51 protein-coding genes, 1 tRNA gene and 1 pseudogene (1 of these 53 only partly in view) are annotated in these 55,948 nt (G+C 67.5%); 32 read left to right on the top strand and 21 right to left on the bottom strand.

The genetic code is table 11. The features are described 5' to 3' along the window. Positions 1 to 112 precede the first annotated feature (112 nt). The 11 genes from F3J15_RS01010 (at position 113) to F3J15_RS00960 (ending at position 16,467) form a co-directional block, all read left to right on the top strand. On the top strand, positions 113 to 757 hold the full coding sequence (locus F3J15_RS01010) for a glutathione S-transferase (RefSeq protein ID WP_089486382.1): 645 nt from the start codon (positions 113 to 115) through the stop codon (positions 755 to 757). Positions 758 to 793: 36 nt separating this feature from the next. Beyond that, positions 794 to 2,902 carry a pyridoxamine 5'-phosphate oxidase family protein gene (locus F3J15_RS01005; RefSeq protein WP_166886608.1) on the top strand — a complete coding sequence of 703 codons (2,109 nt, stop codon included), beginning with the start codon at positions 794 to 796 and terminating at the stop codon, positions 2,900 to 2,902. Between the two features lie 123 nt (positions 2,903 to 3,025). Then, positions 3,026 to 3,229: a DUF2970 domain-containing protein gene (locus F3J15_RS01000; protein ID WP_043178166.1), complete on the top strand. Its 204-nt coding sequence runs from the start codon at positions 3,026 to 3,028 to the stop codon at positions 3,227 to 3,229. A 569-nt stretch (positions 3,230 to 3,798) separates the two neighbouring features. Next, positions 3,799 to 6,030, top strand: coding sequence for a TonB-dependent siderophore receptor (locus F3J15_RS00995; protein ID WP_166886605.1), 2,232 nt, complete (start codon positions 3,799 to 3,801; stop codon positions 6,028 to 6,030). A gap of 59 nt (positions 6,031 to 6,089) precedes the next feature. Then, positions 6,090 to 6,722: a nicotinamide riboside transporter PnuC gene (pnuC, locus tag F3J15_RS00990; RefSeq protein WP_166886602.1), complete on the top strand. Its 633-nt coding sequence runs from the start codon at positions 6,090 to 6,092 to the stop codon at positions 6,720 to 6,722. Between the two features lie 42 nt (positions 6,723 to 6,764). Then, entirely contained in the window at positions 6,765 to 7,955 is a 1,191-nt protein-coding gene (locus F3J15_RS00985) for a phosphotransferase (RefSeq protein WP_166886599.1), read from the top strand. Positions 7,956 to 8,198: 243 nt separating this feature from the next. Next, positions 8,199 to 9,515: a TolC family protein gene (locus F3J15_RS00980; protein ID WP_166886596.1), complete on the top strand. Its 1,317-nt coding sequence runs from the start codon at positions 8,199 to 8,201 to the stop codon at positions 9,513 to 9,515. Positions 9,516 to 9,549: 34 nt separating this feature from the next. Continuing rightward, positions 9,550 to 11,025 (top strand): efflux RND transporter periplasmic adaptor subunit, encoded by a 1,476-nt coding sequence (locus F3J15_RS00975; protein WP_166886594.1) that lies wholly within the window; start codon positions 9,550 to 9,552, stop codon positions 11,023 to 11,025. A 125-nt stretch (positions 11,026 to 11,150) separates the two neighbouring features. Then, entirely contained in the window at positions 11,151 to 14,363 is a 3,213-nt protein-coding gene (locus F3J15_RS00970; protein WP_166886591.1) for a CusA/CzcA family heavy metal efflux RND transporter, read from the top strand. Further along, complete coding sequence (gene irlR / locus F3J15_RS00965) at positions 14,363 to 15,046, top strand: heavy metal response regulator transcription factor IrlR (RefSeq protein ID WP_039349341.1); 684 nt, start codon at positions 14,363 to 14,365, stop codon at positions 15,044 to 15,046. The genes F3J15_RS00970 and irlR overlap by 1 nt, the downstream gene beginning before the upstream one ends. Then, a complete protein-coding gene (locus tag F3J15_RS00960; RefSeq protein WP_166886588.1) occupies positions 15,043 to 16,467 on the top strand; it encodes a heavy metal sensor histidine kinase in 1,425 nt (474 codons plus the stop codon). The genes irlR and F3J15_RS00960 overlap by 4 nt, the downstream gene beginning before the upstream one ends. 79 nt (positions 16,468 to 16,546) lie before the next feature. Here the strand turns inward: F3J15_RS00960 and F3J15_RS00955 are convergent, their stop codons facing one another. Beyond that, positions 16,547 to 16,834 carry a DUF4148 domain-containing protein gene (locus tag F3J15_RS00955; RefSeq protein ID WP_089447216.1) on the bottom strand — a complete coding sequence of 96 codons (288 nt, stop codon included), beginning with the start codon at positions 16,832 to 16,834 and terminating at the stop codon, positions 16,547 to 16,549. 141 nt (positions 16,835 to 16,975) lie between these two features. Here F3J15_RS00955 and F3J15_RS00950 point away from each other — a divergent pair, with 141 nt between their 5' ends. Continuing rightward, entirely contained in the window at positions 16,976 to 17,380 is a 405-nt protein-coding gene (locus tag F3J15_RS00950; protein ID WP_240159180.1) for a hypothetical protein, read from the top strand. Positions 17,381 to 17,581: 201 nt separating this feature from the next. Here F3J15_RS00950 and F3J15_RS00945 read toward each other — a convergent pair. Next, positions 17,582 to 17,707, bottom strand: a pseudogene (locus F3J15_RS00945) (porin); the annotation flags it as partial. A 96-nt stretch (positions 17,708 to 17,803) separates the two neighbouring features. On the opposite strand from F3J15_RS00945, the gene F3J15_RS00940 reads away from it, so the two are divergent. Together F3J15_RS00940 and F3J15_RS00935 are read left to right on the top strand one after the other, a co-directional pair. Further along, on the top strand, positions 17,804 to 18,079 hold the full coding sequence (locus F3J15_RS00940; RefSeq protein WP_166886585.1) for a DUF4148 domain-containing protein: 276 nt from the start codon (positions 17,804 to 17,806) through the stop codon (positions 18,077 to 18,079). 65 nt (positions 18,080 to 18,144) lie between these two features. Further along, positions 18,145 to 18,648 carry a hypothetical protein gene (locus tag F3J15_RS00935; RefSeq protein ID WP_166886582.1) on the top strand — a complete coding sequence of 168 codons (504 nt, stop codon included), beginning with the start codon at positions 18,145 to 18,147 and terminating at the stop codon, positions 18,646 to 18,648. Positions 18,649 to 18,670: 22 nt separating this feature from the next. Here F3J15_RS00935 and F3J15_RS00930 read toward each other — a convergent pair whose 3' ends face one another. Further along, positions 18,671 to 19,396 (bottom strand): hypothetical protein, encoded by a 726-nt coding sequence (locus F3J15_RS00930; protein WP_166886579.1) that lies wholly within the window; start codon positions 19,394 to 19,396, stop codon positions 18,671 to 18,673. Between the two features lie 185 nt (positions 19,397 to 19,581). Then, positions 19,582 to 20,877, bottom strand: coding sequence for an aminotransferase class I/II-fold pyridoxal phosphate-dependent enzyme (locus F3J15_RS00925; RefSeq protein WP_011356015.1), 1,296 nt, complete (start codon positions 20,875 to 20,877; stop codon positions 19,582 to 19,584). A gap of 132 nt (positions 20,878 to 21,009) precedes the next feature. Here F3J15_RS00925 and F3J15_RS00920 point away from each other — a divergent pair, with 132 nt between their 5' ends. After that, positions 21,010 to 21,678, top strand: coding sequence for an O-methyltransferase (locus tag F3J15_RS00920; RefSeq protein ID WP_166886576.1), 669 nt, complete (start codon positions 21,010 to 21,012; stop codon positions 21,676 to 21,678). Positions 21,679 to 21,687: 9 nt separating this feature from the next. Here F3J15_RS00920 and F3J15_RS00915 read toward each other — a convergent pair whose 3' ends face one another. From F3J15_RS00915 to F3J15_RS00895, 5 genes are all read right to left on the bottom strand, one after another. Next, complete coding sequence (locus F3J15_RS00915) at positions 21,688 to 22,839, bottom strand: DUF1176 domain-containing protein (RefSeq protein WP_205190626.1); 1,152 nt, start codon at positions 22,837 to 22,839, stop codon at positions 21,688 to 21,690. A 260-nt stretch (positions 22,840 to 23,099) separates the two neighbouring features. Continuing rightward, positions 23,100 to 23,912, bottom strand: coding sequence for a nucleotidyltransferase domain-containing protein (locus tag F3J15_RS00910; protein ID WP_089428162.1), 813 nt, complete (start codon positions 23,910 to 23,912; stop codon positions 23,100 to 23,102). Positions 23,913 to 23,967: 55 nt separating this feature from the next. Then, positions 23,968 to 25,191: an RtcB family protein gene (locus F3J15_RS00905; protein WP_275691213.1), complete on the bottom strand. Its 1,224-nt coding sequence runs from the start codon at positions 25,189 to 25,191 to the stop codon at positions 23,968 to 23,970. 62 nt (positions 25,192 to 25,253) lie between these two features. Beyond that, positions 25,254 to 26,393 carry a slipin family protein gene (locus F3J15_RS00900; RefSeq protein WP_166886571.1) on the bottom strand — a complete coding sequence of 380 codons (1,140 nt, stop codon included), beginning with the start codon at positions 26,391 to 26,393 and terminating at the stop codon, positions 25,254 to 25,256. Between the two features lie 258 nt (positions 26,394 to 26,651). Continuing rightward, positions 26,652 to 26,722: transfer RNA gene (locus tag F3J15_RS00895), tRNA-Cys, on the bottom strand. A 334-nt stretch (positions 26,723 to 27,056) separates the two neighbouring features. On the opposite strand from F3J15_RS00895, the gene rtcR reads away from it, so the two are divergent. After that, complete coding sequence (gene rtcR, locus F3J15_RS00890) at positions 27,057 to 28,676, top strand: RNA repair transcriptional activator RtcR (RefSeq protein ID WP_166886568.1); 1,620 nt, start codon at positions 27,057 to 27,059, stop codon at positions 28,674 to 28,676. Positions 28,677 to 28,829: 153 nt separating this feature from the next. Next, positions 28,830 to 29,282 carry an SUKH-3 domain-containing protein gene (locus F3J15_RS00885; RefSeq protein WP_345891471.1) on the top strand — a complete coding sequence of 151 codons (453 nt, stop codon included), beginning with the start codon at positions 28,830 to 28,832 and terminating at the stop codon, positions 29,280 to 29,282. 38 nt (positions 29,283 to 29,320) lie between these two features. Here F3J15_RS00885 and F3J15_RS00880 read toward each other — a convergent pair whose 3' ends face one another. Next, complete coding sequence (locus F3J15_RS00880) at positions 29,321 to 29,911, bottom strand: nuclear transport factor 2 family protein (RefSeq protein WP_166886564.1); 591 nt, start codon at positions 29,909 to 29,911, stop codon at positions 29,321 to 29,323. Positions 29,912 to 30,039: 128 nt separating this feature from the next. Here F3J15_RS00880 and F3J15_RS00875 point away from each other — a divergent pair, with 128 nt between their 5' ends. Further along, on the top strand, positions 30,040 to 30,582 hold the full coding sequence (locus tag F3J15_RS00875; RefSeq protein WP_069252868.1) for a MarR family winged helix-turn-helix transcriptional regulator: 543 nt from the start codon (positions 30,040 to 30,042) through the stop codon (positions 30,580 to 30,582). Positions 30,583 to 30,640: 58 nt separating this feature from the next. Here F3J15_RS00875 and F3J15_RS00870 read toward each other — a convergent pair whose 3' ends face one another. Further along, positions 30,641 to 31,852, bottom strand: a complete 1,212-nt coding sequence (locus F3J15_RS00870; RefSeq protein ID WP_166886561.1) for an IscS subfamily cysteine desulfurase — start codon at positions 31,850 to 31,852, stop codon at positions 30,641 to 30,643. Between the two features lie 255 nt (positions 31,853 to 32,107). Here F3J15_RS00870 and F3J15_RS00865 point away from each other — a divergent pair, with 255 nt between their 5' ends. The 4 genes from F3J15_RS00865 (at position 32,108) to F3J15_RS00850 (ending at position 35,368) form a co-directional block, all read left to right on the top strand. Then, positions 32,108 to 32,656: a flavin reductase family protein gene (locus tag F3J15_RS00865; RefSeq protein ID WP_083266057.1), complete on the top strand. Its 549-nt coding sequence runs from the start codon at positions 32,108 to 32,110 to the stop codon at positions 32,654 to 32,656. 36 nt (positions 32,657 to 32,692) lie between these two features. After that, positions 32,693 to 34,171, top strand: a complete 1,479-nt coding sequence (locus F3J15_RS00860) for a 4-hydroxyphenylacetate 3-hydroxylase N-terminal domain-containing protein (RefSeq protein ID WP_166886558.1) — start codon at positions 32,693 to 32,695, stop codon at positions 34,169 to 34,171. A gap of 48 nt (positions 34,172 to 34,219) precedes the next feature. Then, positions 34,220 to 34,606, top strand: a complete 387-nt coding sequence (locus F3J15_RS00855; protein WP_011356002.1) for a hypothetical protein — start codon at positions 34,220 to 34,222, stop codon at positions 34,604 to 34,606. 72 nt (positions 34,607 to 34,678) lie between these two features. Then, positions 34,679 to 35,368, top strand: a complete 690-nt coding sequence (locus F3J15_RS00850; protein ID WP_166886555.1) for a DUF2848 domain-containing protein — start codon at positions 34,679 to 34,681, stop codon at positions 35,366 to 35,368. 24 nt (positions 35,369 to 35,392) lie between these two features. Here the strand turns inward: F3J15_RS00850 and F3J15_RS00845 are convergent, their stop codons facing one another. After that, entirely contained in the window at positions 35,393 to 36,157 is a 765-nt protein-coding gene (locus F3J15_RS00845) for a class I SAM-dependent methyltransferase (protein ID WP_166886552.1), read from the bottom strand. A 13-nt stretch (positions 36,158 to 36,170) separates the two neighbouring features. Continuing rightward, positions 36,171 to 36,797, bottom strand: coding sequence for a LysE family translocator (locus F3J15_RS00840; protein ID WP_166886549.1), 627 nt, complete (start codon positions 36,795 to 36,797; stop codon positions 36,171 to 36,173). 180 nt (positions 36,798 to 36,977) lie between these two features. On the opposite strand from F3J15_RS00840, the gene F3J15_RS00835 reads away from it, so the two are divergent. The 3 genes from F3J15_RS00835 to F3J15_RS00825 all read left to right on the top strand — a co-directional run bounded on the left by F3J15_RS00835 (position 36,978) and on the right by F3J15_RS00825 (position 39,414). Beyond that, positions 36,978 to 37,778, top strand: a complete 801-nt coding sequence (locus F3J15_RS00835; RefSeq protein WP_166886547.1) for a helix-turn-helix transcriptional regulator — start codon at positions 36,978 to 36,980, stop codon at positions 37,776 to 37,778. Between the two features lie 125 nt (positions 37,779 to 37,903). Then, positions 37,904 to 38,323 (top strand): ATP--cob(I)alamin adenosyltransferase, encoded by a 420-nt coding sequence (locus F3J15_RS00830; RefSeq protein ID WP_166886544.1) that lies wholly within the window; start codon positions 37,904 to 37,906, stop codon positions 38,321 to 38,323. A 95-nt stretch (positions 38,324 to 38,418) separates the two neighbouring features. Beyond that, the gene (locus tag F3J15_RS00825) at positions 38,419 to 39,414 is read left to right on the top strand and encodes a LysR family transcriptional regulator (RefSeq protein ID WP_345891470.1); all 996 of its coding nucleotides are present in this window, start codon (positions 38,419 to 38,421) and stop codon (positions 39,412 to 39,414) included. Between the two features lie 263 nt (positions 39,415 to 39,677). Here the strand turns inward: F3J15_RS00825 and F3J15_RS00820 are convergent, their stop codons facing one another. Continuing rightward, positions 39,678 to 40,586, bottom strand: a complete 909-nt coding sequence (locus tag F3J15_RS00820) for a LysR substrate-binding domain-containing protein (RefSeq protein ID WP_166886541.1) — start codon at positions 40,584 to 40,586, stop codon at positions 39,678 to 39,680. Positions 40,587 to 40,694: 108 nt separating this feature from the next. Here F3J15_RS00820 and F3J15_RS00815 point away from each other — a divergent pair, with 108 nt between their 5' ends. Beyond that, positions 40,695 to 41,777: a tartrate dehydrogenase gene (locus tag F3J15_RS00815; RefSeq protein WP_166886537.1), complete on the top strand. Its 1,083-nt coding sequence runs from the start codon at positions 40,695 to 40,697 to the stop codon at positions 41,775 to 41,777. Between the two features lie 235 nt (positions 41,778 to 42,012). Further along, complete coding sequence (locus F3J15_RS00810; RefSeq protein WP_166886535.1) at positions 42,013 to 43,323, top strand: MFS transporter; 1,311 nt, start codon at positions 42,013 to 42,015, stop codon at positions 43,321 to 43,323. Between the two features lie 65 nt (positions 43,324 to 43,388). Here F3J15_RS00810 and F3J15_RS00805 read toward each other — a convergent pair whose 3' ends face one another. The 5 genes from F3J15_RS00805 to F3J15_RS00785 all read right to left on the bottom strand — a co-directional run bounded on the left by F3J15_RS00805 (position 43,389) and on the right by F3J15_RS00785 (position 49,664). After that, positions 43,389 to 44,183 (bottom strand): polysaccharide lyase family 7 protein, encoded by a 795-nt coding sequence (locus F3J15_RS00805; RefSeq protein ID WP_166886532.1) that lies wholly within the window; start codon positions 44,181 to 44,183, stop codon positions 43,389 to 43,391. 340 nt (positions 44,184 to 44,523) lie between these two features. After that, a complete protein-coding gene (locus F3J15_RS00800; protein ID WP_166886529.1) occupies positions 44,524 to 45,021 on the bottom strand; it encodes a shikimate kinase in 498 nt (165 codons plus the stop codon). A 211-nt stretch (positions 45,022 to 45,232) separates the two neighbouring features. After that, on the bottom strand, positions 45,233 to 46,567 hold the full coding sequence (argG, locus tag F3J15_RS00795) for an argininosuccinate synthase (RefSeq protein WP_166886526.1): 1,335 nt from the start codon (positions 46,565 to 46,567) through the stop codon (positions 45,233 to 45,235). A gap of 330 nt (positions 46,568 to 46,897) precedes the next feature. Continuing rightward, on the bottom strand, positions 46,898 to 47,968 hold the full coding sequence (locus tag F3J15_RS00790) for an FUSC family protein (protein WP_166886523.1): 1,071 nt from the start codon (positions 47,966 to 47,968) through the stop codon (positions 46,898 to 46,900). Positions 47,969 to 48,131: 163 nt separating this feature from the next. Continuing rightward, complete coding sequence (locus tag F3J15_RS00785; RefSeq protein WP_166886520.1) at positions 48,132 to 49,664, bottom strand: sensor domain-containing diguanylate cyclase; 1,533 nt, start codon at positions 49,662 to 49,664, stop codon at positions 48,132 to 48,134. A gap of 590 nt (positions 49,665 to 50,254) precedes the next feature. Between F3J15_RS00785 and F3J15_RS00780 the strand changes: the two genes are divergently transcribed. The 4 genes from F3J15_RS00780 to F3J15_RS00765 all read left to right on the top strand — a co-directional run bounded on the left by F3J15_RS00780 (position 50,255) and on the right by F3J15_RS00765 (position 54,393). After that, complete coding sequence (locus F3J15_RS00780; protein WP_166886517.1) at positions 50,255 to 51,790, top strand: amino acid permease; 1,536 nt, start codon at positions 50,255 to 50,257, stop codon at positions 51,788 to 51,790. A 264-nt stretch (positions 51,791 to 52,054) separates the two neighbouring features. Then, a complete protein-coding gene (locus F3J15_RS00775; RefSeq protein WP_043178075.1) occupies positions 52,055 to 52,300 on the top strand; it encodes a DUF3717 domain-containing protein in 246 nt (81 codons plus the stop codon). 250 nt (positions 52,301 to 52,550) lie between these two features. Beyond that, positions 52,551 to 53,468, top strand: a complete 918-nt coding sequence (locus tag F3J15_RS00770; protein ID WP_069250953.1) for a LysR family transcriptional regulator — start codon at positions 52,551 to 52,553, stop codon at positions 53,466 to 53,468. Between the two features lie 109 nt (positions 53,469 to 53,577). Beyond that, positions 53,578 to 54,393, top strand: a complete 816-nt coding sequence (locus F3J15_RS00765) for an alpha/beta hydrolase (protein WP_166886514.1) — start codon at positions 53,578 to 53,580, stop codon at positions 54,391 to 54,393. A gap of 37 nt (positions 54,394 to 54,430) precedes the next feature. Here the strand turns inward: F3J15_RS00765 and F3J15_RS00760 are convergent, their stop codons facing one another. Together F3J15_RS00760 and F3J15_RS00755 are read right to left on the bottom strand one after the other, a co-directional pair. After that, the gene (locus tag F3J15_RS00760; protein WP_166886511.1) at positions 54,431 to 54,784 is read right to left on the bottom strand and encodes a hypothetical protein; all 354 of its coding nucleotides are present in this window, start codon (positions 54,782 to 54,784) and stop codon (positions 54,431 to 54,433) included. Between the two features lie 295 nt (positions 54,785 to 55,079). Continuing rightward, entirely contained in the window at positions 55,080 to 55,700 is a 621-nt protein-coding gene (locus tag F3J15_RS00755) for a TetR/AcrR family transcriptional regulator (RefSeq protein WP_166886508.1), read from the bottom strand. A 94-nt stretch (positions 55,701 to 55,794) separates the two neighbouring features. Between F3J15_RS00755 and F3J15_RS00750 the strand changes: the two genes are divergently transcribed. Further along, on the top strand, positions 55,795 to 55,948 hold the beginning of the coding sequence (locus F3J15_RS00750; protein ID WP_166886505.1) for a glycosyltransferase. It continues 1,088 nt past the right edge of the window; 154 of the gene's 1,242 nt are visible here — the first part of the coding sequence; it begins with the start codon at positions 55,795 to 55,797; its stop codon lies beyond the right edge, outside the window.

Raw genomic sequence — 55,948 nt, 5'->3', positions numbered from 1 at the left:
TAGAAAAGGATAATGTTTCCGTGATTATCCGTCTTCTGGTGACGAACAGCGAGCGCTACGCTGCGGTTGTTCGTCGCCGATTCCCGGCGGCGCGAGATTCCGGAGCGTTTCCATGTCTGCCGCCAACAAGCCTGCTTCACCGATCCGCGTCTATTCGTTCCTGCTGTCCGGGCACGCGCATCGCGTGCGGTTGTTCCTGTCGCTGCTCGGCCTGCCGTCCGAGACCGTCGACGTCGATCTGGCCGCCGGCGCGCAGCGCGAACCGGCGTTTCTCGCGCTCAATCCGCTCGGGCAGGTGCCCGTGATCGACGATGGCGGCACGGTGATCGCCGATTCGAACGCGATCCTCGTCTACCTCGCGAAGCGCTACGGCGACGCGCACTGGCTGCCCGACGATCCGGCTGGCGCGGCGGTCGTGCAGCGCTGGCTGTCGTATGCGGCGGGGCCGATCGCATCGGGGCCGGCCGCCGCGCGGCTCGTGACCGTGTTCGGCGCGCAGCTCGACCCGGAGGCCGCCAAGCGCACGGCCGCGAAGGTGCTCGACGTGATCGACCGCGAACTGGCCGGCAAGCCGTTTGCCGCCGGCGCGCAGCCGACGATCGCCGATATCGCCGCGTATTCGTACATCGCGCACGCGCCGGAGGGCGGCGTGTCGCTCGAACCGTATCCGCACGTGCGTGCGTGGCTGGCGCGCATCGAGGCGCTGCCGGGCTTCGTCGCGATGCCGACGACGCGCGTGGGCCTGCTCGCCGCGTAATACCGACCGAATCCGAGCCTGCTCAGGGAGAACGCGATGAATGCCCCGACTGTCCCGACCGCCGTCGTACCGGGCTGGGAACTCGACACCGCGCCGTTTCACGCGGGCGAGCTCGCCGTGCAGCAGCGCGCGGGCGTGACGGAGGCCGCGGGTTCGGCCGGCCGGCGCGGGATCCGGCGCTTCATGCCGGACCAGCACCGGACGTTTTTCGCGCAACTGCCGTTCTTCGTGCTCGGCGGCGTCGATGCGCACGGCCAGCCGTGGGCGACGCTGCGGGCCGGCGCGCCGGGGTTCGTGACGTCGCCCGATGCGCGCACGCTGCGCATCGCGTCGCGCGCGCTGCCGGGCGATCCGTTGGCCGGCGCATGGCAGCCGGGTGCGCCGCTCGGCGGCCTCGGGATCGAATTCGATACGCGGCGGCGCAATCGCGTCAACGGCGTCGTGCGCGCGGTCGACGGTGACGCGCTGACGATCGCGGTCGAGCAGAGCTTCGGCAACTGTGCGAAGTACATCCAGGGGCGCAAGCCGACGTTCGCCGCACGGGAAGCCGATGCGTCCGCCGAGCCGGACGTGTCGGATGCGTTGAACGATGCGGATCGCGCGCTGCTGGCGCAGGCCGATACGTTCTTCGTCGCGAGCGCGAACACGTCGGCGGATGCGGGCGCCGCGCGCGGCGCGGACGTGTCGCATCGCGGCGGGATGCCGGGCTTCGTGCGCGTCGAAGATGCGCACACGCTGACGACGCCGGATTTCAGCGGCAACCGCTTCTTCAACACGCTCGGCAACCTGCAGCAAGATCCGCGCGCGGGGCTGCTGTTCGTCGATTTCGACCACGGCGACCTGCTGTATGTGGCCGCGCGCGCCGAGATCGTGTGGGACGGGCCGCTCGTCGCGTCGTTCGACGGCGCGCAGCGGGTCGTGCGGTTCCATGTGCGGGAAGTGCGGCGCACGCGCGCGGTGCTGCCGTTCCGGTGGTCGGCGGTCGAGCGTGCGCCGCAGTTCGCGGCGATGGCGGCGGGTGTGGGTGTCGGCGCAAACGCAGGCGCAGGCGCGGTGGTGGTGCCGTCCGCATCCTCACCCGAATCCGCATCGGCATTGCCGGCCGCATCGACGTCGGCACCCGCATGGCGCTCGCTGCGCATCGCGAAGATCGTCGAGGAAGCGCGTGCGATCCGCTCGTTCCATTTCGAACCGGTGGACGGCGGCGTGCTGCCCGCCTACGAAGCCGGGCAGCACCTGACGCTGCGCGTCGCGCTGCCGGGCAGCGATTCGCTGGCGATTCGCAGCTACACGCTCTCCGATGCACCGGGCGGTACGCATTACCGGATCACCGTGAAGCGCGAAGGGCGCGTCTCGGCGTGGCTGCACGATCATGCGCACGCTGGCATGACGCTCGACGCGCAGATGCCGCGCGGCCGCTTCACGTTCGATCTCGCGAGCCCGCGCCCGGCCGTGCTCGTGTCGGCCGGTATCGGCATCACGCCGATGGTCGCGATGCTGCGCCGCGCGCTGGCCGACGTTCAACCGTCGCGCCGCGTGGTGTTCGTGCACGGTGCACGTGAAGGGGCTGATCGACCGTTCGCCGAGGAACTGGCACGCGTCGCGGCCGTCGACGCGCGCTTGTCGCTCCACTGGTTCGACAGTCATCCTCACGAAGGCTCGGCAGCGCACGCCGGCCGCATCGACATCGCGCAACTGAAACGGATTCTTTCGTTCGACGATTACGATTTCTACCTGTGCGGACCGTCGGCGTTCATGCGCGACTTGTACGACGGATTGCGCGCGCTGAACGTGCCGGACGAACGCATCCGTTTCGAGGCATTCGGGCCGTCGAGCGTGGTACGCAGCGCGACGCGCACGTCCGCCACGCCGGCCGCGGCGAGCGTGCCGGTCGTCTTCCGGCGCACCGGCCGCGAAGCCGCGTGGACGCCCGCCGACGGCTCCTTGCTCGAATTCGCGGAAGGGCAGCGCGTGGACGTGCCGTCCGAATGCCGCTCCGGTTCATGCGGCACATGCGCGACGCGCGTGCTGTCCGGTGCGGTCGACTATGAACAGGCGCCCGATGCACCGGTCGAACCCGGTTGCGCGCTGCTGTGCGTCGCGCGGCCCGCACAAGGGTCGGAACCGCTCGTGCTCGACCGCTGACGCACCCATGCGACATGCCGCCGCAGACGGCCTGCTGCGCGAAAAGCGCGCACAACTGCTTCTTTTTTCGGATGCCGGTCGGATCGACGATAGCGTCAACCGATAGATGAAAGGAGCGCAATCATGAAACTGCTCGGCATGATCAAACTGGTCCTGTGGAGTTTCTTCGGCGTACGCAACAGCAAGGCGCACGCGACCGATCTCGCGAACGCCAACTTCACGATGCTGCCGTTCGTGGCGATCATCCTCGCGGTGCTCGTCGGCGCGGTCATCTACGGTGTCGTGCACCTGGTCGTCGATCCGACCGTAACGATGCAGGGGTTCTGACCGGACGGCCGACGAATCGCGAGCGGGCGAGCGTTCCCGCTCCGGTTTCCGGCCGTAAGACCGGCGCGCAACGGCGCCGGTCACTGAGGCGGGGGCGCACGACGCAAGTCACGCGTCCATCGGCGCCGTCGTCGTGTCGCGCGAATCGCGCTGTCCCCATTCCCGCCTTCCCCGCCTTCCGTTTCGCCCGATTCCAGGTCGGTCAGCCCCGCCCGGGGTAAAATGCGCGCCGCGCCGCGATGTCGCGCGCGACGGGCATGCCGCCGTTCCAGCGAACGGTGCGCGCAAGTGCGTCGCGCCCGCACCGAGGCGTTCGAAGCGTCCCCCCGCACGACAAGACCGCGCGATGCAGCCGGCCACCCGACACGCCCCCGACGAACCCGTCGACGGTCGCGTCGGTTCCCGGTGCATCACCTGAATCCGATGTCCCATCCTGCGTCTTCCCGACCGAGCGGCCCGCTTGCGTGCCGTATCGTCCGGTTCGTCTGATGAATGTCGCGCACGGGCACGTTTCGCAGCTTCGTAACGGGTTTCGACAGGGTCGAGTGGCGAGTTTTCCATCCAGAACAATGACGGTGAATAGAACAACAGCGTCGCCCGCACGGCGGCGGCGCGCGAAAGTCGGGCTTGGCGTCGGTCTCGGCATCACGCTTTTCGCGGCCCAGGCCGCCGCGGCGCAGGGCGACACGCCGGCGCCGGACGCCGACGCAGCCGGCAGCGCGACGCTGCCGACGATCACGGTGAGCGGCGAGCGCGGCAACGCGCTGCGCGTACGCAACGCGTCGGTCGCGGGGCTCGACGACACGCCGCTGCGCGACACGCCGGCGTCGGTGAGCGTCGTCACGCGTGCGCAGCTCGACGACCAGCAGGCGAAGCGGTTGAGCGACGTCGTGCGCAACGACGCGTCGGTCGTCAACGACTATGCGCCGGTCGGGTATTTCGAAGGCTTTGCGATCCGCGGCTTTCCGGTCGATCTCGCGAGCGCGATCCGGATCGACGGGCTCACGGTATCCGGCGAGCAGAACGTGCCGCTCGAGAACAAGGAGCGCGTCGAGATCCTGAAGGGGCTTGCCGGCATCGACAGCGGCGTCGTCGCGCCGGGCGGCGTGATCAACTTCGTGACGAAGCGCTCGGCGAACGTCGCGAGCGTGACGGGCGGCGTCGACAGCCGCGGCTCGACGTCGGCGGCCGTCGATCTCGGCCGCCGCTTCGGCCCCGACAATCAGTTCGGCTTCCGGATCAATGCCGCGAAGGAGAACATGCACTCTTACATCGACGGCACGAACGGACGGCGTACGTTCGGCTCGATCGCCGCCGACTGGGACATCAGCCCGCGTGCGAGCCTGCAGCTCAACGCCGAATTCCAGCAGTGGATCCAGCGTTCCGCACCCGGCTATCAGCTGCTCGGCGGCACCGTCGTGCCTTCGGTCAAGACGACGTCGAAGGCGCTCGGCACGCAACCGTGGGCGAAACCGCTGACGACTGACGCGCTGAACCTGAATGCGCGCTTCGACTACCAGTTCAACGACGACTGGAAGGCCTATATCGCCGCCGGCCGCAGCCGCACGATGATCGACGACAACAGCGCGTTCGCGTACGGCTGCTCGTATGCGGCGAGCTGCACGGCCGGCGCGACGTCGCCGTTCTTCTTCGGCGCGAACGGCGACTACGACGTCTACGACTTCCGCAGCCCCGGCGAATATCGTCGCAACGACGACCTGCGTGCGGTCACGACCGGCAAGTTCGCGACAGGCCCGCTGCGGCACGAGCTGACGCTCGGCGTGAGCGTGCAGCGTCGCGTCGTGAGCATGGCCGACGCCGTGTACGACTACGTGGGCAGCGAGAACATCTACGGGCCCGACACGACGTTCTCTCCGTCGCCGAATTCGCCCGGCCCGTCGTATCCGCGCCTCGATGCGTGGCAGTACGGCGTGTTCGGGCTCGACCGCATCAGCATCGGCGAACACTGGCAGGTGCTCGCGGGCGGCAAGGAGGTGCTGTTGCGCCAGCGCAGCTGGAGCAGCCTCGACGGCGACGCGACGCATACCGACCGCTCGGTGTTCCTGCCGCAAGTGGCGCTCGTCTACAAGCCGGTGAACGTGCTGTCGCTATACGCGTCGTACAGCAAGGCGCTGTCGCTCGGCGACCAGGCGCCGGTGCGCGCGACCAACGCGTATGCGTTCCTGCCGCCGGTCGAATCGCACCAGTTCGAGGTCGGCGCAAAATACGACTGGCTCGACCGGCTGAGCCTCACGGCCGCCGTGTTCTCGATCAGCAAGCCGTTCCAGTTTGCCGACCCGGACGCATCGGGCACAAGTTACACGTTCGTGCAGCGCGGCACGCAGCGGCACCAGGGGATCGAGCTCGGCGCAGCCGGGCGTGTGACCGAGCGCCTGGGGCTGACGGCCAGCGTCGCGGCGATTCGCGCCCGTGCGTATGATTCGGGGTCGCCGGCGTACGAAGGGCACCAGATCATCAACGTGCCGGCGCTGCGCGCATCGCTGTATGCGGATTACGCTGTGCCGGGCGTCGCGGGGCTGAACGTGCTGGGCGGCGTCGAGTACAGCGCGGCCCGCAATGCGAACGAGGAGGGCACCGCGCGCGTGCCGTCGTGGTTCGTGTTCAATCTCGGCGCACGCTATACGACGAAGATCGGCGGCCATCGCACGGTGCTGCGCGTGTCGGTCGACAACCTGTTCAACAAGTTCTACTGGCGCGACGCGGGCGAGCAGCAGGGCGATGCGTACCTGTTCCCGGGTGCGCCGCGCACCGCGCGCGTGTCGTTGACCTATGATTTCTGACCGTCCGGAACCGGCCGCGTGATGCGCGGCCCCGGCAGCCAACCTGGAGAGCACAGACGATGTCCCCACTCGAAATCGCCGGCGTGATCGTCAGCGCGCTCGCGATCTGGCTGACCGCGAAGCGGCGCATGCTGTGCTGGCCGGTCGGGCTCGTGTCGGTCGCGCTGTACGGCTGGATCTTCTTCGACGCGAAGCTGTACTCGGACATGCTGTTGCAGGGCGCGTTCGCAGTGCTGCAGGTGTACGGCTGGCAGCGCTGGCTCGCCCAGCGGGCGAGCGAAGCCGACGGCAGCGCGGCGCCGGCCGGCGACGTCGCGCCCGTCACGGGCGTGCGGCCGATGCAGATGCTGCCCGACCTGATCGCGGCCGTCGTCGGCAGTGCGTTGCTCGGCGGCATGATGGCGCGCTGGACCGATGCGGCGCTGCCGTTCGTCGATGCATCGCTGACCGCGTTCAGCCTCGTCGCGCAATACTGGACCGCGCGGCGCTACATCGCGTCGTGGGGGCTGTGGATCGTCGTGAACGTCGTGTACGTCGGGATGTTCGTGTTCAAGGAACTGTATCTGACGGCCGGGCTCTATGCGCTGTTCATCGGGCTGGCCGTCGTCGGCTGGCGCGACTGGAGCCGCACGGCCGCGGCGTTGCGCGCGGCGGCCGGCGGTGTGCCGGCAATCGGCGGCGGCGCGCGCTGATCCACGCGCCGATTCGGATTCAACTACGGAGCAACGTCGTTCATGTCATTCCCCCTCGAGCCGGACGGATCCCTGTCGCGTGACGTCGCGCCGCCGCAATTCGGTGTGGACGGCGAGCAGGCCGAGCGCGACTGGCCGCTGATGACGCACGACGAGGTGGCGGCGGTGCTCGCACGGATCGACGGCGCCGGCGAGCCGGCGCGGCTCACATGGCACAGCCCGCGGCAGTTCGCGGCGGCCGTGCTGGTGCAGATGACGGACGGGCGCGGGCTGTTCGTCAAGCGTCATCACGTGAGCCTGCGCGACGTCGAAGGGCTCGAGGAAGAGCATCGCTTCATCGCGCATCTGCGCGAGCGCGGGATGCCCGTGGTGGACATTCTTGCAGATCGCGACGGTGCGACCGCGTTCGCATCCGGAGACTGGACCTACGAAGTGCACGTACGGGCGCCCGGCGTCGACCCGTATCGCGGCGTGATGTCGTGGCAGCCTTTCACGCATGCTTCGCACGCATACGCGGCCGGCCGCGCGCTGGCCGAGCTGCATCGCGCGTCGGCCGGCTACGATGCACCGGCGCGGCCCGTGCGGACGCTGCTGTCGAGCTTTCGCGTGCTGTCGTCCGCCGATCTGGCGGACGCGCTCGAACGCTGGGTCGACGCGCAGCCGCTGCTCGTGCGTGCGCTCGGTGCGCGTGACTGGCGCGGCGACGTGGCCGACGCGATCGGCCCGTATCACGCACGTCTCGTGCCTTTGCTGCCCGCGCTTACCCCGTTGTGGACACATGGTGACTGGCATGCGTCGAACCTGCTGTGGACCGAGGCGGGGCCCGGCGCGCAGGTGCGGACCGTGCTCGATTTCGGGCTGTCGGATCGTACCTGCGCGGTGATGGACCTCGCGCTCGCGATCGAGCGCAATACGGTCGACTGGATGGCGCCGGCCGATGCGCGCCGCGTCGAGTATGCGCAGATCGATGCGCTGCTCGACGGGTACGAATCGATCGAACCGCTGAGCGACGAAGCCTACGCGGCGCTGGTCGCGCTGCTGCCGATCGTGCATACGGAGTTCGCGCTGTCGGAGGTCGCTTATTTCGGCTGCATCATCGATGCGCCAGCCATCGTCGACATCGCGTACGACGGCTACCTGATCGGCCACGCGCGCTGGTTCGGCGAGCGCGATGGACGGCAATTGCTTGATTGGCTCGTCGAGCGGCGGCGGGTGAAGCAAGGGGCTGTTTGATTCGCCGGCGGGGAATCGCCGCGCACGTGTGCCGATTCTCCGTGTCACCGTCATCCTCCGTGCGGCCGTCGCGCCGCACGTTCATCGAATCCACCTGATCGTCGAAGCGGGGCATGGTACTCGCAGGGCGCCGCACGCGCGCACGCGGCCGCCCCCAACATGACGGAAATATCATCTTCGCCTCATGTTCGCACTGCGGCCGGACCGTAGCATCGATCGCGAACCGTTACCGCAGAACCGAACATGCTCAAGCTCAACCTCGCCGTGGCCATCGTCTTCGCGATGGCCGCGACGGCGCATGCGCAGCCGTCGCTATCGCCGGCGCCGGCCGCCTCCGGCAGCGCCGCGCCGATCGGCGCACCGCCCCCCGACGCTTCCCCTTCCAACGCGTTGACGCTTGCCGATGCGCTATCGGTCGCGGCCCGGAACAATCCGGCGCTGCGCGGCGCGCGCGCTGACGTCGATGCGTCGGCCGGTGCGCTGATGCAGGCCGGTGCGCGGCCCAATCCCGAAGTGTCGTTCCTGCAGGAAGGGTTTCGTCGCGTCGAACGCACGTCGACCGCGCTGATCAACCAGACGATCGAACTCGGCGGCAAGCGCAGTGCGCGGCTCGATGTCGCGTCGTACGGCAGGCAAGCGGCCAATGCATCGCTCGACGAGCAGGGCGCCATCGTGCGCGCCGACGTGATCGCCGCGTTCTACGGGCTGCTCGCCGCGCAGCGCCAGCTTCAGGTGACCGAGGAATCGGCCGCGATCGCCGCGCGCTCCGCGGATCTCGCGAGCCGCCGGGCACAGGCCGGCAAGGTGTCGCCGGTCGAGGCGACCAAGGCGCACGTGGCGGCGGCCGGCGTGCAGATCGAAGTCGTGACCGCGCGCGGCCGTGTCGAGGTCGCACGCGAGAAGCTGAACGCGGTGATGGGCGAGGCACGCGACGGCCGGCTGGCGGTACAGGGCGACCTCGAAGCCGTGCCGCCGGTCGAGCCGCTGTCCGCGCTGACCGCGCAGCTCGATGATGCGCCGCTTGCGCGGATCGCGCGCGCCGAGATGCTGCGCTCGAACGCGGCCGTGTCGCTCGAACGCGCGCGGCGCATTCCGGACGTGACGATCAGCGCGGGCGTGAAGCGCGTGACCACGGGCGGCGTACCGGACAACCAGGCGGTGGTCGGCGTGTCGATCCCGATTCCGCTGTTCAACACGAACAAGGGCGCGCTGCTCGAGGCGACGCACAAGGCCGAACGCGCGAATGCCGATCTCGATCGCGAACGCACGCGCCTGCGGCTGGACCTCACGCAGGCGTACGCGAATTTCGAAGCCGCCGCGCAGGAAGCGCAGCGGCTGAAGGCCGACATCCTGCCGGCCGCGCGCCTCGCACTCGACGCGATGTCGCGCGGCTACGAGCTCGGGAAGTTCAGCTTCCTCGACGTGCTCGATGCGCAGCGCACGCTGTTCCAGGGCCAGTCGCAATACGTGCGTGCGCTCGCCGATGCCCATACGGCCCGCGCCGACATCGGCCGGCTTGTTGGTACGCCGCTCGCGTCGCTTGCACCGGTCGCGCACTAGCGCGACGGACGCCTCTTTTACCTGAAGGATCACCATGTCACGCAGCAGAATCCTGATCATCGCGGCGGTCGTGCTCGGCAGTGCCGGGATCGTCATCGGCGCGCTCGGCGTCACGCGCAACAGCGGCGGCAACGGCGCGCCCGCATCGGCGGCTGCCGAAGCCGCTTCGTCCGCCGAAGCCGCCGGCGAGCGCGGCGGCGTCGTGCTCAAGCGCGGCAAGCTGTCCGTCGAAATCGTGATGACGGAGAAGCCCGGCGATGCGCGCCTCATCGTCTATCCGTTCGTCGACGGCAAGCCGGCCGACAAGGGCGTCACCGTGTCCGGCACGCTGGTCCGTTACGACCGCACGCACGAGCCGTTGCGTTTCGACGCGGCCGGCCAGAAGTTCGTATCCGCGCAGTCGATCGGCAAGCCGCACGTGTTCGACGCGACGATCGACGTGAAGGCGGGCAATGAATCGGCATCGTTCCCGTTTGCGCGCGCCGACGGCGCGATCGCGCTGACCGACGCGCAGCTGGCGACCTCGAAGATCACGCTCGCGAAGGCCGGCCCCGCGCAGATCGCGACACCGTTCCAGCTCCCCGGCGAGATCAAGTTCAACGAGGATCGCACCGCGCACGTGGTGCCGCGCGTGGCCGGCATCGTCGAGCAGGTGTCGGTGTCGCTCGGGCAGAACGTTGCGAAGGGGCAGGTGCTGGCCGTGATCGCGAGCACCGATCTCGCCGACCGGCGCAGCGAGCTGCTGACGGCCGAGCGCCGGCTGTCGGGCGCCCGCGCGACCTACGAGCGCGAACGCACGCTTTGGCAGGAGCGTATCTCGGCCGAGCAGGACTACCAGCAGGCGCAGGTGCAGTTGCGTGAAGCCGAGATCGCCGTGCAGAACGCGCGGCAGAAGCTCGCTGCGCTGAATGCGCCGGTCGGTGCGGGCGCGCTGAACCGCTATGAACTGCGCGCGCCGTTCGCGGGCACGATCGTCGAGAAGCACGCGACGCCGGGCGAAGCGATCGCCGCCGACGCCAGCATGTTCGTGATCTCCGACCTGTCGACGGTATGGGCCGAGATGGCCGTGCCGGCGCAACGGTTGAACGACGTGCGCGTCGGTCGCGATGCGACCGTCATCGCGACCGCGTTCGAATCGCGTTCGAGCGGCCCGATCGCGTACGTGGGATCGCTGCTCGGCGAGCAGACGCGCACCGCGCCGGCGCGCGTCGTGCTGCCGAACCCGGACGGCGTGTGGCGGCCCGGGATGTTCGTGAACGTGTCGGTCGACGCGGGCAAGCAGGGCGTGCCGCTCGCGGTCGCGAGCGACGCGCTGCAGGACGTCGACGGCGCACCGTCCGTCTTCGTACGCTCGTCGAAGGGTTTCGTCGCCCAGGCCGTCGAAACGGGCCGGCGCGACGAACGGGCGACCGAAGTGCTGAAGGGGCTCAAGCCGGGCCAGGAATACGCGGCGTCGAACAGCTTCGTGCTGAAGGCCGAACTCGGCAAGGGGAGCGCGGAGCATGAATGAGCGTTATGTGTGCGCCGTTGCACGACTCGCGGCCCGCTATGCGGCCCGCTTTCCGGCCCGCCGGGTGACCGGCCGGGCGGCCCGTCCGTCGAGGGTGACCGTGCCCCGCTTCAAGGAATCCCGTCATGTTTGAGCGCCTGATCCGCTTTGCGATTGCACACCGCTGGCTCGTGATGCTGGCGATCGCGGCCGTGGCCGCGCTGGGCGTGTTCAGCTACCAGAAACTGCCGATCGACGCGGTGCCCGACATCACCAACGTGCAGGTCCAGATCAACACGGCCGCACCCGGCTACTCGCCGCTGGAGGCCGAGCAGCGCATCACCTATCCGGTCGAGACCGTGATGGCCGGCCTGCCGGGCCTCGAGCAGACGCGCTCGATTTCGCGCTACGGGCTGTCGCAGGTCACGGTGATCTTCAAGGACGGCACCGACATCTATTTCGCGCGGCAGCTCGTCAACGAGCGCATCCAGGAAGCGAAAGACAAGCTGCCGGCCGGTATCACGCCCGCCATGGGGCCGACGTCGACGGGCCTCGGCGAGATCTACCTGTGGACCGTCGAAGCCGACGCCAATGCGCGCAAGCCCGACGGCACGCGCTATACGGCGGCCGACCTGCGCGAACTGCAGGACTGGGTCGTCCGGCCGCAGCTCCGCAACGTGCGCGGCGTGACCGAGGTCAACTCGATCGGCGGCTACGTGAAGGAATACCGTGTCGCGCCGAACCCGGCGAAGCTGATGTCGTACGGGCTGACGCTCGCCGACGTCGTGCGCGCGCTGGAGCGCAACAACGACAACGTCGGCGCCGGCTACATCGAGAAGCGCGGCGAGCAGTATCTGGTGCGCGTGCCGGGCCAGGCGCGCACCGTCGACGATATCGCCAGCATCGTGCTGACCAACGTCGGCGGCGTGCCGGTGCGGATGAAGGACGTCGGGCTGGTCGACATCGGCCGCGAGCTGCGTACCGGCGCGGCGACGTCGAACGGCGAGGAGGTCGTGCTCGGCACGGTCTTCATGCTGATGGGCGAGAACAGCCGCACGGTCGCGAAGGCCGTCGCCGCGAAGATGGAGGACGTCAACCGCACGCTGCCGCCCGGCGTGAAGGCGATTCCCGTATACGACCGCACGGTGCTCGTCGAGAAGGCCGTCACGACAGTGAAGAAGAACCTGCTCGAAGGCGCGATCCTCGTGATCGCCGTGCTGTTCCTGTTCCTCGGCAACATGCGCGCGGCGCTGATCACCGCGCTCGTGATCCCGCTGTCGATGCTGATGACCTTCACCGGCATGGTGAACGCGAAGGTGAGCGCGAACCTGATGAGCCTCGGTGCGCTCGACTTCGGGATCATCGTCGACGGCGCGGTGGTGATCGTCGAGAACTGCGTGAGGCGGCTCGCGCATGCGCAGGCCGCCGCAGGCCGGCCGCTGACACGCGACGAGCGCTTTGCGGAAGTGTTCGGCGCGTCGCAGGAAGCGCGTCGCGCGCTGATCTTCGGGCAACTGATCATCATGGTCGTGTACCTGCCGATCTTTGCGCTGACGGGTGTCGAAGGCAAGATGTTCCACCCGATGGCCATTACCGTCGTGATGGCGCTCGCGGCCGCGATGGTGTTGACCGTCACGTTCATTCCGGCGGCCGTCGCGCTGTTCATCGGCGAGCGTGTCGAGGAGAAGGAGAACCGGCTGATGGGCTGGGCGCGGCGCGCGTACGAGCCGGCGCTCGCCGCATTCATGACGCGCCCGGCGCGCGTGATGATCGGCGCGGGCGTGATCGTGCTGGCCACGCTCGGGCTGGCCACGCGGCTCGGCAGCGAGTTCATCCCGAGCCTCAACGAAGGTGACCTGGCCGTTGCCGCATTGCGGATTCCCGGCACGAGCCTGTCGCAGTCGGTCGAGATGCAGAAGTCGATCGAGAAGACGCTGAAGGCGCGCTTCCCCGAGATCGAGCGCGTGTTCGCGCGCACTGGCACGGCCGAGATCGCGGCCGACCCGATGCCGCCGAACCTGTCGGACGGCTACATCATGCTGAAGCCGGCCGACCAGTGGCCCGACCCGAAGAAGCCGCGCGACCAGCTCGTGCGCGAGATCGAGGCAGCGCTGGCCGAGCTGCCGGGCAATGCGTACGAGTTCTCGCAGCCGATCCAGCTGCGTTTCAACGAACTGATCTCGGGCGTGCGCAGCGACGTCGCCGTGAAGATCTTCGGTGACGACATGGCCGTGCTGAACCAGACCGGCGAGCAGATCGCGGCCGCGCTGCAGAAGGTGCCGGGCGCGTCCGAAGTGAAGGTCGAGCAGACCACCGGCCTGCCGGTGCTGACCGTCAACCTCGATCGCGACAAGCTCGCACGCTACGGCGTGAGCGTGGCCGACCTGCAGGACTCGGTGGCCGCGGCCGTCGGCGGGCAGAAGGCCGGCACGCTGTTCCAGGGCGACCGCCGCTTCGACATCGTCGTGCGGCTGCCCGACGAGCTGCGCTCGGACATCGAGGCGATCAAGCGGCTGCCGATCGCGCTGCCCGCACCGGCGGCCGGCGCCAGCGCGCCGCTTGCGGCGGCGCCGTACGTGCCGCTCGCGGAACTGGCGACGATCGACGTCGCGCCGGGCCCGAACCAGATCAGCCGCGAGGACGGCAAGCGGCGGGTGGTCGTCAGCGCGAACGTGCGCGGGCGCGACGTCGGCTCGTTCGTCGCCGACGCGCGCGAGCAACTGCAGCAGGACGTGCGCGTGCCGGCCGGCTACTGGATGTCGTGGGGCGGGCAGTTCGAGCAGCTGCAAAGCGCGAGCGAGCGCCTGAAGCTGGTCGTGCCGCTCGCGCTGTTCATGGTGTTCGTGCTGCTGTTCGTGATGTTCAACAACGTGAAGGACGGGCTGCTCGTGTTCACCGGTATTCCGTTCGCGCTGAGCGGCGGCGTCGTGTCGCTGTGGCTGCGCGGGATTCCGCTGTCGATCACGGCGGCGGTCGGCTTCATCGCGCTATCGGGCGTGGCCGTGCTCAACGGGCTCGTGATGATCTCGTTCATCCGCAACCTGCGCGACGAAGGGATGCCGCTCGAGGCCGCCGTGCGCGAAGGCGCGCTCACGCGGCTGCGGCCGGTGCTGATGACCGCGCTCGTCGCGTCGCTGGGCTTCTTGCCGATGGCGTTCGCGACCGGCACCGGCGCCGAGGTGCAGCGCCCGCTCGCGACGGTCGTGATCGGCGGTATCCTGTCGTCCACGGCGCTGACGCTGCTGGTGCTGCCGGTGCTGTACCGCGTGAGCCATGCGGTGTCGTGGCGCGCGGCGTTGCGCGGCGGCTTCGGCTCGGGCGTGCTGCGCCGGCTGGGTTTCTTCAAGGGTAATGCGTGATGCGAATTCTGATTGTCGAAGATGAACCGAAGACGGGCGCGTACCTGCGCAAGGGGCTGACGGAAGCCGGCTATGTCGTCGACTGGGTCGAGGACGGCATCACGGGCCAGCATCAGGCCGAGACCGAGGAGTACGACCTGCTCGTGCTCGACGTGATGCTGCCCGGGCAGGACGGCTGGACGCTGCTGCAGAACCTGCGGCGCAGCAAGTCGACGCCCGTGCTGTTCCTGACCGCGCGCGACGACGTCGGCGATCGCGTGAAGGGGCTCGAACTCGGCGCCGACGACTATCTCGCGAAGCCGTTCGATTTCGTCGAGCTGACCGCGCGCATCAAGTCGATCCTGCGGCGCGGCCAGCCGCGCGATTCGAACACGCTGCGCGTGGCCGACCTCGAACTCGACCTCACGCGCCGCAAGGCCACCCGGCAGGGCGACACGATCCTGCTGACCGCGAAGGAGTTCGCGCTGCTGTGGCTGCTGATGCGCCGCGAGGGCGAGATCCTGCCGCGCGCGACGATCGCGTCGCAGGTGTGGGACATGAATTTCAACAGCGACACGAACGTCGTCGATTCGGCGATCCGGCGCCTGCGCTCGAAGATCGACGACGCGTACGACCCGAAGCTGATCCACACCGTGCGCGGCATGGGCTACGTGCTCGAGGCGCGCGGCGGCAGCGCGGCATGATCGCGCGCCTGCTGCCGCGCACGCTGCGCGGACGCCTGACCGCGCTGATCATCCTGTCGACGTCGGTGATCCTCGCGTCGAGCGGCGTCGCGCTGTACGAGGCGCTGAGCAATCGCGTCGACGCGACGGCGGCCGAGCAGATGGCGGGCATATCCGCCGCGTTGGGTGCACATCTGGCCGAAGCGCGCTCGACGGCCGACGTCGCGCGGAACACCGACATCTGGATCGACCAGTTGCATGGTCATCCGAACATGGATCTCGCGATCTTCGATGCCACGGGGATGCGCCTGGTCGGCACGCCCGGCTTCCGCCTCGTTACGCCCCTGATGTCGCTGGATGCAGGGCGCGTGCCGGTGGGCGTCGCGCCGCCCGGCGCGCGGCACCAGTATCTGGTGACGAATGTGCCGCTTGCCGGTGCAGGTGCGCCCGTGGTGCGCGTCGTGGTGCAGTACGACCGCAGCGCCGACGTGCTGCTGCTGCGCACGCACGCTTATACGATCGTCGTGATCGAGGTGTTCGGCGTGGTGCTCGCGGCCGCGATCGCATACGGCATCGCGGCGCTCGGGCTGAGCCCGCTGCGGCGGTTCGCGGCGCGCGCCGAACAGATGTCGACCAGCCGGCTCGCCCATCCGCTGCCGGCGCTCGATACGGCCGGCGAGCTGAAGGAGCTCGAGCACGCGTTCAACGGCATGCTCGAGCGGCTGAACGAATCGTTCACGCGGCTGAGCCAGTTCTCGTCGAATCTCGCGCACGACATGCGCACGCCGCTCACGAACCTGCAGGCCGCCGCGCAGGTCGTGCTGTCGCAGCCGCGCAGCGCAGATGAATACCGGAACGTGATCGAGTCGAGCATCGATGAATACCAGCGGTTGTCGCGCATGATCGAGGACATGCTGTTCCTGGCGCGTTCGGAACAGGCCGGCACGTCGATCAGCGTGCGGCGCCTGGATGCGTCGGAAGAGGCGGGGCGCGTCGCGGGCTACTACGAGCCGCTTGCGGAGGATGCCGGCGTGACGGTGAAGGTCGACGGCCATGCGTGGGTCGATGCGGATCTGACGCTGTACCAGCGTGCGCTGAGCAACCTGCTGTCGAATGCGCTGGCCTACGCGCCGCGCGGCAGCGTCGTGACGATCGATTGCGTGGAGCAGGGCGGTGCGACGACGATCGCCGTGTCGGATACGGGGCCCGGCATCCAGGCCCAGCATGTCGGAAGGATTTTCGAGCGCTTCTATCGCGTCGATCCGTCTCGGCACAATTCGGCGCAAGGGACGGGGTTGGGGCTCGCGATCGTCCGGTCGATCATGGACAATCACGGCGGCGAATGTGGCGTCGACAGCGACCCGGGCCGGCGCACGACGTTCTGGCTGCGCTTTCCGCGGCGGCCGGCCGAGCTGAACCAGCCGGCGGCCATCCATACCTGACACCGTCGGCGGGCACGCCCGCGCGTTCGCCATGAGGCGGCCGCGCGCGGCGCGCTGCCCGTGGTCGTATGACCGAGCGTCATTTCTGCGCGGTCAGGTTGTCGTGGTTGTCGGTCTGCGGCTTCTTCTCGCCGCCATGCACCGAAATCCCATGCAGTTCCTTGTTGCGTGCGACGAGTTCGCCGGTCGGCGGGTACTGCGTCTTGCTCACCGGCACGACGCCGTCGTGCTGCGCCTGCTTCAGTTCATTGACGACCTGCGTGCGGGTCTTGCCCTGCGTTTGCGTCTGCGCGAATGCGCCCTGCGTGGCCATGCCGAGCGACAGCGTGGCGGTGACGAACAGTGCGGCGAGTTTTGCGGTTTTCATCGAGTGCTCTCCTTGATCAGGGCCGCCGGGTGGCGAACCATGGACCCAGTATGCGAAAGCAGCCGTGCGTGATCGTGATCGCGAGATGAAAAATGCGTCAGATTGCGTGATGAGGAGAGGCGCCGTTCGGACGCGACCGGCATGACGCATTCGTCATGTTCGCGTCATGGGTGCGATGAGCGGGAAGCGGAACATGAAGTCTGCCGATGGCCGACGTGGCTGGCGGCATTCACGCCGTTCGCGACAGCAGCATGGAAAGCGGGCGGCCCTGTTCTGACTTTCACACCGGACCGAAAAGTGCCTCGTCCCGCCATCCGCCTAGCCTTGATCGCAGTCCTGATCGTCCCGTTGTTCGCGGGCTGCGCATCGACACGTTCCGGCACCACGCAAACCGCGCAGATCGCGCCCGCCACGGCGAAAAAGCCGGTGCCGGCCGAGCTCATGCCCGGCGAGCAGATCGACTACGCCGGGCATCGCTGCGGCAATCCGAACCTGTATGTGAAGACGCATACGTGCCTGTTTCCGCGGCGAAATTCGACGCCCTGATCACCGGGGGCGCGGCCCAAAAAAAGGCCCGGCACTCGACGTGTCCGGGCCCAACGCGTGACGTGCCGTGCGGCAGCGACCCGCTTGCGTGGTCTGGAACGGGCGCTGCCCGTTACGTTTCCGATCGTAGCGATGCGACGCTTCGCGAACCTGATCGGAACATGAAATTTTTGTCACGCGGCGTGCGTCATGTCGCCGTGATCAGAACCGGTGGCGCAACCCGAGATTGACGATGCCCTGTGTGCGCGTTCCGCCATAGCCATACGAGCCGATCGACGCCTGCGCCGTTTGCGTGCCGCCGTCGAGCGTGCGCTGTTCGCCGTTCGCGTGTGACGAAACCGTCATGCTGCGATCACGATTCCGCACCGCCGCCGGCTCAAAGTGAACGCTCCTGTCACGGCTTTCCAGCAAGGAGCGAACCACATGAACATTCCGCGACCGATGATCGTCATCGCCGCTGCCGCACTGTCGATTGCGGCCTTTTCTCAAGCAGTGGCCGCGCAGCAGAAGACTCGGCAGGAGGTCCGCCAGGAACTGGTGAAGGCGCGCCATGACGGCGTGATCCCGAGCCCGAATCACGACTACCCGGCGACCCCGGCCGCCGTCGCGCGCAACCAGGAGATCCATCGCGCGACGATGCATCGCGGGGAGATGGCGCCGCTGGTCGATGCGCACGACAACCGTTTTGCGGTTCGTTGACCGTTCATTCGCGGCCCACCGGCGCGGTGCCGTCAGCCGCACCCCCACATGAAGAGGAGAGTGCCATGCGCTCTTTCGCGAAAGGAATCGTGCTCGCGGCGTGCCTGATGTCGACGGCCGCGATGGCGGCCGGCTGGCCGGAACGTGCGTTGTCGCACGCGTCGGTGCATGACGTCGGCCGGCGCGCGAACGAGCGGATGCGCTGCGAGTTCGCGGCGGTGCCGCCCGGCGAGTGGAGCGCGACGTTCACGCGCGGGCAATGCGAGGTCGACAACGGCCGGCTGACGTTCGTGCCGGCCGATGTGGGCGGCGACTCGACGCTCGCCGAGAAGCGGATCGTGCTCGGCGACGTCCGCACCGCATCGCATCAGTCACGCAAGCTGAAGGAGCAGCTGCAACTGACGACACGCGACGAAGTGATCGCGCTGAACGTGCTGACCGACGACGGCAGCCGCAAGTCGCGCGAACATGCGATCGACCTGTGGGCCGCGCTGCGCAACGAAGGCGTGACGCCCGTCAACGGCACGCGCATCGTCGATACGTATCCGACGGGCGCGACGACGTGGTAGCCGGCGCACCGCCGCGCCCGGCTTATCCGGCCTTCACCGATCCTTCGATCAGGAAGAACGCGATGAAGCCGATGAAGAACGCGGCCGTCGCGAACGGCGTCTCAGGTACCTCGTGTGCTTCGACCAGCAGTTCTTCGGTGACGAGGTACAGCAGCGCGACGGTGCCCAGCCCGAGCAGCGCTGCGTAGATATTGGAGGGAAGTCCTGCGAACGCCGCGTTGCCGGCCACGGCCGCGATGCTCAGCAGCGCCGCGAGCCCGACCGGAACGACGATCGACAGCAGGCGGCCGATGCCGGCGGCCGCGAGCGCCGCGCTGACCGACAGCGCGAGGAACAGCACCTCGAGCGTCAGCGCGACGGTCAGGATGATGCCGCTTTCGTCGCTGGCGGAGAACGCGATGCCGAGCACGAGGCCGTCGATGACGAGGTCGATCGCGGTGACGATGATCAGGCTCACCGGCAGCTGCGCTTCCTCGAAGCGCGTCTCGATCGCGCCCGACAGCGCACGGATCGCGAGCATCAGCGCGATACCGAGCACGAAGCCCACGACGACCGGAAACAGCGCATGCGCGCGGTCCTGCGGCAGCAGTTCGAGCGCGGCGGCCGCGAACACGATGCCGCCGGTGAAATGCTGGATGACGCTGGATGTTTTCGGGCCGGGGGCGCGCCATGCAGCCGCGAGGGCGCCGAAGCAGGCCGCCAGCAAGGGCGGTAACGTGAGCAGCGCGAGCTTCGCAGTCGGTGTCATGAGGCCTCTCGGACGATTGGCGTACCGCAGCGGGCTCGGCGTCTGGCGGCCCGCTGCACGATACGGGTGGTTCGTACACGCCGGGCGCTACCCCGGCATCAACCGGGGATTGAACACCTTGAAGCCGCTTCAAGGTCAACACTGTCGATGCGGGGCGCACCGGCAAGCCGGCACGCCCGTTTCCGTCAAAGCTGCGCGAGCGCCTGGTCGAGGTCGGCGAGCAGGTCGTCGATATGCTCGATGCCGATCGACAGCCGCACCGTTTCCTCCTTCACACCGGCCTTCGCGAGTTCGGCCGGCGACAGTTGCCGGTGCGTCGTCGATGCCGGGTGCGTCGCGAGCGATTTCGTGTCGCCGATGTTGACGAGCCGCGTGAACAGCTTCAGCGCGTCCTGGAACTTCGCGCCGCCGTCACGTCCGCCCTTCACGCCGAACGTCAGGATGCCCGGCGCGCGGCCCGACAGGTAGCGCGCGACGAGCGGATGGTCGGGGTGATCGGGCAGGCCCGCATAGTTCACCCATTCGACGTTTTCGTGGCGTGCGAGGTGCTGCGCAATCTTCAGTGCGTTGTCGCTGATGCGCTCGACGCGCAGTGCCAGCGTTTCGATGCCCTGCAGGATCTGGAACGCATTGAACGGCGAAATGGCCGCGCCCATGTTGCGCAGCGGCACCACGCGTGCGCGGCCGATATAGGCGGCCGGCCCGAACGCTTCCGTGTACACGACACCGTGATAGCTGACGTCGGGCTCGTTCAGCCGCTTGAAGCGGTCCGCATGCTCGGCCCACGGGAACTTGCCCGAATCGACGATCGCGCCGCCGAGGCTCGTGCCGTGCCCGCCGAGATACTTCGTCAGCGAATGCACGACGATATCCGCACCGTGCTCGAACGGGCGCAGCAGATACGGCGACGGCACCGTGTTGTCGACGATCAGCGGGATGCCGTGGCGATGCGCGACTTCCGCGAGCGCGGCGATGTCGGTGACGTTGCCGAGCGGGTTGCCGACCGATTCCGCGAAGATCGCCTTCGTGCGCGCGTCGATCAGCGGCTCGAACGACGCGGGGTCGCGCGGATCGGCGAAGCGCGTCGTGATCCCGTATTGCGGCAGCGTATGCGCGAACAGGTTGTAGGTGCCGCCGTACAGCGAACTCGCGGACACGATGTTGTCGCCGGCTTCGGCGATCGTCTGGATTGCGTACGTCACGGCCGATTGCCCCGATGCAAGCGCCAGCGCGCCGATGCCGCCCTCGAGCGCGGCGATGCGCTGCTCGAGCACGTCCGTCGTCGGGTTCATGATCCGCGTGTAGATGTTGCCCTGGACCTTCAGGTCGAACAGGTCGGCGCCGTGCTGCGTGTCGTCGAATGCGTACGCAACGGTCTGGTAGATCGGTACGGCGACCGCGCGCGTGGTCGGGTCGGGACGATAACCGCCGTGTACGGCGATGGTTTCGAGGCGCCAGTTCGATGCGGCCTGATCGGTCATGGGTGCTCCGTCTGTTGTTGTGGTGGTCGGGCGATTATAGGAGCACGTGTGCAACTGTCCTTAGAACGAATGGTTTGTTGCTTATGGCAGTGCGGCGCATAAAATGCCTGTTCCGCAAACAAGGGGTGCGCGATGAATCAGGATCATTGGAACCAGGTGGATGCGTATTTCTCCGCGACGCTCGTGCCGTCCGATGACGCGCTCGACGCCGCGCTCGCGGCAAGCGACGCAGCGGGGCTGCCCGCGATCAACGTCGCGCCGAACCAGGGCAAGCTGCTGCAACTGCTCGCGACGATCCGCGGCGCACGGCGGATTCTCGAGGTCGGCACACTCGGCGGCTACAGCACGATCTGGCTCGCGCGCGCGTTGCCCCCGGGCGGCACGCTCGTGACGCTCGAACTGAACCCGGAGCATGCAAAGGTCGCGACGCGGAACATCGCGCGTGCCGGGTTCGCGGAAGTCGTGACGGTGGTGGTCGGCAGCGCGAAGGACAGCCTCGCGCGGTTCATCGACGCGGGTGAAGCGCCGTTCGATTTCATCTTCATCGATGCCGACAAGGACAACAACCCGGTCTATCTCGACGCGGCGCTGAAGCTGTCGCGGCCCGGCACGGTGATCGTCGTCGACAACGTCGTGCGCGGCGGGCGCGTGGCCGATCCGGACAATCGCGAGCCCGACGTGGCCGGCGTGCGCGACGGGTTCGCGCGTCTCGTGGCCGCGCCGAACCTCACGACGACCGCCGTGCAGACGGTCGGGCAGAAGGGCTGGGACGGGTTCTCGATCTCGATCGTCGGCGCGTGACGTGGTGCGTCAGCGCGGGCTGGCTGCCGCATCGGCCCGTCGATACAGGCGTGGCCACTGATCGTCGAACAGGCCGTTGCACGTGCCGTGCGTGGCGATATCGCCGAGCATGAAGCGCCGGCCGTCGAAGATCCACGATGCGGTCGAACCGCAATCGCCGGCGCTGCGCAGCCTCACCTTGCTCGACAGCGTCGCGCTGGCGGGATCGTAGCCGGCCTCGGTCAGTTCGTTCGTGAACGACGCCGAATCGAGTCCCGCGTTCGCGTTCTCGCCGAAATTCATCGCCGTCGGCGTGAACGGTGCCGTCCGTCGCACGCGATACCACAGGTCGGTGTGGTTATACATGCTGCTGGTCTGGCACGGTATCGCGACCAGCGCTTCATCGGCGGAGATCGCCACGGCGCGCGATGCCTTCCTGCGATCGCTCGCCGACATTTCGTCTTCGACGTCGGCCGCACACTGCTTCACGTCGCCGCCGAACTTCGCGAGCACCGCGTCGACGAGCGGGCGTTGCTCGGCGGCCGACAGGTTCGCGACGGCCGGTGCCGGCGTGACGGCGGGCGGCAGTGCCGGCGCGGCCGGCACCGACGACGCGGGCCGGGTGCCCGGGCGCAGCAGCGCGGTGACGGTGCCGACACGGCCCTGCGTGTCGTCGATCAACAGCAGCGCGGCATTCAAGCCCGTCAACGGCGTGCGGGCGGTTTGGGCCGACGCCGGATCGCCGAAGCTCAGCAGTTGCGCATTGCGCGACGCGGCGAGCCAGGCGGCAACCGTTGCCGGATCGGTGGTCCGGACCCGGAACGGGTGCGCTTCGTCGTCGTCCGGCTTGCCGCCGAACGCATGCCATTGAGCCGCCATTGCATCGAACGGGCGGCCATCCACGCGTGCGGTGCGCAGGTCCAGCGGCGCCGACGCGTAGAGGTCGAGCGAGGCTTGCGCGTCCGGGCCGGCATCGCGCGTCACGCGCAGGATGAGGCGGGTGCGTGCGTCGTCGATATCGTCGGCGTGGCTTTCCGCCATGCAACGGTTGCCGTTGTCGCAGACGACCGACCAGTTCTTGAAATCGCGTTCGACCGGCGGCCGCGCGAGCGGGCGAGCCTGCGCAACGATCGGGGACACGGCGAGGAGGGCGGCGATGGCGAGCGAAAGGCGGTGCGACATGACGGTTCGTATCGACTGTGGATGGGCGGGCGGAAGACGTCGGACTGCAAGCGCATCGTCAGCAAGCGGGGCAGGTCGAAGGCTGCGGCGCATGCGGCGGCGCGCTTTGGCGAACGGCATCGAGTATACCGCCGCAATGGGGCTGCGATCGTGACGAAGACGTGTAGGGTGCGGGTACGTTCATTGCTGGCCAGCATTGATCGGACAAGTGCGGATGCGGAAAACGGCGCGACACCCGAAGGCATCGCGCCGTTCACTTTTCATCGACCGTCGACCACGTCGCGCAGGAACGCATCGAGCATCGCCACGTCGCCCCACGGCCGCTTGTATTCGCGATCGTGTTCGGCATCGGCGAGCATCGTCTCGACGAGCGCGTGGATCGCCGGCCGGCGCGGCCCGTACTCGCTTTCGTTCGCGCTCATCTTCAGCGCGAGCAATGCGTCGAGTTCCGCGCGCACCGCCGGCTCGTGCACGGTGCCGTCGACGAGATCCACGAAGCGCATCGGCGGCATCCCGAGCCCCATGTCGATCCAGCGCACCGCGAGCAGCGGCCGCAGCACGTACAGGTACTTCTTGTAACGCACCGTGTCGCCTTGCAGGTAGCCGCGAAAGTTCTTCTTCGCCATCGCAAGGTAGTGGTGACGCCCGCGCACCGGCGAGAAGAACGCCGACGCGAGCGACCTGAGCCGCGGCGCCCAGCGCGCGTCTTCGCGATACACGACGGGCGAGTCGAGCCATTCGAGCAGCGTCGGGTTCGAGCGGCGCAGCAGTTGCAACGCCTTGCGCAACTCCCAGCCGCTGACGTCGAGCTCGTCGTCGAGCGGCCGCTCGATCACGTCGCGTTGCGGTTCGACGCTCAGGTACCAGTCGCGCCGGTGCGCGTACACGAAGCGCACGTCGTAGTCACTGTCCGGCGATGCGAACCCCCAACCGCGGCTGCCCGATTCGCACGCGAACAGCACGCTCACGTCGTGACGGCGCTCGACTTCCGCGAGCTCCGCCATCACACGCGCCCGCACGGTCGGATCGACCGGATGCGCGCTGCGCACGGTCGTCATTTTTTCCGTTTTCATTGTTGTCGTTTCCCTTTCGTTGTGCGCGGCCGCCGGCCATCGGCCGCGCACCGCGCTATCCTTTCACGCACACCACCTGGCGCAGCGTATGCACCACTTCGACGAGGCTGCGCTGGGCCGCCATCACCGCGTCGATGTCCTTGTAGGCCATCGGGATTTCGTCGACGACGCCCGCGTCCTTCCGGCATTCGACGCCCTGGGTTGCCTTCACCTGATCGTCGACGGTGAAGCGGCGCTTCGCTTCGGTGCGGCTCATCGTCCGGCCCGCGCCGTGGCTGCACGAACAGAAGCTGTCCGGGTTGCCGAGCCCGCGCACGATGAAGCTCTTCGCGCCCATCGAGCCCGGAATGATCCCGAGCTGCCCCTTCTGCGCCGACACCGCACCCTTGCGCGTCACGAGCACGTCTTCGCCGAAGTGGCGTTCGCGCTGCACGTAGTTGTGGTGGCAGTTCACCGCGTGTTCGTCGACCGCGAACGGCTTGGCGATCACGCCGCGTGCTGCACCGACCACTGCGTCCATCATGGCCTGCCGGTTGCGGCGCGCGTAGTCCTGCGCCCAGCCGACCGCCTCGACGTAGTCATCGAAGTGCCGGCTGCCCTCGGTGAAATACGCGAGGTTGCGATCCGGCAGGTTCGCGATGTGCTGCCGCATGTCGGCCTGAGCGAGCTCGATGAACAGGCTGCCGATCGCATTGCCGACACCGCGCGAGCCGCTGTGCAGCATGAACCACACGTGGTCCGCTTCGTCGACGCACACTTCGATGAAGTGGTTGCCGGTGCCGAGCGTGCCGAGATGCGCGTAGTGGTTCGTCTTTTCCAGCTTCGGATACTTGTCGACGATCCGCTGGAAGCCCGGCTGCAGCGACTTCCACGATTCGGTCACCGCGGCCGGCGTGCGGTCGCCCCACGCGCCCGGATCGCGGCGGCCCGGCGCGCGGCCGTGCGGCACCGCGCGTTCGATCGCGCTGCGCAGGCCCGCGAGCGAATCCGGCAGGTCGGACGCCGTCAGCGTCGTGCGCGCGGCCATCATCCCGCAGCCGATGTCGACGCCGACCGCCGCCGGAATGATCGCGCCCTTCGTCGGGATCACGCTGCCGATCGTCGAGCCCTTGCCGAGGTGGACGTCCGGCATCACCGCGACGTGGCTGAAGATGAACGGCATCTGCGCGGTGTTGCGCAGTTGCGCGCGTGCTTCGTCTTCAACGGCGACGCCTTGCGTCCACATCTTCACCGGCTTGCCGTTCGCCAGTTCCATGACCTGGTAATCCATTTCACTCATGTTCATCACCTTGCTACTTTGTTCACGAGGCACGACGCATGTGCGCCATGCCTGTCCATTCATTACGCGCCCTTGATGCTGACGAGTCCGTTCAGCACCTGGTCGAGACCGCCGAACACCGAGATGCGGTCGATCCGTTCCGCGACGCGCTCGAGCGTTTCCAGCTCCTTGAGCCGCAGCGCGGTCGGGTTTTCTTCCATCACCTTCGCGGTGTTCAACAGCGAACGCGTGGCCGCCGTTTCCTCGCGGCGGCGAATCACGTTCGCCTGCGCGGATTTCTCCGCTTCGACCACCTGCGCGAGGATCGTCTTCATGTCGCCCGGCAGCACGATGTCCTTCACGCCGACGCTGCGCACGTCCACGCCGGAATGGCCGAGACGGGCACGCACCTGCGCGATCACGACGTCGTCGATCGACTGCTTGTCTTCCAGCAGTTCGTCGAGCGAGCGCGTGCCGACGGCCGATCGCAGTGCGAACTGCAGCTCGCGATACAGGTGTTCGACCGGCTTCTGCAGCTGGCCGAACGCGTGCAGCACGTCCGCATAGCACCACGTCGCCGACAGGTTCAGCCGCAGCGCGACCTTGTCGCGCGTCAGGATTTCCTGGCCGCCGACTTCGATCGCCTGCAAACGCAGGTCGACGAGTTCGACCGCGACGTCGCGGTTGAAGCGCCAGAACGCCGCTACGCCCGCGTCCAGCAACCGCTCGATCTTGCCGTCGATCTTCAGTACGCCGACGTGGTAGGCCGGCACCTGCGCCAGCAGCACGCCCGTCAGGCCCGCCACGCCGCGCGCACGCAGCGCCGGTTGCGCGATGCGCTTCACGAGCGCGGCCGGCAGCATGCTGTCCTGCGCGAGATCGACGCGTTCCAGACGGTGCGCGGTCAGGCCGCGCCAGTACAGCCGGCGCGTGCCTGGCGCCAGGATCTCGACGAGCACGTCGTCTTCGTAGCGCAGGCCCGCTTCATCATCGGCGAGATCCATCGCGACGAAGTGCTGCGCGAGCACGTCCGGCGCGTCGTGACGCAGGTAATCGGCCAGTGCCGCGTCGGCGAGCGGCGCGTCGAGACGCGCGGTCTGCACCGACAAACGCTTGAGCGGGTCGAAGGCCTTGAACACGCCCGGTTCCAGCACCTTCACGAAATCGCCCTCATTCATCAGCAGCGCGCGTTCGTTCTTTTTCACGACATGTCGCATCCACATATTCTTGTCCTTTTCTTCAATGACCGCCGGGTGACACGCATCGTGCGGATCGCGGGGCGACGCAACCGGGCGGGCGGCGCGCTGGCCCGGCGTCGAAGTGCACGGCGACGCATCCTGCATCGCGTCGTCGTGCGCCTTCGCGCGGGCCGTGCGGCCGTCCGGCCGATCGCGCGGAACCGCAACCGGTCCGACGCGCGGCGGGCCTTGCGGCCCGCACCGGCGGGTACTGCTTCTATCAAGAGACTGTCCTTGCGGACAGTGTTCGAGCGGGATTCGAACCCGCTACACACCGGCTTGCGCCGGCTGCTCTACCTATGAGCTTCCGAACGGAGGGCGCCCCGGGACTCGAACCCGGGCGAAGCTCCTTGCGCGCCCGTTTGCCTTCGTCTGCCCATGGCGACATGCGCTGCCGCGACGAACCAGGTTCGGCGGCGGCGCACCAGCAGGGCTTTGTGAACCCTGACTCGTGGGCCAGCGGGACATCCGGCGCTTTCTATTTAGCGAGGAGCGTGCCAGCGGGTGACTCGATGCTCGATAAAAATCTCAAGCCATTGAAGTAAAAGGGAAAGTCATTTCAAGGTACGGGGTGATCTGAATATCCGGTGGTGGCTCGATCCGGGAAATTCGATACAATCGGATCGCTTCTTATCCTATGAGATAAACATGAGAAAGACTGTTGCGATCGGGTTTCTCGGTACCGTGCTCGACCAGGGTGGCAGCTCGCAGCGCCGCTGGCGCAACTGGCGGCCGACGATTTCGCTGTGCGAGCAGCGCGACACGCCGATCGACCGGCTCGAACTGTTGCACGCGCCAAACTACGCGCGTCTCGCGAACCGCGTGAAGCAGGATCTCGAGCGTGTGTCGCCGCACACCGATGTGCGGCTCATCCCGATGGAGATTCGCGATCCGTGGGATTTCGAGGAGGTCTACGCCACGCTGCACGATTTCGCGCGCGCCTACCCGTTCGATCTCGACCGCGAGGACTACCTGATCCACATCACGACGGGCACGCACGTCGCGCAGATCTGCTGGTTCCTGCTGGCGGAGGCGCGCTACCTGCCTGCGCGTCTCGCGCAGACGGCGCCGCCGCAGAAGACCGACGAAGGACTGAGCGGGCCCGGCACGATGTCGGTGATCGATCTCGACCTGTCGCGTTACAACCGCATCGCGCAGCGTTTCACGCGCGAGCGCGACGAAACGGTGTCGTTCCTGAAGGCCGGCATTGCGACGCGCAACGCCCGCTTCAACGCGCTGATCGAGCAGCTGGAACGCGTGGCCGTGCGTTCGCGCGCGCCGATGCTGCTGGTCGGGCCGACCGGCGCCGGCAAGTCGTTTCTCGCGAAGCGCGTGTACGAGCTGAAGCGCGGCCGTCATCGGCTCGCGGGGCCGTTCATCGAGATCAACTGCGCGACGCTGCGCGGCGACGCGGCGATGTCGACGCTGTTCGGTCACGTGAAGGGCGCGTTCACGGGCGCGCAGTCGGCGCGGGCCGGGCTGCTGCGCGCGGCGGACGGCGGCCTGCTGTTTCTCGACGAGATCGGCGAGCTCGGGCTCGACGAACAGGCGATGCTGCTGAAGGCGATCGAGGAGAAGCGTTTCCTGCCGGTCGGCGCGGACGTCGAGGCGACCAGCGATTTCGAGCTGATCGCGGGCACGCACCGCGACCTGCGGCAGATGGTGGCTGCCGGCACGTTCCGCGAGGATCTCTACGCGCGGATCAACCTGTGGACGTACGAATTGCCGGGGCTGGCCGAGCGGCGCGAGGACATCGAGCCGAACCTCGAATTCGAACTCGACCGTTTCGGCCGCGAACAGGGCGAGCAGGTACGGTTCAACGTCGAGGCGAAGCGGCGCTATCTCGCGTTCGCCGCGTCGCCGCGCGCGGCGTGGGCGGGCAACTTCCGCGAACTGTCCGCGTCGGTCACACGGATGGCGACGCTGGCCGATGCGGGGCGGATCACCGAAGCGCTCGCCGAGCAGGAAGTCGAACGGCTGACGCGCACGTGGTCGTCGCCGGGCGGCGCGGGTGCGTCCGATGCCTGCGTCGACGCGGTGTTCGGTGCGCGCGCGGCGGACCTCGACCTGTTCGACCGTGCGCAGCTCGAACGCGTGCTCGACGTGTGCCGCGTGTCGGCAAGCTTGTCGGAGGCGGGGCGCACGCTGTTCGCGGTGTCGCGGCAGAGCAAGAAGCAGCCGAACGATGCGGACCGGCTGCGCAAGTATCTCGCGCGGTTCGGGCTGGATTGGGACGGCGTGCGGCAGGCGCTCGACGGGGCGCGGTGACGGGCCGGTAGGTGCGATGCCTCATCGGCGGCGGGCGTCGATGCGCGCCGTATCGTGTGCGAAAACTTCAGGAGCGTTGTCTTGATCGAGATTCCTTCGGCTGTCAGGCCGCTATTTGTCGCAGCCGGTTGGTGCGGCGATGCAGAGGGCCGGGTGTCGTCGCACGATGGCGACCATCCGGGCGATACGATCCTGCGCGCGTTCGACGGGTTGATCGTGGGAACGGATCGCGCCGATCGCCGCGGGGAAACCTGCGCGCGGATGGGGCTCGTGTTTCATGCGCTGGCGCACCAGGATCGCCAGATTGCCGCGTGGGAACAGGCACTCGGGACGACGATGATCGGTGTTGCCGAGGACGATCTCGGGTACGCCGAGTTTTATGTCGATGCGCAGGGGCGTGTGTTCGCGACGAACTGCGTGGTCGACGGCGTGTATCTGTGCGGATTCACGTTCGGCGAAGCAGTCGAGCGGACGTTGTGCGGGCGGGTCGCGATTCCGCTATTGCTCGACGATCAGGCGACGATCGCTTATTACGGCGAGGATCTGACGAGCGACGATCCGCGCGTGATGACGGCCGCGCAGCTCCTGGCCGGGCGCGACGGTTAGCGCCCGCGCCGTGATGCGGTTGCGTGCCCGGCCGTGCTTCAACCGGCCGCGGCTGCCTGCCGGAATGGCGCCAGGAATGTCCATTCCGGTTGCGCAGCTGCCACATCCGCGAGCCCGCGCGCGAACGCGTGCGCCGGCAGCCACGGATACCCGAACGCCGCATGCAGCGCATCGAGTTTCGCCGACTGCGGATCGTCGATCGTATCCATCCGTGCGATATGAATATGCAGCGCGGCAATCCGCGCGGCGTGTTCGCTTTCGCCGTTGCCCGCGAACTGCCAGCGGTACGTGCCATGCCCGATCCGCAACGCGCCGTTGTCCTTCTGCCGCATCACGACGAGCCACGACATCCCGCTGGCGCCCTGTGAGTCGACTTCGGGTTCCGTGCAAACGTAATACGTCCGGCAGCGCTCGAACCGCTCGCCGAATTCCTCCACCAGCGTGCGTGCAATCGCGGCCGCACTCGTCACGCGCGGCGGAAAATCGATATCGTCGTTCGCGAGCGAAAAGCTCAACTCGGCATCGGCCGCGAAGCAGTCGGCGATCAGTGCGGGCCGGTTCAGGTCCTTCGCGCGCAGATAGCATTCGAGCAGCGCGCGAACCGACGCGGGATGAAGTGGAAAGGGCATGGACGCGCCTCCTGTATCGGGAAATCGGGACACATTCACCGGCCGGGCCTGGCCAGGGGCGGATGTGCCTTTGCCGTATAATTTCGTTTCAAAGCTAAATTCGCATGACCGTACGGAGCGTCGAAGTCATGGCCAAGCAGCAAGAGGAGTCCGTTCTGACCATTACCAACCCGGCCTGCCTGATCGACGGCACGGATACGGAATTTCGCCATCTGATCAACGGGCTGCTGCCGTTCGCGGCCCGCCTGCTGTCGGTGCGCGACGGCTTCGGCTCGCTGATCGGCCTCACCGGCATCCAGTATTCGCTGCTCGTCTCGGTTTCGCATCTGTCGCACGACGATGTCGTGACCGTCAACCGTCTCGCCGATCACCTGCACCTGAGCGGCGCCTTCGTCACGATCGAGACCGGCAAGCTGAAGAAGCTCGGCCTGATCGACAAACGCTCGGACCCCGACGACAAGCGCAAGATGCGGCTCACGGTCACGCCGGCCGGCTCGAAGCTGCTGAAGGCGTTCGCCGATACGCAGCAGCGCATCAACAACGTGCTGTTCGAGGGCGTGACGAAGACCGAATTCAAGGCGCTCTGCTCGGTGATCGACCGCCTCGTCACCAACGGCGATCGCGCGACGCTCGATCTCGCCCACCTGATCGCGCGCCAGGAAAAAGGCTGACGCGCACTCGCTGCAGGCCCGCCCGCGATCGCCGGCCGGCCTGACGCATCGGCTGTGCTCAGTGCGCGGCCCACTCGATCGTATTCAGGTCGACTCCTTCGAGATGCATGTCCCACAGCGGGCTCAGCTCACGCAGCTTGCCGACGGTGTCGCGTACCTGCGCGATCACGCTGTCGACTTCGGCTTCGGTCGTGAAGCGGCCGAGCGTGAAGCGGATCGAGCTGTGCGCAAGCTCGTCGCTGCGGCCCAGCGCGCGCAGCACGTACGACGGCTCCAGCGAGGCCGACGTGCACGCGGAGCCTGACGATACCGCGACCCCCTTGATCCCGATGATCAGCGATTCGCCTTCGACGAAATTGAAGCTGACGTTCAGGTTGTGCGGAATCCGGCGAGCGAGATCGCCGTTCACGTAGACCTCGTCGAGCGTCGACAGGCCGGCCAGCAGCCGGTCGCGCAAGGCGCCGACACGGCGGCTTTCTTCCTCCATCTCTTCCTTCGCGAGCCGGAACGCCTCGCCCATCCCGACGATCTGGTGCGTCGGCAGCGTGCCCGAGCGCATCCCGCGCTCATGGCCGCCGCCGTGCATCTGCGCCTCGATCCGCACGCGCGGCTTGCGGCGCACGTACAGCGCGCCGATTCCCTTCGGGCCGTAGACCTTGTGTGCGGTCACCGTCAGCAGGTCGACGTTCAGCGCATTCACGTCGACCGGAATCTTGCCCGCCGCCTGCACCGCGTCGCAATGGAACACGATGCCGCGCGCACGGCACAGCGCACCGATCTCGGCCACCGGCTGGATCACGCCCGTTTCATTGTTCGCGAGCATCACCGACACCAGGATCGTGTCGGCGCGCAGCGCCTGCTGCACCGCATCGAGATCGAGCAGGCCGTCTTCGCGCACGTCGAGATACGTGACGTCGAAGCCCTGACGTTCGAGTTCGCGGCAGGTGTCGAGTACGGCCTTGTGCTCGGTCTTCACGGTGACGAGATGCTTGCCCTTGCCCTGGTAGAAGTGCGCCGCACCCTTGATCGCGAGGTTGTTGCCCTCGGTCGCGCCGGACGTCCACACGATTTCGCGCGGATCGGCCCCGAGCAATGCGGCGACGTGTGCGCGCGCTTCCTCGACGGCCTGCTCGGCCTCCCAGCCGTAACTGTGGCTGCGTGAAGCCGGGTTGCCGAACTGCTCGTGCAGGAACGGCACCATTTTGTCGACCACGCGCGGATCGACGGGCGTCGTCGCGCTGTAGTCCATGTAGATCGGACGGGATTGCATCGATGCGGCTCCGGAAAACGGTGTCTCCCGCGGTGCCCGAATGCACCGGGGAACAGGGTAGCCGCAGTGTACGTGGACATTCCCGGACGCCGCGCAACATCCATCCCGCCAGTAGGGTTGTCTTTCAAACAAAGCTTTCAAGGTCAGGGTTTACGACAGCTTGAACCCGCCTTTGTGTTTACATTTAATAAAAGCTAAATAACAAAGCTAAATAACGGTGCTTTGTTGGGACGGATTCCACTGCGGAATCCGGCGATGCAACCCAAGGAGGACGAGATGAGCGAGAACCATGCCGGAACCGGCGCGGGCGCCGACGAGCAGCGGCGCTTTCGTACGGCGCTGTCGATGTTCGCGACGGGCGTCGCGGTGATTACCGCCCCGCGCAAGGAGGGGATGCCGATCGGCATCACGGTCGCGTCGTTCAATTCGGTGTCGCTGGATCCGCCGCTGATCCTGTTCTCGGTCGACCGTCGCAGCCTGAGCCTCGGCGACCTGGCCGGCGCGGGCGGCTATGCGGTCAACGTGCTCGACGAGACGCAGCAGCACCTGTCGAACTGTTTCGCGAAAGCGAACGGCGACAAGTGGGGTTGGCGTGCCGACGCAGCCGATGACGATGGCGCGGTGCTGCTGCCCGACGCGCTCGCGACATTCGAATGCGAACCCTATGCGCAGTACGACGGCGGTGACCACGTGATCTTCGTCGGCCGCGTGACGCGGCACTGCGCGCGTTCGGAAGGGCGCCCGCTGATCTTCTTCGGCGGCCGCTACCGCACGCTCGACGGCATGCACGCGCCGTCGGCCTGAATGCAACCCACGCTTCATTCCACCCTGGAGGACATCATGATCAAGAACGGGACTCGGCACATTGCGTCGCTGCGCGACGGGCGACAGGTCTACCTGAACGGCCAGCCGGTCGGCGACGTGACCGCGCACGCGGCATTCCGCAACTCGATCCGCAGCTATGCGAGCCTGTACGACTACCAGGCGCGCGACGAGCACGTCGAGAAGATGACGTTCGTCTCGCCCGACTCGGGCAACCGCGTCAGCCGGATCTGGCAACTGCCGACGTCCTATGACGAACTCGTCGAACGCCGTGCCGCGCTGGAAGCGTGGTCGGAGCTGCATTACGGCTTCATGGGCCGCTCGCCTGACCATGTCGCGTCGTGCCTGGCGGGTATGTATATGGGCGCCGACGTGTTCGAGCAATACGATCCGGCACGCGCGGGCGCACTGCGCGACTACTACCGCTATGCGCGCGACAACGACCTGTTCCTGACTTACGTGATCGTGAATCCGCAGGCGAACCAGTCGAAGTCCGCGCACGAGCAGGAGGACAAGTACCTCGCGGTCGGCATCGTCGATCAGGATACCGAAGGCATCACGGTGCGCGGCGCGAAGATGCTCGCGACGAGCGGGATCATGGCGAACGAGGTGTTCTGCAGCTGCATCCAGCCGCTGCGCGAAGGCGACGAGATGTACGCGCTGTCGTTCGCGGTGCCGATGAACGCGAAGGGCATGAAGATCCTGTCGCGCAAGTCGTACGAGGAGAACGCGACGTCGGTGTTCGACAACCCGCTGTCGAGCCGCTTCGACGAGAACGACGCGGTGCTGTATTTCGACGACGTGAAGGTGCCGTGGGAGCGGATCTTCGTCGCCGGTGATACGGCGATGTGCGCGAAGCAGTTCCACGCGACGCCGGCGCACGTGTACCAGAACTACCAATGCCAGGTGCGGCTGATGACGAAGCTGCGCTTCCTCGTCGGGCTCGGGCTGAAGATCTCCGAGGTCAACGGCACGAATACGTTCCCGCAGGTACGCGAAACGCTGGGCCAGCTCGCGGCCGAAGCGTCGATGGTCGAGGCTTGGGTCTACGGGATGGAAGCGAAGGGTACCGTCGTCAACGGCTTCTACGTGCCCGACCGCACCATGCTGTACGGCTCGCAGGTCGTCACGCAGCAGCTCTATTCGAAGGTGCTCAACACGCTGCGCGAGCTCGCCGGCGGCGGAATGATCATGCTGCCGTCGAGCGTGCGCGACTTCGAGAACCCCGACCTGCTGCGCATCATCGAGAAAACGCAGAAGTCGCCCGTGTGTTCGTCCGAGGAACGCGTGAAGTTCTTCAAGCTCGCGTGGGATGCGGTCGGCTCCGAATTCGCATCGCGCCACAACCAGTACGAGCTGTTCTATGCGGGCGCGTCGTTCGTCACGAAGGGGCACGCATATCGCACGTACGACTGGCAGCGTGCGTCGCATCTCGTCGATTCGATGCTCGGCAGCTATTCGCTGAACCAGGAACTGTCGACGCCGCATGCCGCCTGATGCGTCGCCGTGCGTCCGACTCACCCGCTATCGCCACAGGAGAGACAGATGGCCATCAACAAGCTTCACGACGAATTCCATACGCTGGACATGCAGCGCGACTGGCGGCTGCCGGAAGGCTATGACCCGGCGTCCGGCGCGCAGGAGCTGATCCTGTCCGGCGCGCTCGACACCGAGCGCAAGCGCGGCAGCCGCACGCGCCTGTTGCGCCTGCCGGCCGGGCTGCATACGAAGAAGCCGTTCGTGCACGACTACTGGGAAGAGGTGTTTCTCGTCGAGGGCGACCTGACCGTCGGCAACGACGAGCACGGCAACGGCGGTACGCCGTTCAAGGGCTACACGTACGCGGTGCGTCCGCCCGGCGCGTGGCACGGACCGTTCAAGTCGAACGGCGGCTGCGTGCTGCTGGAGATCCACTACTACGACCCGGCGTAAGCACGGCCGATCAACGACACACGGCGGGCGGCAGCGCGCAGCGCGTGCGCTGCCCGCCACGAGGAGCATTCGATGAAAACCATCACGTTCGCGATTGACGGTCGCGATGGCCGCACCGAGCGCGCGATCGCGATCGACACGCTCGTGATCGCGGGCTGGACCGGCCGCGACACGATCGCCATGGAGAAGCACATCCGCGAGCTGGAGGAGCTGGGCGTCAAGCGCCCGGCGACGACGCCCGTGTTCTACCGCGTCGCGGCCGATCGCCTCGATCCATCGCCCGCGATCCAGGTATCGGGCGGGCAGAGCAGCGGCGAAGCGGAATTCGTGCTGGTGCGCGACGGCGGCGAGACTTTCGTCGGCATCGCGTCCGACCACACCGACCGTGAAGTCGAGACCTACGGGATCACCGTGTCGAAGCAGATGTGCGGCAAGCCGTGCGCGAACACGCTGTGGAAATTCGACGACGTGGCCGGGCACTGGGATCAGCTCGTGCTGCGCGCATACGCGACGATCGACGGCGAGCGCGTGCTGTATCAGGAGGGCAAGGTGACCGCGATGCGTGCGCCGGACGATCTGCTCGCGCAGTTCGCGCGCCATGACGGCCGCTTCGTCGACGGCACCGCGATGCTGTGCGGCACGCTCGCCGCGATCGGCGGCATCCGGCCGGCCGAGCGGTTCGAGGTCGAACTGGAAGATCCGGTGCTGGGCCGCACGCTGCGTCATGCGTATGCGGTGGATACGCTGCCCGTGGCGGGCTGACGCGGTAGCAGCACGCGCACGCACTCAGGCGCGGCAGATCGCGACGATCTCCGCGCTGGTCGCATCGTCGAACGGCGCGTGCTGCCAGTCGCCGTACCAGTCGGCCGACGCGAATCCGGCTGCGATCACACGCGCCTGCAGGTCGGGTTGCGCGATGAAACGCAGCCGGCTCGTGTTCGTCAGCACCGTGTCGTCGCGACGGAAGCCGTAGTGCGTGTCGAACGTCACGATCGCACCCTCCACCGAGCCCACCGCATGATGAAGATCGACGATGCCCGCTTCGCGTGACTCGACGCTGCGTGCCGAATGCTCCGGTGTCCATGCATGCCACGGCGCGATGCGCGGATTGCGGGTATCGAACAGGAAGCGGCCGCCGTCGGTGAGCACGCGCCGCACGCCGCGCAGCGTCGCGTCGATTTCCGTGTCGGTCAGCAGGCACTGGAACGCATGCCCGGTCATCACGACCGCATCGAACGGTGGTGCATCGGGCGGCAGGCTGTCGAGCCCGCAAGCATGCCAGCGCACGGTGTCGGCGCCGGGCTGGCGCCGCGCGTATTCGATCATCGCCGCCGCGGGATCGATCGCGACGACGTGGTGCCCGGCTGCCGCGAGCCGGCGCGCGAACGTGCCGGTGCCGCAGCCGAGATCGAGGATGCGTTGCCGTGCGGCGCCGATCACGCAGGCGTAGAACGCGAAGTCCTGGTCGCCCGCGTTGAACAGGTCGTAGAGCGCGACGAGGCGCGGGTCGGTGTAGAGGGCTTCGCCGGCGGGCGCGGCGGCAGACGTCATGCGGCCGCGCGCGTCAGCGCTGCTGCACCGCCACGCGCAGCCCGAGCGCGATGAAGATCGAGCCGATGATCTTCCCCTGCCAGCGCGTGAGCCACGTGAGCCGCTTCACGATGCGGCCGAGCGGGCGAATCGAGCACGCGATCAGCGTCGTGTAGAGCGAGCTGAGCGCGACGAAGATCAGCCCGAGCACCGCGAACTGAACGAACGTCGAGCCGCGTTCCGGATGCACGAACTGCGGCATGAACGCGAGGAAGAACAGCGCGGTCTTCGGGTTCAGCACTTCGGCGGGAATCGCCTGCAGGTACGCCTTGAGCGGCGTGACCGGCGACACGCTCGGCAGCGACGGATCGGACGGCTTCTCGATCAGCGCGCGCACGCCGAGATAGATCAGGTACGCGGCGCCGACCACCTTCACGACATTGAACGCGAGCGCCGACGTCATCAGCAGCGCCGACAGGCCGACCGCCGCGAACAGCGTATGCACGAAGTCGCCGCTGGCGACGCCGAGGCCGGTCAGGATGCCGGTCTTGCGGCCGCCCTGCACGGTGCGGCTCAGCACGAGCAGCACGGCGGGGCCGGGAATCAGGAACAGGCCCAGGACGACGGCCGTGAAGGTGGTCAGCGTGGTCAGGTCGAACATGGCGGCTCCGGCAGGTGGGCGCAGCGGCGGGGGATCGGGGCATTGTATTCGTTTCGCCGCCCGACTGCAGACGCAGCTCGGGCAGCGGCCCGGCGGCAGGGCCGCACCGGCCCCTTTCTGGTATAAGCACGAAAGGACGCGCGGGCAGCGCGTCCGGCTTCCTCCATCGTCCACCGTTTCATGCGCAAGCTTCCACCGACCACCGATCCCGCAGCGGACGACGAAGTCTTCCACGTGCCGCGTCCGCTCGTCGTGTTCGGCGGCTCGGTCGTCGAGCCCGAATGGCGGCTGGAGCGACACAGCCATCCGCAGGCGCAGCTGCTCTACACGCTGAGCGGCGTCATCTACTGCGAGATCGACGGCGGCGTGTGGAGCGCGCCGCCGCAATGCACGGTGTGGATTCCCGGCGACGTCCCGCACGCGGCACGCGGCTCGGCCGGCGCGACGTTCTACGCGGTGCTGGTCGAACCCGACGCCGCGCTCGACCTCCCTGCGCGCTGCTGCACGCTGTCGGTGTCGCCGCTGCTGCGCGAGCTGCTGCTGAAGGCGGCGAGCTTCCCGAACCTGTACGACGTCGACGGGCCGCAGGGGCGGCTGATTGCGACGCTGCTCGACGAACTCGTCGCGGCACCGGTCGAGGATCTGTACCTGCCGATGCCGGCCGATCGCCGGCTGCGCAAGCTGATCGACCATCTGCTCGACGATCCGGCCGACAAGTCGCCGCTGGCCGAACTCGCGCGGCGCGTGGGCATCAGCGAGCGCAGCCTGACGCGGCTCGCGGCGAAGGAGCTCGGGATGAGCCTCGGCGACTGGCGCCGGCGGCTGCACGTCGCGCTGTCACTGCGGATGCTGACGACCGGCCGCCGCGTGCACCAGATCGCGATCGATCTCGGCTACGAGAGCGCGAGCAGCTTCGTGACGATGTTCCGCAAGGCGACCGGCAAGTCGCCGACGCAATTCCTGACCGACCGGCAACGCTGAACGATGAAGGCCGCGCCTTCGTGCATGCGCGATTGGCCGGATTGAGCAAGCGGTTGGCCGGGACGATAAATGACGCCACATGCCTCGATCCATAAAATGAGAATCGTTCTCATCTGGAGGTCGACATGCAAATCGTCACGACTGAATTCCCGTTTGTCTGGTTGCGTTACACCGGTTCGACGCACACCGATCCCGCCCGCCTGATCGCCGAGCTCGACGCGTTGCTGGCGCGTCGCGAACCGTTCGTTCTTCTGACCGACGACGCGCCGTCCGGCGACGATCGCGGCGGGGACGATCACGAACTGCGCAAGCAGCTCGCGAAGTGGAGCAAGGCCAACCGCGCGCAGTCGCGTGAGTGGATCCCCGCGATGATCGCGATCGAGCCCGACGCAGCGCGGCGCGTGGCGCTCAACGCATTTTCAGGGGCGTTTGAAAAGGTGTGGGGCTATCCGCTGAACGCGGCAGCCACCCGCGACGACGCGCTCGCGCTGGCGCAGCGGCTGCTCGACCAACCGGCGCGCGGCGCCGTGGCGGCGAACGGTTGAACCGTCTCTGCCGCGCCGGGGGCGCGGCGTTCCTCGATACGCATGCACGGCGCGCAAGCGCGCCGCGGCATGCGGCAAACATGCAGGGGTGTCCGGTGGACAATCCGATCCGCGCGATGCGCATCTTCACGCGCATCGTCGAAATGAACAGCTTTACGCGTGCGGCGCAGGCGCTCGGCATTTCGCGCGCCACCGCGACGCGGACCGTGCAGGAACTCGAAACGGCGCTCGGCATGCCTTTGCTGGTGCGTACGACGCGCGCGCTGCGGGCGACGCCCGAAGGCGATGCGTATTACCGGCGCTGCGTGCGCATCACGGCCGATGTCGATGAACTCGAAGCCAGCATCCGCGGCGCCGCGCTGCATCCGAGCGGGCCGCTGCGCGTCGAACTGCCGGTGGCGGTCGCGGACGCGATCGTGCTGCCGGCGCTCGGCGCGTTTCATGCGCGGCATCCCGATCTGGTCCTGACGTTGGGTGTATCCGGGCGCGCGGCCGATCGCGTGGGCGATGCGATCGACTGCAGCGTCCGGCTCGGCGAACTGCCCGACTCATCGCTCGTCGCGCGCCGGCTCGGCACGCTCGAGCGCGTGACCTGCGCGAGCCCCGCGTATCTCGACCGCCACGGCGTGCCGCGCACGCTCGACGATCTGGCCTCGCATCGCGCGGTCAGCGTGTCGTCCGTGCCGGGCCAGCGCACGGCCGAACTCGATTTCCTCGTCGATGGCGCGGTGCGCAAGGTGCGGATGGACGGGATCGTCAGCGTGGACGACGAGCCGGCATATCTGGCGTGCGGCATGCACGGCCTCGGGTTGATCCAGCCGCCGCGCGTCGCCGCGCAGCCGCTGATCGACGCGGGGCGGTTGCGGGAAGTGTTGCCGCGCTGGCGGCCCGACGCGATCGCGGTGTCGGCCGTCTATGTGAAGCGGCCGCATGTGTCGCCCGGCGTGCGCGCGTTCGTCGACTGGATTGGCGAGCGTTTCGAGGCGGCGGTGAGCGGCCATGCGGGCATGATCACCGCACGGGTGTGGCGGCCGACGGTGGGCGCCGCGGACAGGGTTGATCCGGTGGACGCCCAGATGGCCGCAGCTTGATCAGCAAGCGTCGAGTCAGGCGCGGTCAACGGTTCGCAATCGTCGTGGGTGCGCTCTCTTGACCGTCGAGATTGCGGAAGCGGATCGATGATCCCGCCGGGTTGCCGTGGCGAAGCGGACGGCGGCGGCCGCGCGCTGCCGGTTCATATGAAAGTGTCAATATTCTGGCGATTTTTTGACGAAATAGCTGAAATATTGGCTCTTTTGACCGAGCCGCACGTTGGTCTCTCCTGAATCGACGTACGTCGTTTCGTGCGTCCCGATCACTGCCCCAGCTCGTCCGCCAGAAAATCGACGAACGCGCGAATCCGCGTGGACATCTGGTGGCGCTGTGCATACACCGCATAGATGTCGGCGCTCGGCGTCTCGTAGTCGGGCAGCACAACGACCAGGCGGCCGTCGGCGAGATAGTCGCGCAGATCCCATTCCGCACGCATCAGGATCCCGTGCCCGTCGAGCGCCCATTTCACGGCGATCTCGCCATCGTTCGTCGTCAGGTTGCCGTTGATCCGCACGGCTTCCGTATGGCGCGCCGTGCCGCGCCCGCTCGTCAGGCGCCAGATTCCGTAACCTTCGTCCCCCTGCCGGATGCCGATGCAATTGTGGCGCGTCAGGTCGTGCGGCGTCGCCGGTGTGCCGTGCTGCGCGAGATACACGGGCGCCGCGCACAGCAGCCGGCGGTTCGGCGCGAGCCGCCGCGCGACGACCCGCGTATCGGGCGGCTCGCCGAAGCGGATGCATACGTCGAACGCGTCGTCGGTGAGCGGCGGCGGCATGACCGACAACTGCAGCTGCACCGACACCTCCGGATAACGCGCGACGAAGCGCGAGATCGCGGGGCCGACCTGGTTACGCCCGAAGCCGAGCGTCGCGTTCACGCGCAGCAGCCCCTTCGGGCGCTGCTTCGCGCTGCCGAGCAGTTCGCCGAGTTCGTCCATCTGGTCGAGGATCCGGCGCGCATAGTCGAGATACACGTCGCCTTCGGGCGTCAGCATCATTCGCCGCGTCGTGCGGTTCACGAGCGTCACGCCCGCGCGCCGCTCCATCTGCGTGAGCCGCTTGCTGACGGCCGCCGCGGTGAGCCCGAGTTCGCGCGCGGCCGCGCTCAGGCTGCCCGACGCGGCCAGCGTCGAGAAGAAGCCGAGATCGGCCGGCTGAACGGTATCCGCCATGTCGGGATTCGTGAATCCAAGTTAAAGATGCTTTGAGTCTAGCACCGGTTCCCGCACTTCCGGTTCGGTAAAGTGCCTCCACGCTGACGATCAATCGAGGATGTGCGCATGAAGACCTACCGTATCGCAACGATTCCCGGCGACGGGATCGGCAAGGAAGTGGTGCCTGCGGCCAAGCAGGTGCTGGAAGCGCTGGCCCGCGGCAGCGACCGCTTTGCATTCGAGTTCGAGGATTTCGACTGGGGCGCCGACTACTACCGCCGGCATGGCGCGATGATGCCGGCCGACGGCCTCGACGCCTTGCGCGGCAAGGACGCGATCCTGTTCGGCTCGGCGGGCGACCCCGACGTGCCCGATCACGTGACGCTGTGGGGGCTGCGCCTGAAGATCTGCCAGGGCTTCGACCAGTACGCGAACGTGCGCCCGACGCGCATCCTGCCCGGCATCGACGCGCCGCTGAAGCGCTGCGGGCCCGACGACCTGAACTGGGTGATCGTCCGCGAGAACTCGGAAGGCGAATATGCGGGCGTCGGCGGCCGCGTGCACCAGGGCCATCCGATCGAGGCCGCGACCGACGTGTCGATCCTCACGCGTGCCGGCGTCGAACGCATCATGCGCTTCGCGTTCCGGCTCGCGCAGTCGCGCCCGCGCAAGCTGCTGACCGTGATCACGAAGAGCAACGCGCAGCGGCACGCGATGGTGATGTGGGACGAGATCGCGAAGCAGATTGCGCAGGAATTCCCCGACGTGACGTGGGACAAGGAGCTCGTCGATGCGGCGACCGCGCGCATGGTCAACCGGCCGGCGTCGCTCGACACGATCGTCGCGACCAACCTGCACGCGGACATCCTCAGCGATCTCGCGGCCGCGCTCGCCGGCAGCCTCGGCATCGCGCCGACCGGCAACATCGACCCCGAGCGCCGCTATCCATCGATGTTCGAGCCGATCCACGGCTCCGCGTTCGACATCATGGGCAAGGGGCTCGCGAATCCGGTCGGCACGTTCTGGTCGGTCGTGATGCTGCTCGAGCACCTCGGCGAAACGGCCGCCGCCGCGCGGGTGATGCAGGCGATCGAGGCAGTGACGGCCGACCCGTCGCTGCATACGCGCGACCTCGGCGGCAGCGCGACGACCGCGCAGGTGACGGCGGCAGTGTGCGAGCGCGTCGCGAACGCGGCGGTCGCCGCCTGACGACAAGCGCGGCGATGGGCAGGCGGCCCGCAACATAGCGGCCAGCGACCCGCGGCGGCGCGCGAGCGCAACCGGTTACCGGGCGTCGCCCGTTCATCGTCCCCGGATGTTCCTGCCCCGCGACTCGCGCGCCCGACGCGAGCCGGGCGCGCCGGCCAACGCGCTTCGCCGCGGCGCCGGCGAGCATTCATACGCCGAGTACGACTCGACGGCTCGACCTCGAAGGAGGAGACACATGCAAGCGGATCTGGAAACCCGCGTCGCGCGGAAACTGATGTGGCGCATCATTCCGTTCGTGATGCTGCTTTACTTCGTCAGCTTTCTCGATCGCGTCAACGTCGGCTTTGCCGCGATGACGATGAACAAGGCGATTGGCCTGTCGCCGACCGCGTTCGGGTTCGGCGGCGGCCTGTTCTTCATCGGCTACTTCCTGTTCGAGGTACCGTCCAACCTGATTCTTCATCGCGTCGGCGCGCGCATCTGGATCGCGCGCGTGATGATCACGTGGGGAATCGTGTCGGCCGTGTCCGCATTCGCGGCCGGGCCGACGAGCTTCTACGTGCTGCGCTTCCTGCTCGGCATGGCCGAAGCCGGGTTCTTCCCCGGCATCATCCTGTACCTGAGCCTGTGGTTTCCCGCGAAGCAGCGCGCGGTGGCCGCCGCGTGGTTCATGGCGGCCGCGCCGATCTCGACCGCGATCGGTTCGCCGCTGTCGGGCGCGATCATGCAGATGCCGCCGATGTTCGGGCTCGCCGACTGGCAGATGCTGTACATCGTCGAAGCGCTGCCGGCGGTCGTGCTCGGCTTCGCCGTGCTCAGGTGCCTGACCGATGCGCCGTCGAAGGCCGCGTGGCTGCGCGCGGACGAGCGCGACTGGCTGGTCGCGAAGCTGAAAGCCGAAGCCGATGCGCGCCACATGCATGCCGGGCATACGGCCGGCGCGTGGCAGGCGCTGCGCGACCCGCGCGTGCTGGCGCTCGCGCTGATCTACTTCGGCACGTCGGCGGGGCTGTACACGCTCGGCCTGTGGGCGCCGCTGATGGTCAAGCAGTTCGGCTTCACCGCGCTGCAGACGGGCCTGCTCACCGGGATCCCGAGCATCGCCGCCGTCGTCGCGATGATCGTCTGGGCGCGGCATTCGGACCGCACCGGCGAGCGCACGTGGCACGTCGTGATTCCGTGCGTGCTCGCGTGCATCGGTTTCGTGTTCGCGGGGCAGGCGAGCACAGCGCTGCTGACCGTGCTCGCGCTGGTGGTCGTCAACATCGGAATCAGCGCCGCGAAGGCGCCGCTGTGGGCGATGCCGAGCGCGTTCCTGTCCGGCGCCGGCGCGGCGGCGGGCATCGCGATGATCAATTCGATCGGCAATCTCGGCGGGTTCGTCGGGCCGTTCGCGATCGGCTGGTTGAAGCACGTGACGGGCGGGTATGCGGCGGGGCTCTACGTGGTGGCGGGCACGCTCGCGGTGTCGGCGGTCGTCACGCTGATGTTGAGCCGCAAGGGCGCGAGGGAAGCGGTCGTGCCGGGTGTGCGGCCTCACTCGTAAGCAGCGGATAGCCGGGCAGGCGCGCGTCGCGAACCTGCCCGGCGTTCATGCATCGTGCCGCGCGATCAGCTATGCGTGAGCGTCAGCGCATAGAACTTCACGACGGTGCCGGGCGTCGTCAGCGGCGTGCCGGACACGGCCGTCTGGTCGTAGTCGCCGGCCTTGAAGTAGAAGCTTTCGCCGTCGAAGCTCGAATCCATCGTGAAGGTCTTCGTCGTGCCGTTCGCGGTGACGGTGATCGTCGTGCCGCTCAGGCTCAGCGCGTAGCTGAACTTCTTGCCGACGCCGACCGTGGTGATCGGCGTGGTCGTCGACTTGCCGCCCTGGTTGGTGCTTTCAAGCAGTAATTGCACGACGCCGCCGGACGTGAACTGCAGCTCGCACAGCGGCTTGCTCGGGCCGGTGCCCTGGAAGATCTGGCCGATCGTCGTGTGATCGGGCACCTGCGCGACGGCCACCGTCGCGTTCAGCCGGTTGGTACCGGAGGTGGGCCAGATCGCGTTCTCGCGCAACTCGGTGCGCGGATGCAGCGAGCCGGACGTCGTCCAGCCCTGCGTCGGGTCCATCATCACCATCGATCCGTCGCTGCCGTCCGTATAGAAATACGTCGGGTTCACATAGCCGCCCGCGAGCGACGAACCGCTCACCGTGTCGACCTTGCCGGACGAGCCGGTCGGCAACTGCAGTGTGAACGGCGCGAGGTTGAAGTTCGAGCCGGGCGGGTTCGACGGGCTGAGCGCCATCGCGGTGGCCTGCTGGCGCGCGGCGGCGGCCGGGCTGGCCGGATCGTCGCCGCCGCACGCGGACAGGCACGCAACGGACAGAACGGCGACGACGCACGGGATGATCCTGTTCTTCATGGTGTCTCTCTCTGATGGTCCGTGGCTGGGTGCCACGTTGTGGATAACGTTTTCCTATTGAGGCGCTTGATCGTCGAAGCGAGATCGGTTGCCCGTAGAAAGCACTCCAAAATACAGAAAGCAGGTAAGGCTCGAAATGTGGAACAGTGATGCCGGGAATTGCTGGAGTTTTAAGGCTTGCGATCGGCTTTCCGTGAAACTGCTCAGGCCGATCGAGGACGATGCTAGCAAGAAGTATTGGAAGAGTAAACGTTTTCCTATTTTGGTCAGAGAAATAGTTTTCGCTGGCTGAGGCTAGGTATCCGCGTGCCGGCGTGAAGGGCGCGGGCAGGTGTGCCGGTTACGACTCCGTCGCCGCGACTTGTTGTGCGATACGCGCCGCACAAGCATCGGGTGTCGCATCGGACGTATCGAGCACCATCCGGCTGAACGGCCGTGACGCATAGCCTTCGCGATACATTTCGGCGATCCGGTTGCGCTCCCAGTCCGTCAGCGCACGCGTGCCGCGATTCGACGCCGCGACTGCTTCCGGCGGCGCGAGCGTCACGACGAACAGCCGTGCATCGCGCGCAGCGCTAGCGGCGCGCAGCCGCTCGAATTCCGTTTCGCCGATCGGATAGGCGATGACCAGATGACGCTCCCGCGCGTGCGTGATCTGCGTGACGAGACGCTCGAGCGCGATCGCCCACTGCACGTCGAATGGTGCGTCTTCGGGCGCATCGTGATCGTCGCCGTCGATGAAGCGTGCGTCGGGCAGTACGCGCGCGAGCGCGAGACCGATCGTCGTCTTGCCGCTGTTGATTGGGCCGTTCAGGTGGATGATGGTAAGGGCGGTCATGGGTGAGCGCAGGAATCGGAAGACTCGCAGCTTGCCATGACGGGTGCGGCGATGCTGTGCCGTTGGTACGTCACGCGATGCGATTGTGGAAAGCAGAAACGCGGGGGAGAGGCGGGGAAGCGGCAGGTTGCGTGCGCGAAGCGGATACGCCCACACAGCCTGCCCGGCCGTACCGCATCCATCGATGCGATACGGCGTCGAGCGAAGCGACTTACTTCTCGTCGCCCTTGATCTGCGGCAGCGCCGACGTCTCACCCGGCGTCAGCAGCCCGACTTGCGAATACACGCGCAGCTTGTCGCGCGTATCGGTGATGTCGAGGTTGCGCATCGTCAGCTGGCCGATCCGGTCGCGCGGCGAGAACGTCGACGCCACCTTCTCCATCGACAGGCGTTCCGGCTGGTACGTGAGGTTCGGCGACTTCGTGCTCAGGATCGAGTAGTCGTTGCCGCGGCGCAGTTCGATCTTCACTTCGCCGGTGATCGCGCGTGCGACCCAGCGTTGTGCGGTTTCGCGCAGCATGATCGCCTGCGGGTCGAACCAGCGGCCCTGGTACAGCAGGCGGCCGAGGCGGCGGCCGTTCTCGCGATACTGCTCGATGGTGTCTTCGTTGTGGATGCCGGTGACGAGACGCTCGTACGCGATGTACAGCAGCGCGAGGCCCGGGGCTTCGTAGATGCCGCGGCTCTTCGCCTCGATGATGCGGTTCTCGATCTGGTCGCTCATGCCGAGGCCGTGGCGGCCGCCGATGCGGTTCGCTTCCAGCAGCAGCTCGACCGGGTCGGTGAACTCGACGCCGTTCAGCGCGACCGGCTGGCCGGCTTCGAAGCGCACCGTCACTTCTTCCGCGGCGATCTTCACGTCGTCGCGCCAGAACGCGACGCCCATGATCGGGTTCACGATCTTGATGCCGCTTTCGAGGCTTTCGAGATCCTTTGCTTCGTGCGTCGCGCCGAGCAGGTTCGAATCGGTCGAGTAGGCCTTCTCGGCCGACATCTTGTACGCGAAACCGGCCTGGTTCATGAATTCGGACATTTCGGCACGGCCGCCGAGCTCGTCGATGAACGTCTGGTCGAGCCACGGCTTGTAGATCTTCAGATCCGGGTTCACGAGCAGGCCGTAGCGGTAGAAACGCTCGATGTCGTTGCCCTTGTACGTGCTGCCGTCGCCCCAGATGTTGACGCCGTCTTCCTTCATCGCGGCGACGAGCATCGTGCCCGTCACGGCGCGGCCGATCGGCGTGGTGTTGAAGTACGTGACGCCTGCGGTCGTGATGTGGAACGCGCCGCTTTGCAGCGCCGCGATGCCTTCGGCGACGAGCTGCGCGCGGCAGTCGATCAGGCGGGCGCCGGCTGCGCCGTATTCGATCGCGCGTTTCGGGATCGCGTCGTAATCGTCTTCGTCGGGCTGGCCGAGGTTCGCCGTGTATGCGTACGGGACGGCGCCCTTGAGTTTCATCCAGTGCAGTGCAGCGCTGGTGTCCAGGCCGCCGGAGAAGGCGATACCGACCTTCTGGCCGGTCGGGAGGCTTTCGAGAATCGTGCTCATAGGAATTACCGTGGATTGAAGCCGGTGGGATCGTATTTCGCGGAATATGCGAGTATCGGCTGTCCGGCAGGTTGGGGCAAGGGCTGATTTTCGCGCGGAACCGTCGTCGGGCCTGTCGCAGCGGGCCTGGCGGGTGGTTAACCGGGTGGAGAACACCGCGCTCGCCGGTGCGACATCGCGGCAGAAACAGGCATCGACAAGCCCGGCCGCGGGCCGTGCTTCCGGGGCCGGATCGGCTGACGGACGGGGCGGCCCGCCGTCAGGATGCCGATGCGCCGAGCTGAAAGGTATATGAAAGGCTGGCTCGCGAGGCCCGGACTCCCGCCGACGTCAGATATTCCACGACTGCGCGGTGTCGAGCAGCTTCTCGCGTAGCTGGTCGACTTCCCCGGCCAGCTTGGCCGTGATCGACACGTAGCCGGACAACTCCGGCGGCGGCGCGACGTGCGGCGGGTCGGCCGGCCGGCGGCGCGGCGAGAGCCGGCTCGGCGTGCCGAACTTGAGCGCGCGGCTCGCGCCGACCAGTGTGTCGCGGATGCGCCGGTTCACGGCCCTCATGTCGACGCGCATGTATTCGCGGGCCGCGACGTCGTCGCGGGCCGGCACCGCGCTCGACAGGATCTCCAGATAGCCGATGCACAGGCGCAGGCTGCGCTGGATCGCCTCGAGCTGCGTCATCGACGTCTCGCATTCCTTCGACACCGACGGCATCAGCGAGCGCAACTGCACGAGCAGCGCGCTCAGCGCGGCCATTTCCTTCAGGTGCGCGTCGTCGCTGACCTGGCGGTCGCCCGCGAGCCGCGCATGCACGGCCGCGCACGCGCGCAGCGCGTCGGCGAGCTTGTAGCGCCACGAATAGGTCGCGTAGAGCGGCAACGCGAACGAGAACGCCAGCGCGATCGCGATGCCGACCAGCACGTTCACGGCGCGCCACAGGCCGTCGACGATCTCGTTGTCGCCGTGCCCGGCGACGATCACCATCGTGATCGCCGACAGCAGCGCGATGTAGCCGGCCTTGCCGATCGCGTGATACGCGCAGATACCGCACGCGAGCGCCATCAGCAGGTAGATCGCGAACGGCGCGTGCAGGAACGAGTAGAGGAGGATCAGCCCGAGCCCGGCCAGCGCGCCGATCGACGTGCCGAGCGCGCGCTCGGCCGCCTTCTTGCGGATGTTGCCGTGGTGCTGCAGCCCGCCGACGACGATCAGCACGGTGATCGTCGACCACTCGCCGTGCGGCACGTTCAGGCCGGTGGACAGCGCGATCGACACGAGAATCGCGAGCGAGACGCGCGCCGCATGGATCAGCTTCGCGTGCCGGTAGCGGCGGTACGGGTCGAGCAGTGGGCGGAGCGCGTTGCGCAGGAGCGGCGGCAGCCGGGTAGGGAGCGGGGTGGTCATGGCGGAACGGGAGTGGCCGGAACGCGCACGGCGGCCTGCGCGGGCCGGCGCCGCGCCGCGTGCGCAGCAGAAGTCACGCTAACCGAACGCGGGAAACCTGTCCACCGCGCGGTCATCCGGCCCGGCCGGCCGCGGCGCGATTTCACGTCACGTCACGGCGATGTCATGCGCCGGCGGCGCTCGGCTGCGCCTCCAGCACGCGGTTGCGGCCGCCGGACTTCGCGCGGTACAGCGCCTCGTCGGCCCGTCGCAGCAGCGTCGCGGCGTTCACGCGGCCGTCGGTGGCGGTCGCCGCGCCGATGCTGGCCGTGACGCGCCCGTACGGGCTTTTCGCGTGCTCGATGTCGAGCGCCGCGATCGCGCGCCGGATGCCCTCGGCGACGGTCAGCGCGCCTTGCGCATCGGTGTCGGGCAGCGTGACGACGAATTCCTCGCCGCCGTAGCGCGCGACGTGATCGCTGTCGCGGCGCAGGCAGCGCGACGCGGTCTGCGCGACGCGCCGCAGCACGTCGTCGCCGGCCGGATGGCCGTAATAGTCGTTGAATGCCTTGAAGTGATCGACGTCGACGAACAGCACCGACAGCGGGCGCCCGCTGCGCGACGCACGCTGCGCCTCCTTCGCGAGCACCGTGTCGAACGTGCCGCGGTTGTCGAGGCCCGTCAGCGCATCGGTGTGCGCGAGCCGGTACAGCTTCGATTCGGCGACCTGGCGGCGCTTCAGCTCGCGCGACAGCGCCAGCGACCCCCACGCGATGAATCCGGTGAACAGGCACATCAGCACGACGGTCCAGATCGCGCGGTGGTGCCACGACGCGTAGATGTCGATCTCGGCGGGCGCGACGTCGACGATCAGCGGCAGGGCGGCGAGATGCTTGTAAACATAGATGCGCCGGATGCCGTCGATCGCGCCGACCCCGGTCAGCGCGCCGTCGCGGGCGCGCTGCGATTCGATGAACAGCGGAGAGTTGTGCAGGTCGAGGCCGACCACGTGCGGGTCGTACGGCAGGCGCGACACGAGCGTGCCGTTGTCCTCGACGATCGCCGCGCTGCCGTGCTTGCCGACCGCCAGGCCGTCGAGCAGCGCGCGGAAGTAGTCGATGCTGAGCGTGCCGACGACGATGCCGGCGAACGCGCCGTCGGGCCGGCTGATCCGGCGGCTGAGGGCGATCGTCAATGCGCCGCCGCGCAGCCGGGACGCATACGGCCGGCTGATGTAGAGGCCCTGGGCAAGCTGGTCGCGATGCACGGCGAAATAGTCGCGGTCGCCGAAATTGCCTTGCCGGGCGGGCGACGCGCTCGAATCGATCACGATATTGCCGTGTGCATCCATCACGAAGATCGACCCGAGATACTCGCCGGTCGCCGCGCGGTCGAACAGCAGCCGGTGGCGCTGGTGCGGGGGCAGCGTCGCCAGTTCAGGATCGGTAATGCCGTCGACGACGTTCTGCAGCGACAAATCGTAGAGCTCGATATTGCGCGCGATATCGCGTTCGATCAGCAGCATCAGGTTGCGTGCATTTTCGACCGCATGGTCGTATGCATCGCGCCGCGCCTCGATTAAAAGCGACGTGGAAAGCCCCCAGCTGAACATCAGCAGCACGATCCCCGCTACGAGTACGCCGCGGGGCGACAGAATGCGTGCCACGATCGACGCGGTATGGCGGCGCAGCGCGGCGGGCAGCGTGAATGACTTCATCCTCGATGGGGGCGGGCGGCGGATTTCGCGTCGTGGGCGATTCCGTACGCTGTTTATTTTGAATCGGGCCGCATTATCTCGCGAATTCCGGACATTCGCCTGCACATGCAAAACATGCATGCGGATACCGCCGATTCCCAACCGTTACGCATCGTTACCGCTTGTCATGCGGGTGATTTGATTTGAATCAATCGTCGATATCGGTTGTATTGTCTGAATAATTCCGTGATTACCCGGCGATTATGCATGCCGGCGCGGTATCGGGCGGATTGCGACGGGACAGTGGCGAAACACCGGGCGGATCGGAGAATCGAATAACCATTCGCGGCGCGGGGTTTTTGAGCCGACCTGCGACGACGGCCCGCTTCGACGCGGCCAACCCCTTGATTCTGCGAAATCTCCGCGGCGGCGGCGGACGGTGGCACCTCAGCTGTCCCCGGGACGAATCAGGTAGAATCCGCGCTTCGCCGCAGGCGCCCACCGCGCAACGCGTATCGGGGCCGCATCGAATGCATCGCAGGACGCGCACCGCGCTCCGATTCCGCATGCGCCGGCTACGGATGCCGGCCCGCTCAACGTTCGTCTCGTTTATGTCCGCAATTCCGAAATCCGATCCATCCGGTTCGTCAGCGAACCCACCCAAGCTTCATCGCGCGCTGAAGGCGCGCCATCTGACGATGATCGCCATCGGCGGCTCGATCGGCACGGGCCTGTTCGTCGCGTCCGGCGCGTCGATCTCCCAGGCCGGCCCCGGCGGCGCGATGGTCGCGTACATGGCGATCGGCCTGATGGTCTATTTCCTGATGACGAGCCTCGGCGAAATGGCCGCGTTCATGCCGGTGTCGGGCTCGTTCGCGACCTACGGCGCGAAATACGTGGACGAAGGCTTCGGCTTCGCGCTCGGCTGGAACTACTGGTACAACTGGGCCGTGACGATCGCGGTGGAGCTGGTCGCCGCGCAGCTCGTGATGCATTACTGGTTTCCGGACGTGCCGGGCGTGTGGTGGAGCGAGGCGTTCCTCGGCGTGATGTTCCTGCTCAACGCGCTGACCGTGCGCGGCTTCGGCGAAGCCGAATACTGGTTCGCGCTGATCAAGGTCGTCACCGTGGTCGCGTTCATCGGCGTCGGCCTGCTGATGATCTTCGGCATTCTGAAGGGCGCGCCGAGCAATGGCTGGGGCAACCTGACGATCGGCGACGCGCCGTTCGCGGGCGGCCTGCCGGCGCTGATGGGCGTTGCGATGATCGCCGGCTTCTCGTTCCAGGGCACCGAGCTGATCGGCGTCGCGGCCGGCGAATCGGAAAACCCGCGCACGACGATCCCGCGCGCGGTGCGCCAGGTGTTCTGGCGCATCCTGCTGTTCTACGTGTTCGCGATCTTCGTGATCGGCGTGCTGATTCCGTATACCGACCCGAACCTGCTGAAGACGGACGTGACCGACATCGGCGTGAGCCCGTTCACGCTCGTGTTCCGCCACGCGGGCCTCGCGTTCGCGGCCGGCGTGATGAACGCGGTGATCCTGACGGCCGTGCTGTCGGCCGGCAACTCGGGCATGTACGCGTCCACGCGGATGCTCTACAACCTCGCGACCGAAGGCCGTGCGCCGAAGATCTTCGCGAAGCTGTCGGCGGGCGGCGTGCCGCGCAACGCGCTGTACGCGACGACGGCCGTCGGCGCCTTGTGCTTCTTCACGTCGCTGTACGGCGACAAGACCGTGTATCTGTGGCTGCTGAACACGTCGGGGATGACCGGCTTCATCGCATGGCTCGGCATCGCGGTCAGCCACTACCGGTTCCGCAAGGGCTACGTGAAGCAGGGCTACGCGCTCGACCAGCTGCCGTACCAGTCGAAGTGGTTCCCGTTCGGCCCGTTGTTCGCGTTCGTGCTGTGCCTCGTGATCGCGCTCGGCCAGGACTATCAAGCGTTCCTCGCGAACCGGATCGACTGGGCCGGCGTCGCCGCGACCTATGTCGGCATTCCGCTGTTCCTCGTCGTGTGGCTCGGCTTCCGGTTCCTGAAGAAGAGCCGCTTCGTGCGCTACGAAGACATGGAAATCGCGCCGTGGATCGCCGCGAGTCGCGGCGCGCAGCGCCAGCCGGTGGCGAACCGCGAAACCGCGGGCTGACGCGGGCGCGGCGCGTGGCCGCGTGACGTACGACGAAACGGGAAGCCTCGCGCTTCCCGTTTTTTTTGCCCGGCTTTTGCCTGCACGGGGTCAAAGCCGGTTATATTGCCCGACCCTACCGGGCCGCGGCCCGGCCGGCGCGAGGCACGCCGCGCGGATCGGCATCCGGCGCGCGCGACATGCGGCGGCCGGCGAATCGCCCGGCGTTTTCATCGTTCCGTCCGGGCCGATACGGCCCGCGGAGCGCGCAACCCAGAGGAATCCATGAGCGCATCACCCGCCGAGCGGAAGGCCGGACCCGTTTCCATCGTGCGACTCGAAGCCGCGATCAACGCGTGGCGCGAAGTGTACCCGCCGGCGCCGGACGGCGAGGACGGCTACGCGCTCGACGCCGGCAGCAATTGCCTCGCCGAGCTGTACGGCACGATGATCTGCTACCAATTGCCGGACGTGCCGCTCGACTCGCTGAGCGATGCGCAGCGCGACGCGCTCTACGCGACCGAGGTGTGACGGACGGCCCACACGGTGCCGCGGCGCGGTATCAGTGAACGAACGGGAAGCGTTGCGGCTTCCCGTTTTGCTTTGCGCGGCGCCGGCCGCCGCTGCGCGCGCAATGCGGTTCGCGCCGGGATCGGTGCCGGCTGAGGTATCGTGACGGGATCGGGAGGCAGGTGACCGACAGGGCCGGTGTGGACGGCCGGCGCCCGCGCCGTGCGCGGTGCCGAATGAACATCCGTCGCCTGCCCGGGAGGATTCGAACATGGAGTTGAGACACCTCCGCTACTTCGTCGCGGTCGCCGAAGAGCGGAATTTCACGCGGGCGGCCGAGCGGCTGCATATCGCGCAGCCGCCGCTGAGCCGGCAGATCCAGCAGCTTGAGGAAGCCCTCGGCGTGCCGCTGTTCGAGCGCAATGCGCGGCCGCTGAAGCTGACCGACGCGGGCCGCTTCTTCTATTCGCACGCGGTGCAGCTGCTCGCGCAGACGACCGAACTCGAATCGATGACGAAGCGGGTCGGCAAGATCGAGCGCAGCATGTCGGTCGGCTTCGTCGGTTCGACGCTGTACGGGATGCTGCCGAAGATCATCCGGCGCTTTCGCAGCGAGTATCCGGCGGTCGAGCTGAGCCTGCACGAGATGTCGACGATGGACCAGATCAAGGCGCTGAAGGAAGGGCGCATCGACGTCGGGTTCGGGCGCATCCGCCACGAGGATCCGAGCGTGCGGCGCGTCGTGCTGCGCGAGGAGCGGATGATCGTCGCGCTGCCGGTCGGCCATGTGCTGGACAGCGCGAAGCCCGTGCTGTCGCTGCACGATCTCGTGAACGACACGCTGATCATCTTTCCGAAGGCGCCGCGCCCGAGCTATGCGGACCAGGTGCTCGCGGCCTTTCACGATCGCGCGTTGCAGCCGCGCAAGATCTACGAGACGCGCGAACTGCAGATCGCGCTCGGCCTCGTCGCGATGGGCGAGGGCGTGTCGGTCGTGCCGCAAAGCGTGTACGGGCTGAAGCGCGACGACATCAGCTACAAGCCGCTCGACGACCCGAACCTCGTGTCGCCGATCATCATGAGCATGCGGATGCTCGACGAATCGGAGGATCTCCGCGCGATGCAGGCGCTGATCTACCGGCTGTACGACGAGGCGCAGATGGAGTATCTGCCGCCGCAGCCCGAATGAACGCGCGGACGGTGGGGGCTTGCTTGACGCTGCGTTCGGGGGCGGGCCAACATCGCAGGATCCGATACGGCCGCCGAGGGGCGGCCGCTTTCATGCAGACGACACACACATGACCGATATCCCGATCGAGGAGACAACCGTCGAGACGCCGCAAGGGCGCCTCTTCGCGAAACGCTGGCGCGGTGGTCCGACGCAACAGGCGGCGGGGGCGTCGAAGCACCACGCACCAATCGTCCTGCTGCACGATTCGCTCGGCTGCGTCGAACTGTGGCGCGACTTTCCCGCGCAGCTTGCGCGCGCCACGCAGCGCGACGTGATCGCCTACGATCGCCTCGGCTTCGGTCGTTCCGATCGCCATCCGGGAACACTCGGCGCGACATTCGTGCGCGACGAGGCCGATCACGCGTTCGCGGCACTACTCGAACAACTGGGCGTCGACGCGTTCGTCGCGCTCGGGCACAGCGTCGGCGGCGGGATGGCGGTCGGGTGTGCGGCCGCGCATCCGGCGCGTTGCCGCGCGCTCGTGACGATCGCCGCGCAGGCATTCGTCGAGGATCGCACGCTGGCCGGCATCCGCGACGCGGGGCAGCAGTTCGACGAACCGGGCCAGCTCGACCGGCTCACGCGCTATCACGGCGACAAGGCCGAATGGGTGCTGCGCGCGTGGGTCGACACGTGGCTGTCGCCGGCTTTTCGCGACTGGAATCTCGACGACGAATTGCCGCGCGTGCAATGCGCGACGCTCGCGATTCACGGCGAAGACGACGAATACGGGTCCGACGTGCATCCGAAGCGGATTGCCGCGCGTGTCGCGGGGCCGTCGTCGTATCTGTTGCTCGGCCAGTGCGGGCACATGCCGCACCGTGAGCGAACCGGCGACGTGCTGGCCGCCGTCGCGACGTTGCTGCGCGACGCGCTCGCCTGAGCGCTGCAGCCACCGGCGGGCAGGCGCCCGCCGGCCGTCAGAACGCGAGCTGGATGGCGAGGTCGATCGCGAGCACGGCGATCGAGAGGCCGATCCCGAGGACCACGTTCGGCAGCCGGTGCTCGAAGTCGCGATTGTCGCGACGCATCGCGGCGCCGAGCAGGAAGATCGCCTCGACGACGATCTGCAGTCCGACGAACAGCAGCATCAGCAGATACTCGTAACCCATCTGCTTGAACGCGCCGAATTGCATCCCGTGATCGCGGATCCATTGGCCGACGCGCAGCAGTTCGTAAACGAACAGCAAGACGGGAAACAGGTAGCTGATGAAATAGGTCGGCGCGGTGGCGTGCCGTAGTTCGAGGTGGAAGTGCTGATGCGTGGTTGCCATCACGAATCCCTCCTTGCAACGCATGATTGCGGTCGCGACGGCGGCGCGACAACGTGCAAACGAAGGGATTACCCGAGGCGTCGTGCGCGGCCGTACGACATCAGCATACTGCTGCACGGGAAATTTGGCATGCGATGCGTGCGTTCGTCGTAAAAATGCATCTGTGCCGCGCGACGCGTTCGTCGCGTCGTATTCGCCGGAAACGTCGCGTCGACCGTCTCCGTGGCGCTCGCACCCGGCGAGCGCCCGACCGGCCACTGGCCATCGCTCACCGCTTACCGCTCACCGGCGCCGCTCAGCCTTTCGCTTCCGCGCCTTCGACGAACAGCTTCGCGACCGCCTGGAACTCCCGTTTCAGCGACAGCCCCGGCACGGTCAGCCAGCGCAGCATCGCCGCGAGATACAGGTGATGGAACCACGTCGCGAGCTGGTCGGCCCGCAGCGTGCCGTTCAGTTCGCCGGATTGCTGCCCGGCCGCGATCAGTTGCTGCCACACGCGCGTGATATCGCTGCCGTTCTCCCCACCGCTTGCCGGTTCGACCGCGCCGATGCTCAGGAAGCGATGGCGCAGATACGCGAGCAGGTAAGCGGGATGCTGCTCGCACCACGCAGCCGATGCATCGAGCACGCAGCCGATGCGTGACGCGAAGGTCTTGCGCCGCGCGACGTCGCGCTGCAGATGCGCGAGATCGCGTGCGAGTTCACCCTCCAGCCAGTGCGCGAGCACGGCTTCCTTCGTTGCAAAGTGGTTGTACAGCGTGCGCTTCGCGACATCGGCCTGCGCGGCGATCTGTTCCATCGTGACGGCTTCATAGCCGTGCGCGTCGAACAGGCGCGCACCGGTGGCGGCGAGATGCGCGAGCATCTGGATGCGCTTGCGTGCGCGGCGGCCCGGATCGTCGGTCGGAGTCGTCATGGCGGGGGATTGACTGAAAGTGCACGAGTTGCATTAGTATACGACGTGCATTTTTTTGAATCCACCCGTTCCAGCCGGGTACGAGGAGTCACGCATGAAACTCGTCATCGCCACCTACGGCACCGAAGGCGACGCGCGCCCGCTCGCGGCGCTCGGCCGTGCGCTGATCGATGCCGGCCACGATGTCCGGCTGCTGGCCGATGCGGCGACGCTCGGATCGGCCGCGGTGCTGGGCGTACCGTCGGCGT

The sequence above is a fragment of the Burkholderia sp. Ap-955 genome (assembly GCF_011753045.1).
Classification (GTDB): domain Bacteria; phylum Pseudomonadota; class Gammaproteobacteria; order Burkholderiales; family Burkholderiaceae; genus Burkholderia; species Burkholderia lata_D.
Note: the sequence above shows the minus strand (reverse complement) of the source record. Positions and strands in the feature narration are given on the sequence as shown.

What these genes read in the sequence shown, in the direction of transcription:
- F3J15_RS01010 (WP_089486382.1), top strand. Translation starts at nt 113, where the DNA reads ATGTCTGCCGCCAACAAGCCTGCTTCACCGATCCGCGTCTATTCGTTC.
- F3J15_RS01005 (WP_166886608.1), top strand. Translation starts at nt 794, where the DNA reads ATGAATGCCCCGACTGTCCCGACCGCCGTCGTACCGGGCTGGGAACTC.
- F3J15_RS01000 (WP_043178166.1), top strand. Translation starts at nt 3,026, where the DNA reads ATGAAACTGCTCGGCATGATCAAACTGGTCCTGTGGAGTTTCTTCGGC.
- F3J15_RS00995 (WP_166886605.1), top strand. Translation starts at nt 3,799, where the DNA reads ATGACGGTGAATAGAACAACAGCGTCGCCCGCACGGCGGCGGCGCGCG.
- pnuC (WP_166886602.1), top strand. Translation starts at nt 6,090, where the DNA reads ATGTCCCCACTCGAAATCGCCGGCGTGATCGTCAGCGCGCTCGCGATC.
- F3J15_RS00985 (WP_166886599.1), top strand. Translation starts at nt 6,765, where the DNA reads ATGTCATTCCCCCTCGAGCCGGACGGATCCCTGTCGCGTGACGTCGCG.
- F3J15_RS00980 (WP_166886596.1), top strand. Translation starts at nt 8,199, where the DNA reads ATGCTCAAGCTCAACCTCGCCGTGGCCATCGTCTTCGCGATGGCCGCG.
- F3J15_RS00975 (WP_166886594.1), top strand. Translation starts at nt 9,550, where the DNA reads ATGTCACGCAGCAGAATCCTGATCATCGCGGCGGTCGTGCTCGGCAGT.
- F3J15_RS00970 (WP_166886591.1), top strand. Translation starts at nt 11,151, where the DNA reads ATGTTTGAGCGCCTGATCCGCTTTGCGATTGCACACCGCTGGCTCGTG.
- irlR (WP_039349341.1), top strand. Translation starts at nt 14,363, where the DNA reads ATGCGAATTCTGATTGTCGAAGATGAACCGAAGACGGGCGCGTACCTG.
- F3J15_RS00960 (WP_166886588.1), top strand. Translation starts at nt 15,043, where the DNA reads ATGATCGCGCGCCTGCTGCCGCGCACGCTGCGCGGACGCCTGACCGCG.
- F3J15_RS00955 (WP_089447216.1), bottom strand. Translation starts at nt 16,834, where the DNA reads ATGAAAACCGCAAAACTCGCCGCACTGTTCGTCACCGCCACGCTGTCG.
- F3J15_RS00950 (WP_240159180.1), top strand. Translation starts at nt 16,976, where the DNA reads ATGACGCATTCGTCATGTTCGCGTCATGGGTGCGATGAGCGGGAAGCG.
- F3J15_RS00940 (WP_166886585.1), top strand. Translation starts at nt 17,804, where the DNA reads ATGAACATTCCGCGACCGATGATCGTCATCGCCGCTGCCGCACTGTCG.
- F3J15_RS00935 (WP_166886582.1), top strand. Translation starts at nt 18,145, where the DNA reads ATGCGCTCTTTCGCGAAAGGAATCGTGCTCGCGGCGTGCCTGATGTCG.
- F3J15_RS00930 (WP_166886579.1), bottom strand. Translation starts at nt 19,396, where the DNA reads ATGACACCGACTGCGAAGCTCGCGCTGCTCACGTTACCGCCCTTGCTG.
- F3J15_RS00925 (WP_011356015.1), bottom strand. Translation starts at nt 20,877, where the DNA reads ATGACCGATCAGGCCGCATCGAACTGGCGCCTCGAAACCATCGCCGTA.
- F3J15_RS00920 (WP_166886576.1), top strand. Translation starts at nt 21,010, where the DNA reads ATGAATCAGGATCATTGGAACCAGGTGGATGCGTATTTCTCCGCGACG.
- F3J15_RS00915 (WP_205190626.1), bottom strand. Translation starts at nt 22,839, where the DNA reads ATGTCGCACCGCCTTTCGCTCGCCATCGCCGCCCTCCTCGCCGTGTCC.
- F3J15_RS00910 (WP_089428162.1), bottom strand. Translation starts at nt 23,912, where the DNA reads ATGAAAACGGAAAAAATGACGACCGTGCGCAGCGCGCATCCGGTCGAT.
- F3J15_RS00905 (WP_275691213.1), bottom strand. Translation starts at nt 25,191, where the DNA reads ATGAGTGAAATGGATTACCAGGTCATGGAACTGGCGAACGGCAAGCCG.
- F3J15_RS00900 (WP_166886571.1), bottom strand. Translation starts at nt 26,393, where the DNA reads ATGTGGATGCGACATGTCGTGAAAAAGAACGAACGCGCGCTGCTGATG.
- rtcR (WP_166886568.1), top strand. Translation starts at nt 27,057, where the DNA reads ATGAGAAAGACTGTTGCGATCGGGTTTCTCGGTACCGTGCTCGACCAG.
- F3J15_RS00880 (WP_166886564.1), bottom strand. Translation starts at nt 29,911, where the DNA reads ATGCCCTTTCCACTTCATCCCGCGTCGGTTCGCGCGCTGCTCGAATGC.
- F3J15_RS00875 (WP_069252868.1), top strand. Translation starts at nt 30,040, where the DNA reads ATGGCCAAGCAGCAAGAGGAGTCCGTTCTGACCATTACCAACCCGGCC.
- F3J15_RS00870 (WP_166886561.1), bottom strand. Translation starts at nt 31,852, where the DNA reads ATGCAATCCCGTCCGATCTACATGGACTACAGCGCGACGACGCCCGTC.
- F3J15_RS00865 (WP_083266057.1), top strand. Translation starts at nt 32,108, where the DNA reads ATGCAACCCAAGGAGGACGAGATGAGCGAGAACCATGCCGGAACCGGC.
- F3J15_RS00860 (WP_166886558.1), top strand. Translation starts at nt 32,693, where the DNA reads ATGATCAAGAACGGGACTCGGCACATTGCGTCGCTGCGCGACGGGCGA.
- F3J15_RS00855 (WP_011356002.1), top strand. Translation starts at nt 34,220, where the DNA reads ATGGCCATCAACAAGCTTCACGACGAATTCCATACGCTGGACATGCAG.
- F3J15_RS00850 (WP_166886555.1), top strand. Translation starts at nt 34,679, where the DNA reads ATGAAAACCATCACGTTCGCGATTGACGGTCGCGATGGCCGCACCGAG.
- F3J15_RS00845 (WP_166886552.1), bottom strand. Translation starts at nt 36,157, where the DNA reads ATGACGTCTGCCGCCGCGCCCGCCGGCGAAGCCCTCTACACCGACCCG.
- F3J15_RS00840 (WP_166886549.1), bottom strand. Translation starts at nt 36,797, where the DNA reads ATGTTCGACCTGACCACGCTGACCACCTTCACGGCCGTCGTCCTGGGC.
- F3J15_RS00835 (WP_166886547.1), top strand. Translation starts at nt 36,978, where the DNA reads ATGCGCAAGCTTCCACCGACCACCGATCCCGCAGCGGACGACGAAGTC.
- F3J15_RS00830 (WP_166886544.1), top strand. Translation starts at nt 37,904, where the DNA reads ATGCAAATCGTCACGACTGAATTCCCGTTTGTCTGGTTGCGTTACACC.
- F3J15_RS00820 (WP_166886541.1), bottom strand. Translation starts at nt 40,586, where the DNA reads ATGGCGGATACCGTTCAGCCGGCCGATCTCGGCTTCTTCTCGACGCTG.
- F3J15_RS00815 (WP_166886537.1), top strand. Translation starts at nt 40,695, where the DNA reads ATGAAGACCTACCGTATCGCAACGATTCCCGGCGACGGGATCGGCAAG.
- F3J15_RS00810 (WP_166886535.1), top strand. Translation starts at nt 42,013, where the DNA reads ATGCAAGCGGATCTGGAAACCCGCGTCGCGCGGAAACTGATGTGGCGC.
- F3J15_RS00805 (WP_166886532.1), bottom strand. Translation starts at nt 44,183, where the DNA reads ATGAAGAACAGGATCATCCCGTGCGTCGTCGCCGTTCTGTCCGTTGCG.
- F3J15_RS00800 (WP_166886529.1), bottom strand. Translation starts at nt 45,021, where the DNA reads ATGACCGCCCTTACCATCATCCACCTGAACGGCCCAATCAACAGCGGC.
- argG (WP_166886526.1), bottom strand. Translation starts at nt 46,567, where the DNA reads ATGAGCACGATTCTCGAAAGCCTCCCGACCGGCCAGAAGGTCGGTATC.
- F3J15_RS00790 (WP_166886523.1), bottom strand. Translation starts at nt 47,968, where the DNA reads ATGACCACCCCGCTCCCTACCCGGCTGCCGCCGCTCCTGCGCAACGCG.
- F3J15_RS00785 (WP_166886520.1), bottom strand. Translation starts at nt 49,664, where the DNA reads ATGAAGTCATTCACGCTGCCCGCCGCGCTGCGCCGCCATACCGCGTCG.
- F3J15_RS00780 (WP_166886517.1), top strand. Translation starts at nt 50,255, where the DNA reads ATGTCCGCAATTCCGAAATCCGATCCATCCGGTTCGTCAGCGAACCCA.
- F3J15_RS00775 (WP_043178075.1), top strand. Translation starts at nt 52,055, where the DNA reads ATGAGCGCATCACCCGCCGAGCGGAAGGCCGGACCCGTTTCCATCGTG.
- F3J15_RS00770 (WP_069250953.1), top strand. Translation starts at nt 52,551, where the DNA reads ATGGAGTTGAGACACCTCCGCTACTTCGTCGCGGTCGCCGAAGAGCGG.
- F3J15_RS00765 (WP_166886514.1), top strand. Translation starts at nt 53,578, where the DNA reads ATGACCGATATCCCGATCGAGGAGACAACCGTCGAGACGCCGCAAGGG.
- F3J15_RS00760 (WP_166886511.1), bottom strand. Translation starts at nt 54,784, where the DNA reads ATGGCAACCACGCATCAGCACTTCCACCTCGAACTACGGCACGCCACC.
- F3J15_RS00755 (WP_166886508.1), bottom strand. Translation starts at nt 55,700, where the DNA reads ATGACGACTCCGACCGACGATCCGGGCCGCCGCGCACGCAAGCGCATC.